Consider the following 56,889-nt stretch of genomic DNA (forward strand, 5'->3'; position numbering starts at 1 on the left):
AACTCGCGCCCGTATCAACTGGATGTTCACAACGGACAAAGCTCGCACCAAACTGGGGCGCGCCTATCCAGGCATACCCAAAGAGTCAAAATCACTGTGACGAGCTACTAGAGCTTGAGCAGGTAGTGCTGGAGGAGATTTGACCGCAATAACCGGCAACTTAGTGCCTTGAGGCGTTTTCAGATCGTTCCGTGATCTGGGAGAAACATATTGCTGGCGCTCGCACGAAATAGAGCGCAGCTTTGTCTCTATCACCGCACGGCCTTTCGGCATCTATCGGTGACGAGATCGCTGTCAGTCACCGCGCTCCCGCCTCGCCCCAAGCAAAGCAAGTGGAGCGCGCAATGCCTGAACTGCCACGTTTCGAATCCCATTCTGTCCCGGCACGCATTTGCCTTGGCATTGCAGCTTTCAGTACTGCCGTGCTCGTCCTCATAACCCTTGTGGCGTTTGCGCCATAATACCGCGTCGGCCCACCACGCGGATCGGGTCCGAGCCGTCCCAGGTCGCGGCCACGGTCCTGATCGTCTCGAAGAACCGCCCCTTCGATCCCGAGATGTCTGAGATCTCGATCACGGTGCCGGCATGGCCGGCGGTGTCGAAATAGGCGAAGCGTCCCCTGGGGCCGCCGATCTGGCCTTCATGACCGACCGTGAAGCCTGCCGCGACGGCGCGGTCATAGAGCAACTGGTAGTCCGTGCTCCAGTACGACATGTGCTGCAGGCCCTCGCCGTGGCGCGCCAGAAAATCCAGATACATCGACGGCGCGTCGTTGCGCTGTTGGATCAGCTCGATCTGCAGATCGCCGGAATTGGCCAGCGCGATCGACATCTCGACCGCGGAGTCCACGCCGCGATAGCGGAACCAATCGACCTTGACCGAGGGGATCAGGAAGAATGGCCCGACCCGCAGTGTCTCGGTCCAGAACTTCAGCGCCGCATCGATGTCGCGAACGACGTAGCCGTTCTGACAGACCTTGCCGAACAATGCGCTCATGCGCCCTCCCCGCCGCTCACAAACCGCTGAGCCCGCTGTCGACCGCGAGCGTCTGCGCGGTGACATAGACGCTTTCATCCGACATGAAGAACAGCACGGCATAGGCGATCTCCCACGCCGTCGCCTGACGGCCGAACGGGATATGCCCCTTGCCGCGCGACGGCCGGCCCGCGCCGGCCTCGCGGCCGTTCGGGGTGTCGACCAGCCCGGGATAGACCAGATTGGCGCGGATGCCGCGCCGCGCGCCCGTGTGTGCGATGTTGCGCATCAGGCCGCCGAGCGCGGCCTTGGAGGAATCATAGACCGCCATCTGCGATCCCGCCTTCAGCGCCGCGATCGAGGAAATGAACACGATCGAGCCGCCGTCTTCGAATTTCGGCAAGGCCGCGCGGCAGCACAGCATCGGGCCGCGGACATTGACGTCGTAGATCCTGTTCCATTCCTCCGCGCTGACATTGTCGAGCCCGGTCTTGCCGAAGGTACCGATGTTCAGCACCATGCCGTCGAGCCCGCCCATCGTGCGATGCGCCTCGTCGATCATCCTGATGACGTCGGCTTCCTTGGTGACATCGGCGGCGATCGCGAAAGCGCGGCCGCCGTCAGCAGCGATGCGCGCAACCGTGTCCTCGGCCGAGGCGCGGTTGAGGTCGGCGACCGCGACATGCGCGCCCTCGCGTGCGAACAGCAGGCTCATGGCGCGGCCGTTGCCGATCGGATCGGTGGCGGCATCGAACACCCGCTGGCCGCCGCCGACCACGAGGATGCGGCGGCCGTTGAGCCGCCCCCTGCCCGGCGCGGTGCCGGCCGATTCCGCGCTGAGCGGACTGACATAGCGCTCCGGCTTCGTGTCTTTATTGGCCTCTTGCGAAATCTCCGACATCTCGTCAATCCCGCTTCTTGCCGCCTTCGAACACGGCCATGCCGGCGGCCGGATCGAGATCGGTCTCGGTCGCCTCGGTCAGCCGCGCCATCATCATGTAGAAGCCGAGCGCGACGATCGTCTCGACGATCTCCTGATCGCTGAAATGCTCGCGCACCGCGGCAAAGGCGGTATCGCCGACGCGGACCTTCTCGACCACCTCGCGGCCGAAGCGAAGCAGCGCACGCTCGGCTGCGTTGAGTGCAGCATCGTCGTATTCGCCGCGCTCGACGGCATCGATCTGCGCCTGGGTGACGCCGACACCGAGCGCGATCGGCACATGTTGCCGCCATTCATAGGCGCCGCCCTCGAGCTGCGCGGCCTGCAGGATCAGGAGCTCGCGGTTGACCGCCGACAGCTTCTGCTTGTGCAGGATCGAATTGGCGAGCCGCATCGCCGGGATCATATTGGCCTCGGCATGGGCCATCATGCGGAAGATGTTGAGCTTGACCGGCATGCGGTCGAATGAGGCGCGGATCTCTCCGCCCGTCGTCTCCGGATCAATCAGGGGCAGCCTTGCCACGCGTGTCTCTCCCTTTTTTGCTTGTTCGTTATTCTTGCCGTCGGTGCGACCAGCTAATGCACCGGGCCGACCGAGATCAAGCCGCCCGCGCGACATTGACCGAATTGCGGGGTTCTGCCATGCGGTTCCGCGCTTGAATCCGCATCCACGGGCAGGCATAAGGAGCGCCAACTCCCCTAAAAAATCGCCTTAGCCCAAGGATTTGAGAAGGATTTACGATGCCCGCCTATCGCTCCCGCACCACCACCCACGGCCGCAACATGGCGGGTGCACGCGGCCTCTGGCGCGCCACCGGCATGAAGAACGAGGACTTCGGCAAGCCGATCATCGCGGTGGTCAATTCCTTCACCCAGTTCGTGCCCGGCCACGTCCATTTGCAGAATCTCGGCCAATTGGTCGCGCGCGAGATCGAGAAGGCCGGCGGGGTGGCAAAAGAGTTCAACACCATTGCGGTCGATGACGGCATCGCGATGGGGCATGACGGCATGCTGTACAGCCTGCCCTCGCGCGAATTGATCGCCGACAGCGTCGAATACATGGTCAACGCGCATTGCGCCGACGCGATGGTCTGCATCTCCAACTGCGACAAGATCACGCCCGGCATGCTGATGGCGACGCTGCGGCTCAACATCCCGACCGTGTTCGTCTCGGGCGGACCGATGGAGTCGGGCAAGATCGTGCTCAAGGGCAAGAAGCGCGCGGTCGATCTGATCGACGCGATGGTCGCGGCCGCCGACTCCAACGTGTCGGACGAGGACGTCGCGGTGATCGAGCGCTCGGCCTGCCCGACCTGCGGCTCCTGCTCCGGCATGTTCACCGCGAACTCGATGAACTGCCTGACCGAGGCGCTCGGCCTCGCGCTGCCCGGCAACGGCTCGGTGCTGGCGACCCACGCCGACCGCAAGAGCCTGTTCGTCGAGGCCGGCCATCTGATCGTCGACCTCGCCCGCCGCTACTACGAGCAGGACGACGCCAGGGTGCTGCCGCGCAACATCGCGAACTTCAAGTCGTTCGAGAACGCGATGACGCTCGATATCGCGATGGGCGGCTCGACCAACACCGTGCTGCATCTGCTCGCCGCCGCGCGCGAGGGCGAAGTGCCGTTCACGATGACCGATATCGACCGCCTGTCACGCAAGGTGCCGGTGCTCTGCAAGGTCGCGCCCTCGGTGCAGGACGTCCACATGGAGGACGTGCATCACGCCGGCGGCATCATGGCGATCCTGGGCGAGCTCGACCGCGCCAAGCTGCTCACGACCGACGGGCCGACCGTGCATGCAGCAACGCTGGACGATGCGCTGAACCGCTGGGACGTGGTGCGGACCACAAGCGACAAGGTGCGCAACTTCTATTGCGCCGCGCCGGGCGGCGTGCCGACCCAGGAGGCGTTCAGCCAGGACCGCCGCTTCGACGAGGTCGATCTCGACCGCGCCAAGGGCTGCATCCGCGACGCCGCGCACGCCTATTCCAGGGACGGCGGCCTCGCCGTGCTGTTCGGCAATCTTGCGGAAGACGGCTGCATCGTGAAGACCGCCGGCGTCGACGAGAGCATTCTGAAGTTCTCAGGTCCCGCCCGCATCTTCGAGAGCCAGGACGCATCGGTCGAAGCCATCCTTGGCAACAAGGTGAAGGCCGGCGACGTCGTGCTGATTCGCTATGAGGGACCGCGCGGCGGCCCGGGCATGCAGGAGATGCTGTACCCGACCAGCTATCTGAAGTCGAAAGGCCTCGGAAAGGCCTGTGCGCTGATCACCGACGGCCGCTTCTCGGGCGGATCGTCGGGCCTGTCGATCGGCCACGTCTCGCCGGAAGCCGCCGAAGGCGGCCTGATCGGCCTCGTCGAGGAAGGCGATATCATCGAGTTCGATATCCCGAACCGCAAGGTCAACCTCAAGGTCGACGATGCCGAGCTGAAGCGCCGTCGCGCAGCGATGGAAGCCAAGGGCAACGCGGCCTGGAAGCCGGCAGCGCCACGCAAGCGCGCCGTCTCGACCGCGCTGAAGGCCTATGCGGCGTTCGCCAGCAGCGCGGCCAAGGGTGCGGTTCGCATCCTGCCGGAGTGATCGGGGCGAGCCGGCCGCTTTTGGCTTCGGTCTCGTGGCGGAGTTGCTGCACCTCTCCCGCTTGCGGGGTCGAGACGAGCGAAGCTCGCTCTTAGGTCGACGCGCGACGAGCGACGCGAAGCGTCGTCCGCAGCGCGGCGGGGGTGGGGGCTCTTTCCACAATACGACTCGCGGAGCGAGCCCCCACCCCGGCCCTCCCCCGCAAGCGTAGGGCAATCGCATATGGCCGTTTGAGGTAATCGGAGTTCCCACAAACTCGTCATGGCCGGGCTTGTCCCGGGCATCCACGTCTTCGTTTCCACGCGGAGAAAAGACGTGGATGGCCGGGACAAGCCCGGCCATGACGGCGCGGAGGAATCGGTTCATTCATATGCGATTCCCCTGCCCGCAAGCGGGAGAGGGAGCGCATTGCGGATGTAGCTGGTAGTCGACCTGTGACGTCAGCTCACGTGCAAGTCGGCCGCCTCGATCCGGATGCGGTCGGCATGCAATGACCAGTCGCACAGCGATTGCTCCTGGCAAAACTTGACCTTGGCCATCTCGGTGGCCTGGCCCTCGCTCGAGGCGTCGATCTCAAGCGCACCCTGGCAAACCTCGCGCTCGCGGCCATTGCCGCCGAGCACGTCTTTCATGAAATGAACGACGAAGCGTGACATGGAACCCTCCCTGCTGCACCGGCAGAGCCCGGGGGTACCACGCTAGCACTAACACGAAAGGGTAGTGAGTTAATTCGGCTGATACGCGTGCGACTGTTCGCAGCGGGAAAAGCTACGCGCCGGCCTGGGGCAGGCTGGCGGCGGCGATCGCGACGATCTGCGCAAGACGGCGGCCGATCCTGGCGGGCGCGTTGCGGAGCAATGACTGGACCTGTCGCATGAACCTCTTCCTTCCGTGCCCGGAATGGTCGGGCACAGACGGAAAATGGCGATTTCGGGCTAAGCCGTCGATATCTCAGGGAAAATAACAACGGACGTGTTGCGAGGCGTTCGTTCGGCAGTGGGTTTATTGCCTCGATCGAGGCTGCAACGAAGGAGATTTTCTCCGGTATTTTTGCCCGCGCAACAACGCTCGCACGGCTGGCCGCTTGTGCGAGGGAAGCACCGGCGGAAGAGTTCCCTTCCGCCCTTGCGGGTATTCTCCCCCCGCAAAGCCCAGCGCTTGCACGATTTCTGAATATTGGAAATGTACCCCTGAGTTGCCCGACGCGTCAAGATGCCCGCTCGAACGCCGACAGCCGCCAGCTCCTTTGCATGGGGTTGTTTTCGATATTTTTGACCGCGCGCAGCCGCGGCCCCGCAGGGGCACTGCCGACCCTACCCCGGCATGAACCCGAACGCCTTCTCGAACCGTCTTGCGTAGACCGGCCAGACCTCGGGATTGATGATGCGCGGCGGGCGCTTGCCGTCGAGGGCATCGAGGATCTGCTCGGCGGCGATCCGGCCCATGTTGATGCGCGCCTCGCGGGTGACGCCGGCGGTGTGCGGGCTCGCCAGCACATTGTCGAACTGCAGCAGCGGATGATCCGGCGGCGGCGGCTCCTTGTCCCAGACGTCGAGGCCCGCACCCGCGATTCGCTTTTCACGCAGCGCTTCCTCCAGCGCCTTCTCGTCGTGGATGAAGCCGCGCGCGGTGGTGACGAAATAGGCGTGCGGCTGCATCAGCGCGAACTGGCGCGCGCCGATCATGCCGCGGCTGTTCTTGTCCAGCGGACACGAGATCGAAACAAAGTCCGCGCGACGCAGGAGATCGTCGAGCTCGACCTTCTCCCCGCCCCGCTTTGCCATCTCATCCGCCGTGAGATAGGGATCGTAGGCGATCACCTTCATGTGCAGGAGGCCCCTGCACAGCTCGGCGATGCGGCGGCCGACATTGCCGAGCCCGACGATGCCGACGGTCTTCTCCTTCAGCTCGTTGCCGATCAGGTCGTTGCGGTTGACATTGGCCTCGCGCCGCAGCCTGCGGTCGGACTGGATGATCCGCTTCGACAGCGTCAGCATCATGCCGAGCGCGTGTTCGGCGACCGAATTGGCATTGCCGCCGGACTGGTTGACGACAAGCACGCCCGCCGCGGTGCAGGCATCGACATCGACGGGATCGAAGCCGGCACCATTCGACGACACGATCAGAAGATTCGGCGCACGCTTCAACAGCTCGGCGTGGGCATGGAAATGCGGCGCCAGCTCATCGCGCGCCGCGCCGATCTGATAGGCATGCGCGTCGGCAAGAACCGGCGCGAACGTCGCCTCCGGCGTCTCGTTCTCGAGACGATCGAGCCTGACGTCCGGCCGCTTCTTCAGGATATCGACGTAGATCTCGTGGGCGAGGTATTTGACGTAGAACACGCGCTTGTTGTTGACGGTCATGTCTTCGAGCAGCTTTCAGTTTGGGAAGCCATAGAGTCGTGCGGGATTGTCGACGAGGATACGGTGCCGGGTCGCCGCGTCCGGCGTCCAGTCCTGGAACAGCGTCAGCAGATGGCCGGCGTCGGGCATTTCGCCTTCGACCCGCGGATGCGGCCAGTCGCCGCCCCACACCAGCCGTTCAGGATTGGCTGCGACCAGCGCTTCGTGGAATGGCCGCGCATCGGGATAATCGGGCGCCCGCCGGCTCAGGCGATGCGCGCCCGAGAGCTTGGTCCAGCACCAGCCTTCGTCCACCGCACGCAGCAGGCTCTGAAAGCCCGCGGTGTTGATGCCGGCGGCAGCATCGGTGCGGCCCATGTGATCGACCACGACCGGCAAGCCGAGCGTCTTCAGCGTCGGGATCGTGTCAGGCAAATCCTTCACGTCGATCCAGAGCTGCAGATGCCAGCCGAGTTCGGCCATCACGCCCGCATGCGTCTCGGCAACGTTCAAGGGAATGCCGCCGCGATAGTGCAACTGCCCGCCGCGGAAGAAATGGTTGAAGCGCAGGCCGCGGACGCCGAGCACATGCCATTGCCGCAGCGTGCCTGCCGCCACATCGGCATCGGCCACCGCGACGCCGCGCAGCCGCGCGGGCTCACGCTGCAACGCATCCAGCATCGCCGAATTGTCGTGGCCGTGCGCGCTGCCCTGCACCAGCACGCCGCGGGCGAAACCGAGTGCATCAAGCATGCCGAGATAGGTCGCGAGCGGCGCGTCCGGCGGCGTGTAGCTGCGATCGCCGGCATAGGGGAAGCGGTCAGCCGGCCCGAACACATGCGCATGCGTATCGCAGGCCTTCGGCGGCAGCTTGTCTCTGGGCGGCGTCACCGGACGCGGCGGCAGGCAGGCGGGAATTTTTGACGCGGCCATCGTCTACTCCGCCTTCATGCCGGCGGCCTTGATGATCGGCCCCCATTTGTCGTAGTCGGCCTTGATCTTGGCGGCGAACTTGTCCGGCGTGGAGCCGATCGGGATCGCACCGAGCTTGCCGAGCCGCTCCTTCACGGCATCGGTGTTCACGGCCGCGACGAAATCATGCGAGATCTTGGCGACGAGGTCGGCCGGCATGTTGCCGGGCCCGAGCAGCCCCCACCACACTTCTGTGTCGTAGCCGGGCACGGTTTCCGACATGCTGGGCACGTCAGGCAGGAACGGCGCACGCGAGCCGGTCGTCACCGCCAGCGCGCGAACCGTGCCGGCCTGCAGCTGCCCGACCGATTCCGGTCCGTTGTTGAACGACATCGGAATTTGCGCGCCGAGCAGATCGTTGATCGCCGGCGCGCCGCCCTTGTAGGGGATCGCGTCGAGATCGATCTTGGCGAGGCTCTTGAGCAGCTCGCCGGCCAGATGGGTCGAGGTGCCGTTGCCGGCATGGGCGAAGGACAGCCTGCCCGGCTTCGCCTTCGCCGCAGCGATGACGTCGGCGACCGATTTGAACGGCGAATCCGCGCGCACCAGCAGCACGTTCGGCGACGACGCCAAGAGCGAGATCGGCGAGAAATCCTTGAAGGTGTCGTAGGGCAGCTTTGGATAAAGGAACGGATTGGTGGCGTGGCCGCTCGCCACCATGATCAGATTGTAACCGTCGGGCGCGGAGGTCGCGATCGCCTGCGAGGCGATCACCCCGCCGGCGCCGGGCCGGTTCTCGACCACGATCGACTGCGTCCAGGTCTTCGACACTGCTTCGGCGAGCGTGCGCGTCAGCACATCGACACCGCCGCCGGGCGGATAGGGAACGAGAATATGAACGGCCTTGGCCGGGAACGCCTGCGCGGACGCAAGGCCGGCCACAAAAATGGCCGCTGCCGCAATGGCGGTCCGCCAGACCCATCCGGCCATCGACGCCTCCCGTCCCTTTTTCGTTACGCCTGTATCCCACGTTGGTCCGGCGCTGCGATGGCCGAATTCCGCAGATCGCGTTGCGGCCGCGACATGTTGACAATCGCAGGCACCGCGTCAAGTTTCGTGCGGCAAGCGGCCACCAGCGTCGCACGAGCAGGGAGAACAGGATGGCGGCCGCGGAACAAGCCTCGTCCCAGAAGACGGCGACCACCTGGCACGGCATCGTGCTGCAGACGCTGAAGCGGAACGAGATCAAGCTCGTGCCCTACGTGCCCGACCGGGTGCTGACCACGCTGATCAAGGACCTGCACGCCGATCCCTACTTCACGACATTTCCGACGGCGCGCGAGGAAGAAGCGGTCGGCATCGTTTCCGGTGCCTGGATGGCGGGCACGCGCGGCGCGGTGCTGATGCAGACCTCGGGCTTTGCCACGCTGGCCAATGTGCTGGCCTCGCTCGCGGTGCCCTACCAGATCCCGCTGATCATGTTCGTCTCCGAGCGCGGCACACTCGGCGAGTTCAACTACGGCCAGGCGCTGGTCTGCCGCACCATGCGCCCGGTGCTGGATTCGCTGGCCATGGAGCATCACACCATCACCCGGCTCGACGAGCTCGAATTCATTGCCGACCGCTCGATCAAGCAGGCCGTCACCACCCAGGCGCCGGTGGCACTGATACTCTCGCCGCTGCTGACCGGCGGCAAGACCTTCGACAAGTGAGATCAGCCATGACCAGCACCCCCGCGCGCAACACCAAGGTGATGAACCGCTTCGAGCTCACCCAGCGCCTCGTCGCCGGGCTGAAGGACGAGGCCGTGGTCGGCGGCATCGGCAACACCAATTTCGACCTCTGGGCCGCCGGCCACCGCCCGCAGAATTTCTACATGCTGGGCAGCATGGGGCTGGCGTTTCCGATCGCGCTCGGCGTCGCGCTGGCGCAGCCGAAGCGGCGCGTATTCGCACTCGAAGGCGACGGCTCGCTGCTGATGCAGCTCGGCTGCCTCTCGACCATCGCGACACTGGCGCCGAAGAATCTCACCATGGTGGTAATGGACAACGGTATCTACCAGATCACGGGCGCGCAGCCGACGCCGGCCGCCGGCCATACCGATATCGTTCAGGTCGCAATCGCCAGCGGCATCGCGAGTAGCTCATGGGCCGCCGACGAGGACGATTTCGAGCGACTGATCGAGCAGTCGAAACAGGCCTCCGGCCCAACCTTGATCGGCGTCCGCATCGACGACAAGCCCGGCACCGGCACCACCCGCCGCGACCCCGTGCAGATCCGCGAGCGGTTTATGCATGGGATGGGGGTGAGGCAGCTGCTCTAGATAAGAAGGCGCCTGCGACCGACGCATCCGTCATTGCGAGGAGCTCGCGACAAAATTGCAGAGCAATCTTGCGCTGAAGCGACGAAGCAATCCATGCATCCGCGCATGCGGCTGGATGGATTGCTTCGCTGCGCTCGCAATGACGGCCGTGGCCACTCAATTCAACCTCAGCTCCGTGATGTGCCGCGGATCCGGCGCGAGCTCGCCGCGCTCGACGCGCTTGACGATGTCGGTCAGCGCGGCATTGGCATTGCAGGTGATGCCGAGCTTCTCGCCTTCGCGAACCACGAGCCCGTTGAGGAATTCGATCTCGGTGCGGCGGCCCTTCTGCATGTCCTGGCCCATCGAGGGACGCTGCGCCAATGAGGTGCGCTTGGCATCCTTGAAGCGCTGCTCGTCGCAGGCACGCGTTGCGGCCTCGTCGCCCTCGCCGGCGCGGGCGATGGTCTCGGGCGGCAGATGCAGGATCTCCTCCAGCTGATAACCCTGCGCCTGGCCGACGCGGATCGCCTCGCTGCCGAGCCGGGTCGAGAAGCGGCGCAGCGGTTCGCTTTGCAGCACCTCGCCGCCCGCCAGACCCGTGCAGGCCGAGAGCCCGTTGCCCATCACGTTGGCGACGAGCTTGGACCAGCGCTCGCCCCAGAGATTGGAGGTGACCTTGGCGCTGTCGGAATAACCGACCAGGCGGCAGACTTCCTCCGCCCGCGCGGTGATCCGGCCATGCACCTCGCCGGCGCGAAACACGGTGTGGGCGGCCCCGCCCTTGCCGGCGCCGCGGTGGATATGGCCCGGCTCCGGCAAATTGACGGTGATGCTGCTCGCGATGCAGCCGAGCGTCTTGCCCCAGCCGACGATGCCGGCGATGGTCTCCTCGTTCATACAGTTCTGCAGCGAGACGACGTAACCGTCCGCCGCGAGATATTGCCGGATCAGCATGGTGGCCCAGGCGGTGTCGTAGGACTTCATGCAGACGAAGGCGATGTCGACCGGTTTCTCTTTCGCCAGCTGCTGCGCGTCGGTGACATCAAGCGCGCGCACCGGCACCGAGAATTCCGCGACGTCCATCGCGTGCGTGACGCGCAGGCCGTGCTTGCGCATGTGCTCGACATGCGCGGGCCAGGGATCGATGAAGGTGACGTCCTCCCCCGCCTGCACCATATGCGCACCGGCGTAGCCGCCGACAGCGCCCGCGCCGACGATCGCGATCTTCCGAGCCATGCTTCCATCCCCTGTTCTTGATTGAGACGAACGCTGGCTGCGTCCATCCGTTGCGGATCAGTCTAGGGGATCGCGGCGTCAGGCCAACCGGTCGCTTCATGAAAAAAGCGGGCCTGTGCCATGCCAGTATTCATGGGACTCAGGAAAATCCCCGCGGGCGATGGGCCCGCGAGGATCTTCGTAGTCAGACGTCTCGACGCGATCAGTCGATGATCTTGACGATCCGGCGGGTGCGCGGCTCCACGATCACGCGGCGATCATTGACGACCGCATAGCGATACTCGGTGTAGCGCGGCACCGGGCGCAGCACGACGGTGTCGGGCAGCGGCTCGCCGACGACGACGCGTTCACGCACCACCACCGACGGCTCGTTGCGCGGGATCGACGTGATCACCGCATTCGGAATCTCGAGGCCGGCGCCGACCGCGGCACCCACCGTGCCGCCGACGATCTCGCCGACAGGCCCCGCGATTTCGCCGCCAGCCCGCGCGCCGTTCGCGGCACCCGCCGCGGTCGTGGACTGCGCGAAGGCCGAGCCGGACGCGAGCAGCGACGCAGCAGCGACAAGGGACACAGCAAAACGCTTGTTCATGATTCTCCTCCTCCGAATTGATCGATGCCCCCTCAACATCGCAAGCAACGAGAACGTTCCAGTTCCAACGCTGCAACCCGCGCAACGCCAGTTCCGCGCGCAATTCGCTTGATTCCGGCACGAACGAAAATGCTGCTCCGAACAACCTTCGAAGCAGCATTCATCCTGGGTTCAGATTCAGAGATCGTGCAGAACAGACCGCACTGCGCGCCGTTCATTCCGGCGATTTTTGATCGGCTCGCCGTCTCGGAGCTCGCCGTCTTGGCGGCGGTGCAGCCGCTGGCTTGATGCGAATTCGCATCGTCCCGCCTTTCGACTCGATCTCGAAAGCGTTGGTCCTGCGCACCAGTTCGCCGAGGGTGCGGAAGCCGTAGGTCCTCTGATCGAAATCCGACGCGAAATTGGCCAGCTGCCGTCCGACCTCGCCAAGCGTGACCCAGCCGTCTTCGCTCGCCATCTGGCTGATGACCTTCTTGATGATCGGCGTGGCAGCCTCCGGCGGCTGCAACGGCTGCGCCCGCACGGCGGCATCCTGATTGCTCGGCGCGCCGCCGCGCAGATTCTCGGTATAGACGAACCGGCGGCAGGCCTGCCGAAAACTCTCCGGCGTCTTCTGCTCGCCAAACCCGAACACGTCGATGCCGTGCTCGCGGATGCGGGCGGCAAGCCGGGTGAAATCGCTGTCCGACGACACCAGGCAGAAGCCATCGAACCGGCCGCTGTGCAGCAGGTCCATGGCGTCGATCACCAAGGTGATGTCGGATGCATTCTTCCCGGTCGTATAGGCGAATTGCTGCTGCGGGATAATGGCGTGCTTCGACAGGATGTCGGCCCAGCCCTTGGACCTCGGATTGGAGAAGTCGCCGTAGATCCGGCGCACGCTGGCCTCGCCGATCTTGGCGATCTCCTCGAACAGCCCATCGGCGATCTTTGCAGATGCGTTGTCGGCGTCGATCAGGACGGCCAGACGAGGCGAACGGAGTTCGGAAGGCATGGCATTTCTCGGCTGGGACAGGATGAATGGACAATTCCGCAGACAGCTGCGGAACCGGCGCAGCTGCCGTATCGGAGCACATCGCGCGTCCCAAGCATAGGCGGCATCGCCAAGACGTCGCGGCGATGCCAGCCTAGAGGCGGCGAGGTCAGATCACCTCGCCCAAGTCGATCGCCCGCCTGGCGAACTCGATGGCCTTCTCGGCGGTGATCGCGTCCGCTGTGGTCGTCGCCTCGTCGCGCACTGACGGCGGCGAAGCGATCCGGATCTTCTTGCCGTTTGAACGGCGGATGGTCGCGCGCCAGCGATCCACATCGCGCCGGTAGGCATCGATGACAAAATCCCGATAGGCGACACCGCTCATCAGCGGCTGAATCGATGCCGCTTCGACAGTGAGCGGCCGGCTTGCGATGTCGCGCACCATCTCGACAATCGTCTCGACGGCATGCTCACGCGCGACGCCGGTCGCGTCCCTGAGCAGGTAGTTCACCGCCGCGCCGATCTGCGCCCTCGCGCGATCGTCGCTCGCAAAATCCAGATCGGCCTGAACTGACATGTGGGGAAAACGCCTCCGCCCGACGCAACATCGGATACCTCCAGGCATCCGGCACCTTGCAACTACGTGACGTTTAGTCGGCTCCCCATTAAAGCCGGATTATCCGTTAGCCCCCGATTTCTCGGATGCCGTTAACCGGCTCTTGATGCCGCTTCACAGGATGCCCGACGCGACAAGGATGGTCGGCCGGATCACGGGAGGACCGCGCTACGCGCCGATGTGTCCGCGGCCCGTCCGGTGCGGCAGCCCGGTTCGCGCCGCCAGTTTGTGCGTGATCAGCAATTGACATATCACTGCTATCTGTGTGACATTTTATTAAAAGGGCCGACAAGAACCAATCAATGTCCACTTGGGGAGGCAGCAATGACCATTTCCGACGTCACCGCGGCAGCCGGAAGCCGGGCTCCGGCCGCCGTTGCGCGAACCGCGCAGGCGCAGCAGGTCGCCGATATCGCGGCGCGGCTCGAACGCCTGCCGCTCACCTCCTATCAGCGCTGGATCTTCGGAATCATCGCGACCGCGTGGTTCTTCGACAGCATGGATCTGGCCGCGCTCACCTTCGTGCTCGGTTCGATCCGCCAGACCTTCGGCCTGTCGACGGCGGAAACCGGGCTGCTGTCCAGCATGAGCTTCCTCGGCATGTTCGCGGGCGCCGCGTCTGCCGGCCTGCTCGCCGACCGTTTCGGCCGCGCCCGCGTCTTCCAGGTCAGCATGATCTTCTGGGGACTGGGCAGCCTGTGCTGCGGTCTGTCCACCACGGCGACCGCGCTCGGTGCATCCCGCCTGCTGCTCGGCTTCGGCATGGGCATGGAGTTTCCGGTCGCGCAGTCGATGGTCTCGGAGATCATGCCGGCGCGCAACCGCGGCCGCTACATCGCGTTCCTCGAAGGATTCTGGCCGCTCGGCTTCATCGCGTCGGGCTTGTTGACCTACTTCGTGCTGCAGGTCGCCGACTGGCGCTGGGTCTTCATCCTGCAGGCAATCCCGGCCGTGTTCGTGCTGGTGGTGCGCCGCTTCGTTCCGGAATCGCCGCGCTGGCTTGCGTCCCACGGTTATTCGGAGCGGGCCGAAGCGACCGTGCGCGACATCGAATCCAGGGTCCGCGACCGTCTCGGCGGCAAGGAGCTGCCGCCGGTGGTGCGCCAGGTGGCCGCCCCCGCGTCCGAAGTGACCGGCCTGAGAACGCTGTTTTCGGGCATCTATGCCAAGCGGACCACGATGTTGTGGACCCTGTGGTTCTTCGCGCTGCTCGGCTTCTACGGCCTGACCACGTGGCTCGGCGCGCTGCTGCAGGCCAAGGGCTTCCCGATCACCAAATCGGTGTTCTACACCATCCTGATCTCGCTCGCGGGGATCCCCGGCTTCCTGGTCTCGGCGTGGCTCGTCGAATCCTGGGGCCGCAAGGCGACGCTGGTGATGAACCTGCTCTGCGGCGCGATCGCCTGCCATTTCTACGGCTCGGCGGCGGACCAGACCCAGCTCATCATTGCCGGCCTCTGCATGCAATTCTTCCTGTTCGGCATGTGGTCGGCGCTCTACGCCTATACGCCCGAACTGTACCCGACACATGTCCGCGCCACCGGAACGGGCTTTGCCTCCGCGGTCGGCCGAATCGGTTCGCTGATCGGCCCCTATGTGATCGGCGTGATCCTGCCGGCGGCCGGACAAGGCGGCGTGTTTGCGCTCGGCGCCGGCGCGTTCGTGGTGGCGGCGCTTGCGGTGCTGTTGCTCGGCGAGGAAACCCGCGGCCGGACGTTGGAAAGCATTTCGCACTGATGGGCGCGCGGCGCGCCGTCCGATTCGGCGCGGCGCCGATCTACCGGCCTTGTCATTGCCATCGGGCGTGTGAGATATCTGCTGTACAGCAGCACTCACGATCCTGATGGTAAATTCGAGCAAACGATCCAGCACGGTGCGCGTGCGCACAGCAGGAAGCCGCCGGCCGGCACGGCAATCGTCCGCCGCCGGCGACAAGCCGCGCGGTTCCGCGCCGGCCCCGCTCCCGCAAAGCGACGTCACGCTCACCGATCGCGCCTATGCCGAGCTGGAAGAGCTGATCGTGACGCTGCAACTGCCGCCGGGCACCGCGCTCTCCGAGCTCGTGCTCGCCAAACGGCTCAACATCGGCCGAACCCCGATCCGCGAGGCCTTGCAGCGCCTGTCGCGCGACGGCCTCGTCAACATCCTGGCCCGCCGCGGCGTGCTGGTGTCCGAGATCGACCTCAGGGCCCAGCTGCGCCTGCTCGAAGTCCGGCGCGAGCTGGAACGGCTGATGGCGCGCGGCGCCGCCGAGCGCGCCACCAGCGAGCAGCGCACCCAGTTCTCCGAGATCGCCGCCGGCATGCGGCGCGCGGCGGAGAAATCCGACGACCTGCTGTTCATGCGGCTGGATCACCAGTTCAACACCCTGATCTCCGCGGCGTCGCGCAACGAGTTCGCCTCCCGCGCCATGGGCCTGATGCATGGCCTGTCGCGCCGGTTCTGGTACCAGCATTACAAGGAAGCGGCCGATTTGCCGCTCGCGGCGCGGCTGCATGCCGACGTCGCTGAAGCCATCGCCGAGCGCCGCGTCGACGCCGCGGGCGCGGCGTCCGACAGCCTGATCGACTACATCGAGAGTTTTGCACGTTCGACGCTGTAACGGCTCTCAGAGCTCGACGACCGTACGGATCGAACGTCCGCGCCGCAGCGCCTCGAAGCCGTCATTGATGCTGTCGAGGCTGCAGCGGCCTGTGATCAGTTCGTCGAGCTTGAGCCGGCCGTCCAGATAGGCCTGCGCCAGAAAGGGAAAGTCGCGCCGTGGCCGCGCGCCGCCATAGCTCGAGCGGCGAAATCGCTTCTCGCCCATCAACGCGCCCCAGCGAAAACTCACGTCCCGCGTGACGTCGATCTTGCCGAGCCAGATCACCTCGCCGCCCGGCCGCACCGCCTCCGCGGTCTGCCGAAACGCCTTGGGATGGCCCGCCGCCTCGAGGATGACGTCGGCGCCGCGGCCGCCCGTCGCCTGCTTTGCGAACTGGACCGGGTCCTCGCGGGCCGCGTTGACGACGTGCGTGGCGCCGAGCTGCCGCGCCAGCGCCAGCTTTGCATCATCGAGGTCGACCGCGATGACAGCACCTGCGCCGGCAAGCCGGGCGCCCTGCACCGCTGCCAGCCCGACCGCGCCGCAGCCGGTGACCATCACGGTATCGCCGCGACCGATGGCGGCGACGTTCAGCGCGGCGCCCACGCCGGTCATGACGCCGCAGCCGATCAGGCACGCGCGGTCGAACGGGATGTCGTTCGGCACGACGATCGCCTGCTGGGCCGGCAGCACGACATATTCCGAGAACGCGCCGAGGAACATCAGGTGCGTCAGCTTGCGTCCGTCCGCGAGCTGCGCCTTCGATGCGCCGTCGAAATGCACGCCTTCCGCGCCCCGCGCGAGATAGGTCTCGCACAGGATCGGCTGCGCGCGGTCGCAGTGAAAGCAGTGCCCGCAATGCGGATTCCAGGACAGGATGACGCGATCGCCGACGCTGATGTCGCGCACCGCGCTGCCGATTTCCTCGACGATGCCTGCCGCCTCGTGCCCGAGGATCATCGGCAAGGGATAGCGCAACGATCCGTCGATGACTTCGAGATCGGTGTGGCAGAGCCCCGCGGCACGCACCTTCACCACGACGTCGGTCGGCATGGGCGGCGCAAGCGATACGCGCTCGACGGAAAGCGGCGTTCCGCTTTGATGCAGCACCGCCGCGCGACAGGTCAGGGTCATCTCAAGAATTCTCTGCCGGGGGCATCAGCACGGGCTCAGGCCGTCTGTCCGGAGCGCAGCGCCGCAACCGCCTCGTCGAGATCGGCCGAGGAGAGCTCCCATTCATTGTCGAAATTGGCGACGACGCGCCGCATGAAGCACTCGTGCAGCGCTTTCGCAGCAGCGGCATCGTGCAGATGGTCATAGAGCAGCGCGAAGGCCAGTTGTGCCGGCTCGGGCCCTTCGTAGCTCCATTCAAACCCGTGCTCGGTGAGACGAAGCTGGTCGTAATGCGGTGACAGCGGCTTGCCGTCGACCAGCACCGAAATGCCGTCGATGGTGCGGTCCCCGGTATAGCTCGCCATCGGATCCTCCCTGTGCTGCAGCATCATATCAGGAGCTCGGTCAGGATCCCGGCGGACGCATCTTGAGGTCCTTCTTGACGACCTCGGGGAAGATCCACATCGCGACCGTGGCGAACACGCCGAGGAAGGCGACCGCATAGCTCGGTCCCTGCTGGCCCAGATAGACCATGAAAAAGTATCCGCAGGCTGCCGTGGCGAGGCAGGCCAGCGACAGCATGAGCTTGATGTGGCTTGGCATCGAGACCTCCCTTCAGGTTATCCACGTGGAAAAGGACGGCGCGGCGACGCGGACCAGCAGCGCGAGCGCGGCGATCATGGCGCAACAGGACAGCCGCAATCCCGCGCGTCCGTCGCGCCACCATTCCGGCAGCGCCTGAAACAGCCCGGGTAGAAACAAGAACAGCACGCCGCCGACGACAACGATTGTGGTCCAGCGCAATTCGGCCAGCGCGAATGCCAGCGTGCCGGCGAGCAGCATCACCCACAATGCGGTGGTCATCGTCACCGGCAGGACGGCGCGCCCGCGCAGCGGGTACATCCCGGCCAGTTGCAGGAAGCTGATGCAGCACACGCTCCACAGCAGGCCGAACCAGGCGAGACCGGCGAGATTGGGCTCAAGCTGCGGCATGCGGCACCGATTGCTCCTTCGCCATGACCCGCGGCGTCCGCGCCGTCCGGCGCATGTCGGTCTTCACATGGCGCGTGCTGTAGCCGTTGAAGATGTGGCCAAGCAGGCCGCGATTGAGATCGGAGGTGCCGAACACATAGTCCATCACCGGGAAGGTCAGGTTCATGTTCCGCTCCATCATGATCGACTGGTTGTGATGGGCGGTATGATGCCGGCGGATGGTGTTGACGAACGGCATGTTGCGCACGAAGGCATTTTCCTCGACGTGGCAGCAGAAATGCATGAACTCGTAGATCAGGTACATCGAGGTCGTCGTGGTGATCAGCAGCCAGCCGGTGTTGGCCGAGATCACAAGGCCCGCGACGATCGCCGGCGGGATCGACATCAGGGTAAACACCACGAGCGCATAGGGCGGGAAGAAGGTGACGCGCCAGTCGTGATGATCCGCGAAGCGCATCTCCTCCTCGGTGAAGAACTGATGGTGCATCAGCGTGTGGCGGCTGTAGATCGCGCGCAGCAAGGGCACATTCGAGGGCCGGTGCATGACGAAGCGATGCACCGCCCATTCGAAGAAGTTTGCGATCAGGAAGACCACGGGAATGGTGAGGTATTCCCACCATTTCACGTCGCGCACATTGGCCAGATAGACGTACAGCGCCGTGAAGCCGATCGTGTAGATCAGCACGACATGCAGCCAGCCATTGTACCAGCCCACCACGCGCTCGCGGTAGGTCGCGCGATATTTGCGCTGGCGGTCGGTCATCCCTGTTGCAGCCAACTCCATCGCGGGTCCCTCCGTCATTGATCTGATATATCAGTAGCACATCAGATGCGGAAGGCAAGCTTCGTCAGCCGCGCGCGGGTCCGGAAAAGAAGATGGTGCGGAACCCGCGCTGGAAGATCAGGAAGGCCTGGCTTGGTTTCGCGCGATCGGGCTGGTCGCGCCCTTCCCGTTCATCTCGGCGGCCCATTGCAGATGGGGGCAGCCCAATGAAAAGGCCGCCCCGGACGGTGTCCGGGGCGGCCTGTGGTATTCGACAGATTCAGAAGATCAGAGCAGGCCCGCGCCGCGCGCCCACTTGTACTTGGCGCCGAGCACCTCGACCGGGAGTTCGGTCGAATAGGCGTAGGCCGGGATGCCGTTCTGGTAGAGATACTCGGCGGCTTCCTCGACCTCGACGTCGCCGGCGAGCGAGGCGACGATCGGCTTGACGAAGCCCTTGGCCTCCATCTCCTTCTTCACCTCGACCATGTTGCGCGCGAACACCATCGGCGGCGTCACGATGGTGTGCCAGTAGCCGAGGATCAGCGCGTGGATGCGCTCATCCGACAGGCCGAGCTTGACCGTGTTGACGTAGGTGATCGGCGGCTCGCCGCCGGTGATATCCACAGGATTTCCGGCCGCGCCGAACGGCGGGATGAACTTGCGGAACGCCGCATCGAGGTCCGGCGGCATCTGCATCAGCGACAGGCCATTGTCGACCACGGAGTCGGAGAGCAGCACGCCGGAGCCGCCGGCGCCGGTGATGATCAGCACGTTCTCGCCCTTCGGCGTCGGCAGCACCGGCACGCCGCGGGCGAATTCGAGCAGCTGCCGCAGGCTGCGGGCGCGGATCACGCCCGACTGCTTGAACACGTCCTCGTAGATCTTGTCGTTGCCGGCGAGCGCGCCGGTATGCGACGAGGCCGCCTTCGCGCCCGCAGACGTGCGCCCGGCCTTGAGCACGACCACCGGCTTCTTCTTGGAAACGCGCTTGGCGGCTTCGGCAAATGCGCGGCCGTCCTTCAGGTCCTCGCAGTGCTGCGCGATCAGGTTGGTGTTGGGATCCTGCTCGAAGAAGGCGAGCAGATCGTCCTCGTCGATGTCGGACTTGTTGCCGAGGCCGACGATCGCCGACACGCCCATCTTGGCCGAGCGCGAGAAGCCGATGATCGCCATGCCGATGCCGCCCGACTGCGACGACAGCGCGGCGTGGCCCTTGACGTCATAGGCGGTGCAGAACGTGGCGCAGAGATTGGCCGGGGTATAATAGAAGCCGTAGATGTTCGGCCCCATCAGGCGGATATTGTACTTCTTGCCGACCTCGACGATCTCGGCCTGCAATTCCGGCGCGCCGGCCTCGGCAAAGCCCGAGGGAATCAGCACCGCGCCGGGGATTTTCTTCTCGCCGCATTCGGCGAGCGCGCCGGCGACGAATTTCGCCGGGATCGCGAACACCGCCGTGTCGATCACGCCGGGCACGTCCTTGACGCTCTTGTAGGCCTTGTAGCCGAGGATCTCGTCGGCCTTGGGGTGGATCGGATAGATCTCGCCCTTGTAGCCGCCGTTGATGAGGTTCTTCATCACGGAGTTGCCGATCTTGCCGTCCTCGGCGGAGGCGCCGATCACAGCAACGCCCTTCGGCTGCATGATTCGGTTCATCGCGGCGACGATCTCTTCGGTCGGACGCGGCGCCGGGCGCGGCTTGTAGTTGAAGTCGACGACGATGCGGACGTCGGCCGCGATCGCGTTCTTGCTGGTGGCGAACACCGGGTTGAGGTCGAGCTCGACGATCTCGGGGAAATCGCTGACCAGCTGCGACACCTTGACGATGACGTCGGCGAGCGCCTCGCGATTGACCGCCTCGCCGCCGCGCACACCCTTCAGCATCTCATGCGCCTGGATGCCGTCGAGCATCGACAGCGCATCGTCCTTGGTCGCGGGCGCGAGGCGGAAGGTGATGTCCTTGAGGATTTCGACCAGCACGCCGCCGAGACCGAAGGCGACCAGCTTGCCGAACGAGCCGTCGGTGATCGAGCCGACGATCACCTCGGTGCCGCCGCCCAGCATCTGCTGGACCTGGATGCCCTCGATCTTGGCGTCGGCCTTGTACTTCCTGGCGTTGGCGAGAATCGTCTCGTAGCTCTTCTCGGCCTCGGCGGCGCTCTTGACGCCGACCACCACGCCGCCGGCCTCGGTCTTGTGGAGGATGTCTGGCGAGACGATCTTCATCACGACCGGGAAGCCCATGTCGGAGGCGATGCGGGCGGCCTCGGCCGCCGACTTGGCGACACCCTCTTTCGGCACCGGAATGCCGTAGGCGTCGCAAACCACCTTGCCTTCGGGCGCGGTGAGGCTCGTGCGCTTGTCGGCCCTGACCGCATCGAGAATTTTGCGGACCGCATCCTTCGAATTTGACATTGGCTTCCTCCTGGGACAGATTTCGTGGCATTTGGTATGCCAAAAACGCAATTGTCAAGGTCGGTCGAGGTCCAAAAAGATCGAAAAATATAGGCAGCTTGACATTCTGGTATTTGGCATGCCAAAAATCTAAGGTAATTTCTTCTGCTAAGAAGACGTCTCCAAGAGGAGGAGACGAGTCGTGCCAGAACCGAAACAGACCAAGGCGTCGCCCACCATGGCTGACACAGATATCGCCATCGTCCGGATCGCGCCGGAGACGAGCTTCAAGAACAAGGCCTATGAGGCCTTGAAGGAAGCGATCCTGAAGATGGACATCTACGCGACGCCGGAGCCGGTGATGCTCGACGAGCGCGCACTGTCCGAGCGCCTCGGCGTCAGCCGCACGCCGATCCGCGAAGCGATCGCGATGCTCGAGCAGGACGGATTCGTGAAAACCGTGCCGCGCCGCGGCATCGTCGTGGTCCGCCGCACCAAGGCGGAGATCGTCGACATGATCCGCGCCTGGGCGGCGCTGGAGAGCATGGCGGCGCGCCTGATCACGACCACCGCGCGCAAGAAGGACATCTCGGCGCTGCGCGACTTCTTCAAGGACTTCAGCGACGATCGCCTGCCGCAGGATCACGTCGAGGAATATTCCAAGGCCAACATCGCCTTCCACCAGGCGCTGATCTCGCTGTCGGAATCGCCTGTTCTGGTCGACCTCACCAATGACCTGCTGCTGCATGTGCGCGGCTATCGCCAGCTCACGATCGGCCGCAAGGACCGCACCGCGACCTCGCTGCCCGAGCATCTCGGGATCATCGAGGCGCTGGAAGCGCGCGACACCGAGCTTGCCGAGAAGCGCGCGCGCGACCACACGCTTGGGCTTGCCGCCTACGTCGAGGCGCACGGCCAAGAATTATTCACGTAGAGAACCGTTCACTTAAATTTGAGAGTCCACACCCGCTTCAGACGACAATCAGATCGTCCGAACAAAGAACGATCAGGGAGACGATGCCGATGCTGAATACCGCAACGAAGTCCGAGGCACCGGGCACCGAGCAAGAACTGACCGATGGCTTCCATCTCGTCATCGATGCGCTCAAGCTCAACGGCATCGACACCATCTATGGTGTGCCGGGTATCCCGATCACGGACCTGGGCCGCATGGCCCAGGCGGCGGGCATTCGCGTGCTCTCGTTCCGCCACGAGCAGAATGCCGGCTACGCGGCTTCGATCGCCGGCTTCCTGACCAAGCGGCCCGGCGTCTGCCTCACGGTGTCCGCGCCCGGCTTCCTCAACGGCCTCACCGCGCTCGCCCACGCCACCACCAACTGCTTCCCGATGATCCTGGTCTCGGGCTCGTCCGAGCGCGAGATCGTCGATTTGCAGCAGGGCGACTATGAAGAGATGGACCAGCTCGCGATCGCCAAGCCGCTGTGCAAGGCCGCGTTCCGCGTGCTGCACGCCCAGGACATCGGCATCGGCCTCGCGCGCGCGATCCGCGCCGCGGTGTCGGGCCGTCCGGGCGGCGTCTATCTCGACCTGCCCGCAAAGCTGTTCTCGCAGGTGATGAACGCCGACGCCGGTCAGAAGTCACTAGTCAAGGTGATCGACGCCGCGCCCGAGCAGATCCCCTCCCCGTCTTCGGTCAAGCGCGCGCTGGACGTCCTGAAGAGCGCGAAGCGTCCGCTCATCATCCTCGGCAAGGGCGCGGCCTACGCGCAGGCCGACGAGGCGATCAAGAATTTCGTCGAGAAGAGCGGCGTGCCGTTCCTGCCGATGAGCATGGCCAAGGGCCTGCTGCCCGATCTGCATCCGCAATGCGCGGGTGCGGCGCGCTCGACGGTGCTGAAGGAAGCTGACGTCGTGATGCTGATCGGCGCCCGCCTCAACTGGCTGCTCTCGCATGGCAAGGGCAAGACCTGGGGTGAAGCCCCGAAGAAGTTCATCCAGGTCGACATCGAGCCGAAGGAAATGGATTCCAACGTCGAGATCGTCGCCCCCGTGGTCGGCGATATCGGCTCCTGCGTGTCGGCGTTCCTCGACGCCATGGGCGCGAACTGGACCGCGGCGCCCACGGACTGGCTCTCGACCATCGCCAAGAAGCGCGACGACAACGTCGCCAAGATGGCGCCGAAGCTGATGAGCAACGCTTCGCCGATGGATTACCACGGCGCGCTCGGCGCGCTGCGCGCCATCATCGCGGAGCGTCCGGACACCATCTTCGTCAACGAGGGCGCCAACACGCTCGACCTCGCCCGCGGCGTTGTCGACATGCACAAGCCGCGCAAGCGGCTCGACGTCGGCACCTGGGGCGTGATGGGCATCGGCATGGGCTATTCGATCGCCGCTGCGGTCGAGACCGGCCTGCCCGTGCTCGCGGTCGAAGGCGACAGCGCGTTCGGGTTCTCGGGCATGGAGATCGAGACCATCTGCCGCTACAGGCTGCCGATCTGCGTCGTGATCTTCAACAATGACGGCATCTATCGCGGCACCGACGTCAACAGCGCCGGCGACGATCCGGCGACCACCGTGTTCGTCAAGGGCTCGCGCTACGACAAGATGATGGAAGCCTTCGGCGGCGTCGGCGTCAACGCCACCTCGCCGGACGAGTTGAAGCGCGCGGTCAATGCAGCGCTGGATTCCGGCAAGCCGACGCTGATCAACGCGGTGATCGATCCGGCGGCGGGCTCGGAGAGCGGCCGCATCGGCAACCTCAATCCGCAGAGCGTTCTGCAGAAGAAGAAGTAACCCCTAACCCCCATCCTCCCTGCGGGTGCAGGGGCATATAGAGTACGGAGCAAACATTATGACCAAGGCGCTGAAGGGCGTTCGCATTCTCGATTTCACCCACGTCCAGTCGGGTCCGACCTGCACGCAATTGCTGGCCTGGTTCGGCGCCGACGTGATCAAGGTCGAGCGTCCCGGCGTCGGCGACATCACGCGCGGCCAGCTGCAGGACATCCCGAACGTGGACAGCCTGTATTTCACCATGCTGAATCACAACAAGCGCTCGATCACGCTCGACACCAAGAACCCGAAGGGCAAGGAAGTGTTGACCGCGCTGATCAAGCAGTGCGACGTGCTGGTCGAAAACTTCGGCCCCGGCGTGCTCGATCGCATGGGCTTCCCCTGGGAGAAGATCCAGGCCATCAACCCGAAGATGATCGTCGCCTCGATCAAGGGTTTTGGCCCCGGCCCGTATGAGGACTGCAAGGTCTACGAGAACGTCGCGCAGTGCACCGGCGGCGCTGCCTCGACCACCGGCTTCCGCGACGGCCTGCCGCTGGTCACCGGCGCGCAGATCGGCGACAGCGGCACCGGGTTGCATCTCGCGCTCGGCATCGTCACTGCGCTGTACCATCGCACCCACTCCGGCAAGGGCCAGCGCGTCACCGCCGCGATGCAGGACGGCGTGCTCAACCTCGCCCGGGTCAAGCTGCGCGACCAGCAGCGGCTCGCCCACGGTCCGCTGAAGGAATACAGCCAGTTCGGCGAAGGCATTCCGTTCGGCGATGCCGTGCCGCGCGCCGGCAACGATTCCGGCGGCGGCCAGCCCGGCCGCATCTTGAAGTGCAAGGGCTGGGAGACCGATCCGAACGCCTACATTTACTTCATCACCCAGGCCCCGGTCTGGGAGAAGATCTGCGACGTGATCGGCGAGCCGACCTGGAAGACCGATCCGAACTACGCCAAGCCGCCGGCCCGCCTGCCGCGCCTCAACGAGATCTTCGCCCGCATCGAGCAGTGGACGATGACCAAGACCAAGTTCGAGGCGATGGAGATCCTCAACAAGGACGACATCCCCTGCGGTCCGATCCTGTCGATGAAGGAGATCGCCGAAGACCAGTCGCTGCGCGCGACCGGCACCGTGGTCGAGGTCGATCATCCGACCCGCGGCAAGTACGTCTCGGTCGGCAACCCGATCAAGCTCTCGGATTCGCCGAGCGACGTTCAGCGCTCGCCGCTGCTCGGCGAGCACACCGACGAGATCCTGCGCGAGGTGCTCGGCTTCAGCGATCACCAGGTCGCCGAGATCCACGACTCCGGCGCGCTCGACCCGCCGCGCAAGCAGGCGGCCGAGTAAAGGCCGCGCTCAAGCAGAAACACGAATGGCCGCGGGCAACCGCGGCCATTTTGTTTTGGGAGGAACTTGCGGTCCCGCGCCGCTGTCGACCGCACGCCGGATCAACCACCCTCGCCGCTCTCGCCTTCGCCGCCCTCATCGCCCGGCACATATTCCAGGATATCGCCCGGCCGGCAGTCCAGCTCGCGGCAGATTGCCGACAGCGTCGAGAAGCGCATCGCCTTCGCCTTGCCGGTCTTCAGGATCGACAGGTTCTGGATCGAAATGCCGATCGCGTCCGCGAGGTCTCCGAGGCGGCGCTTGCGCTTTGCGAGCATGACATCGAGGTTCACCACGATGGGCACAAGCATCACCCTCAGATCGTCAGATCGTTTTCGGACTGCAACAGGATGGCCTGCTCGATCACGAATTTCAGCGCCATCAGGAACACGCCGCCTGCGACCGTGCCGACGTCGACGCCGTAGCTCGGCAGGAAGAACTTGATGTCGCCAAGCTGATACAGCGCATAGGTCACCGCGATGGTCGTGATCGTATCCACAAACGGCCAGACCACCAGGAAGATCCCCATCCACCAGACACCCTGCAGCGTTTCGGACACGAAGATCCGTCCGTTGGCGAATCGGTTCACCATGCGATGTAGGATGCCGATCAGCACGGCGTAAAACGATACCCCAAGCGCGAACAGCGACCAGAACAGCACCTGGCCCTTGGCCGACATGGTGAGCGGGTTGGCGACGATGCTGGCGCACTTCGCCTGCTCGCCGATCAGGCTCTCGGCGATCGTCGCCGACGCCGTGGTGGTGCGGTAATAGGCCAGCCACAACACCACCGGCAACGCCGCCCAGATCAACCAGAACGCCCGATCGAGCCTGCGAAACCAGAGCTGGCGCTGCTCACGAACCGATTTCCCCATCGCACCCATCCGAAAAATTCTTTGCCAAAAAGCCGGTACGGCCGGATTGCATCATGCCCAGGCAATGTCATTGACTCAACCTTAAACGTGATTTATTTCATGTTTATCATGAAGTTTTTCATGAAGAAGGTGGATGATGACGGTAATCCCAGACCAAAACGGCCTGCGCAAGGCCCTGAAGCAATTGATCCACGCTCACCTCACGCGCCGCCTGATCGTGGCCGCGTTCCACATCCCGCTGCTCGGCAGCCCCGCCGATGCCGCCAAGGCGAGCGACAAGGCCACCGATCCGGCCGGCGTCTGGCTGACCCAATCCGGCGACGCCAGGATCAAGGTCCACCGCTGCGGCAGCGCGCTGTGCGGCCGCGTCGTCTGGTTGAAGGAGCCGACAGACAGGGCCACCGGCAAGCCGCAGCTCGACGACAAGAATGCCGATCGCGCGCAGCGCACCCGACCGGTCATAGGCATGTCGCTGTTCATCAACATGCAGCCCGCCGGCCCGAACAAATGGGCCGGCCGGATCTACAACGCCGACGACGGCAAGACCTATGAGAGCTCGGTGACGCTGGTATCGCCGGGCACGCTGAACGTTCGCGGCTGCATGGGAACGCTGTGCGCCGGCGAAGACTGGACGCGGTGAAGCGAATGCGGTGAAGGGACTTGGCCCCGACCCTTCATCGGCCAAGAAGAAAAGCAAACCCGCTCACTCGAGGCCGCCGCATTTGGGCGGCCTTCTTTTATGAACGCGCCGCCCGCCTCAATCTTCGAGGCCGAGCTTCCACAGCGGCGGCAGATCGGCGAAGGGCGGCGTGGTGTGGGCGATGACGATCGCGGCGCGCCGGCTGTCGGAATCGATCTTGCTGTTGATCGCCTTGACGTGCGCCTTCACGGAATCGAGCCCGACGCCGAGGATAGCAGCGATCTCTTCGTTCGACTTGCCCTGCGCGATCCACGACGCCACCTCGATCTGGCGCGGCGTCAGCGCGGGAAATGCCAGACGCAGGCGGTCGCTCGGTGTCAGCGCCGCAGCGTTCACTCCTGCGCCTGGCGGTAGCCGCGTAGGATGTGCGGACGAAAACCCTGCATCCGGTCGCGCTCCTCGTCGCTGAACGCCGGCCGTCCCACCACGCGATGCCCGACAACCGTGACCACATAACCGGCGTGCTCGAACGCGATCCCCATGATCCGCCGCGCCCCCGACGGCAGGAACACCTCCTTGGCAATCGGCAGCTCGACGAATTCCTCGTCGCTGAAGAAATCCGACTCGCGCAGCGCGCGTTCGCCATAGAACGCCGGATCGTGCTGCCAGAACGGATGCGAGTGCATGTGCTTCGCAAACGCCTGCATGCCGCGGGCACGTTCGGACGATGGAACTCGGTGAAGCTCACCGCCTCCGCATCGACCAGGCGGCCGACGCCGGCGAACAGGCGGTGGCCTGGCAGTACGCCTTCGGCGACGTGACCCCGACATCGGCGCTCGCGTTCCAGGGCCTGGGAACCGGATTCACCGTGGCCGGCGTGCCGCTGGCGCGGAACGCGGCACTGGTCGAAGGCGGCCTCGACCTGCGGGTCACACCGCAGGCCAGCATCGGCATCGCCTATGTCGGCCAGCTTGCCGACCGGGTCCAGGACCACTCGGTAAAGGCCAGTTTTAGCTGGAAATTCTGACCCGGCGTCGCCGCCTGGCTCCCGCCCCATCCACGCCGATCCGGAATCCGATCCGCCGATTTTGCTGCATTGCACAGTCGTGCATGCTGCCATGCAAACAAGTCCGTTGTATCTGGCATCTGGTATACATAGTTTGGCTGCAGATGATGAGCCGGCCCATTGCTGACCTCCAATGAAAGGGGACACCAATGTCCAAGACCACTGTACTGACGCTTGCGCCCTCCTCCACCCTGTTCGGCCGCCTGCTGGCCTCGATCGACCGCCTGCTGATGAAGAGCGCGGAGATTTCGAATCGCAACGGCGACCTGCCGCGCTTCGGCCTCTAAGCCAAGGGATTTCCGGCGCTCTCCGCCGATGCAGCTTTCGTCGCAAGATGCGACCTGACATTGAACCTTCGACCAATGGCCCCGATTTTCGGGGCCATTTCCTTGCGCGCTGAACTACTCTCCCGGGGTGCCCGGGCTGAGTCCTGTGCGGCATAAGCGCGCGCTGCCCCTGCGACAGCTTGAACCTTGGCATATCGGATACCAAGATGGCCATCGCGCGCTCATAAGCAACGACAAGGGGCGCACTGGGAGGATCTATGTCGGACATGGTTCAGGCAACTGCGGCCCCCGCGGCCGCGCGTGTCAGCGACACCTATCGCTGGATGCAACTCGCGATCGGCGTCGCCGCGATGGTGATGATCGCAAATTATCAATACGGGTGGACATTCTTCGTCCCCGACATCCAGAAGAAATTCGGATGGGATCGCGCATCGATCCAATGGGCCTTCACGCTGTTCGTGCTGTTCGAGACCTGGCTGGTGCCGGTCGAAGGCTGGTTCGTCGACAAATACGGTCCGCGCATCGTCGTGCTGGTCGGCGGCATCCTCTGCGCACTCGGCTGGGCGATCAACGCCCAGGCGACGTCGCTGAACGGCTACTATCTCGGCATGATCATCGCCGGCATCGGCGCCGGCGGCGTCTACGGCACCTGCGTCGGCAACGCGCTGAAATGGTTTCCGGATAAGCGCGGACTTGCCGCGGGCATCACCGCTGCCGGCTTCGGCGCAGGCTCGGCGCTCACGGTCGCGCCGATCCAGGCGATGATCAAGGACTCCGGCTTCCAGACCACCTTCCTGTATTTCGGTCTCGGCCAGGGCATCATCATCGTGCTGCTCTCCTTCTTCCTGCTGGCGCCGAAGGCCGGACAGGTGCCGGCCGTCGTGGCGAACGCCAACATCATCCAGACCCGGCGTAACTATCAGCCGACCGAAGTGCTGCGGCAGCCGATCTTCTGGCTGATGTACTTCATGTTCGTGATCGTCGGCGCCGGCGGCCTGATGGTGACGGCGAACCTGAAGCCGATCGCGGTCGACTGGAAGGTCGACAGCGTGCCGGTCACGCTGATGGCGGTGACGATGACGGCAGTCACCTTCGCGGCAACCATCGACCGCGTCCTCAACGGCCTGACGCGTCCGTTCTTCGGCTGGATCTCCGACATGATCGGCCGCGAGAACACGATGTTCATCGCCTTCGGCATGGAAGGCATCGGCATCTGGATGCTCTACCTCTGGGGACACGACCCGGTTTGGTTCGTGCTGCTCTCGGGCTTCGTGTTCTTTGCCTGGGGCGAGATCTACTCGCTGTTCCCCTCGACCTGCACCGATACGTTCGGCGCCAAGTTCGCCACCACGAATGCGGGCCTGCTCTACACCGCGAAGGGCACCGCGGCGCTCTTGGTGCCGATCGCCAACTACATGCAGCAATCGTCGGGCAACTGGGACAAGGTGTTCATCATCGCGGCAGGCGCCAACATCCTCGCCTCGCTGCTCGCGATCATGCTGCTCAAGCCCTGGCGAAAAATCGTGGTCGCGAAATCGGCTACGGCTTGAGCAACCGCCTCACCACAGCCTGCGAAGCGCCTGGCCAAAAGCCGGGCGCTTTTCATTTTGGCTGGCCACGAGATGCCGTCTGGACCGGCGCGTCGAATGTCAGATTTGCTGCGTTGCAGCGGAATGAAGGGCTTGCTTTCTGGAATATAGTATACCAACTTCCGCCGGGCGCTTGCGACGATACGCCACAATAATTGCGACACTCGGTCACAAGACCAGCGCGCTCGGGAGGACTTGATGGTTTCCAGCAATACTGCCGTCACACAAGCTCAACCTTCGTCCAGCGGCTTCCGCTGGCTGCAGCTCGTCATGGGCATCGTCTGCATGGCGATGATCGCGAACCTGCAATATGGCTGGACGCTGTTCGTCGATCCGATCGACGGCGCGCATCACTGGGGCCGCGCGGCGATCCAGTTCGCCTTCACGATCTTCGTGGTGACCGAGACCTGGCTGGTGCCGGTCGAGGCCTGGTTCGTCGACAAATACGGCCCGCGGCTCGTCATCATGTTCGGCGGCATCATGATCGCGCTCGCCTGGGTGTTGAACTCCTATGCCGACTCGCTCGCCCTGCTCTACACCGCCGCCGTGTTCGGCGGCATCGGCGCCGGTGCGGTGTACGGCACCTGCGTCGGCAACGCGCTGAAGTGGTTTCCCGATCGCCGCGGCCTCGCCGCCGGCGCAACCGCGGCCGGCTTCGGCGCCGGCGCCGCGCTCACGGTGGTGCCGATTGCAAAGATGATCGCCGCGAGCGGCTATCAGACCGCGTTCTTCGATTTCGGCATCGGACAGGGATTGATCGTCTTCCTGCTCGCCTTCTTCATCCAGCCGCCCGCGGTCTCGATCCCGCCGAAGAAGAAGCAGCTCAATCTGCCGCAGACCAAGGTCGACTTCACGCCGCCGCAGGTGCTGCGCAGCCCGATCTTCTGGGTGATGTATCTGGTGTTCGTGATGGTCGCCGCCGGCGGCCTGATGGCGGCGGCGCAGATCGCGCCGATCGCGCACGACTACAAGATCGCGAACACGCCGGTCACGCTCGCCGGCTTCCAGATGGCCGCGCTGACCTTTGCGATCTCGCTCGACCGCATCTTCGACGGTTTCGGACGGCCGTTCTTCGGTTGGGTGTCCGACAATATCGGCCGCGAGCACACCATGTTCATTGCGTTCGGCACCGGCGCGCTGATGCTGCTCACGCTATCCACCTGGGGTCACAACCCGGTGGTGTTCGTGCTGGCGACCGCGGTCTATTTCGGCGTGTTCGGGGAGATCTACTCGCTGTTCCCGGCGACCTGCGGCGACACCTTCGGCTCGAAGTTCGCGACCACCAACAACGGCATGCTCTACACCGCGAAGGGCACCGCAGCGCTCTTGGTGCCTGCCGCCAGCATCGTTGCCGCCAGCTATGGCTGGCAGGCGGTGTTCGTGATCGCGGTCGCCCTCAACGCCACCGCGGCGCTGATGGCGCTGTTCGTGATCAAGCCGATGCGCCGCGCCTTCATCAACGGCAACGAGGCTGCCGCCGCGGAAGAGACCGCGACGAGCGCCAAGACGGCTTAACAAGACGGCTTGGCTAAAGACCACCCGATCAGGACCGCTTGGTCCCGACATTTCCCCGGAGACTGATGGAGGCGCATTTCGGTGCGCCTCGTCTCTTTTTTGCCAGCTCAGGGATGCCAGATGCCACCACGCTTAGTGCGGCAGATCGCCCGCGCCGCCCACGGCCACTCACAATCGTCGGAAATGTCAGCAAACCTGCCTATTTAAGCATTTTGCTGATGGTAGATTTCTGTGACAGCCACGTTGACAATTGGCATTTTGTATACCAGACTCCAGTCAACGATAACCCAGGAGGTTGCCATGCAAGTCGGAGATATCCTGCGCAAGAAGACCCCCCGCGTCGCCACGGTGCGCATGAACGAGACGGTGGCGATCGCCGCGCAACTGATGCGCGCCAGCAATATCAGCGCGCTCGTGGTCAAGGATGTCGTTCGCACCGAGGGTAACACCGCCGTCGGCATGTTCACCGAGCGCGACGTGGTGCGCGCGATCGCCGAGCACGGTGCGGCGGGCGCAAGCATGAAGGTGTCGCAGTTCGTGTCGGTGCAGCAGCTGGTGTCGTGCACATCGAGCGATACGCTCGAGCACATCCGTCATCTCATGACCAAGCACCACATTCGCCACGTGCCCGTCATCGACAATTACAGCCTGATCGGCGTCGTCAGCATGCGCGACATCGCCGCCGCATTCGACGAGGAGACCGCCGCGTCGAAGAAGGACGCCGTGCCGGCGTAACAAGCGCCTGCTTTGCCTTGCTCTCAGCCAGGCGCTGCGTGTTCGATCACGAGCGCCTGAACAGATGACGAAAGATTTCCGTCCCGCCCTCGCCTGACCGCCGCGGCCCGTCATTTCCGCATGGGCGCGCCGCAGGTCGCCGGTAGACAATTGACGGACAGGACTGCATCCTTCCCCTCGACATCCATAACAACACCGTGCGCCGCCGTCCGCGCCGCGGAAAATCCTGATGGAAACGAGGGCAGAATGATCAAGACACGTTTCACCGAAATGTTCGGCGTCGACCACCCGATCGTGCAGGGCGGCATGCAATGGGTCGGACGCGCCGAGCTGGTTGCCGCCGTCGCCAATGCCGGCGCGCTCGGCATGATCACCGCGCTGACACAGCCGACGCCGGACGATCTGCGCAAGGAAATCGCGCGCTGCCGCGAGCTGACCGACAAGCCGTTCGGCGTCAACCTGACCATCCTGCCCGCGATCAAGCCGCCGCCCTACGCCGAATACCGCCAGGCCATCATCGAGAGCGGCATCAAGATCGTCGAGACCGCCGGCAACAAGCCGCAGGAGCATGTCGACGAGTTCAAGAAGCACGGCATCAAGGTGCTGCACAAATGCACCAGCGTTCGCCACGCGCTGTCCGCCGAGCGGATGGGCGCCGACGCGATCTCGATCGACGGCTTTGAATGCGCCGGCCATCCCGGCGAGGACGACACCCCCGGCCTGATCCTGATCCCCGCCGCCGCCGACAAGGTGAAGATCCCGATGATCGCCTCCGGCGGCTTCGGCGATGCCCGCGGCCTGGTCGCAGCGCTCGCGCTCGGCGCCGAAGGCATCAACATGGGCACGCGCTTCATGTGCACCAGGGAGAGCCCGATCCATATGCTGGTAAAGGAACGCATCGTCGCCAATGACGAGCGCGAGACCGAGCTGATCTTCCGCACCATGCGCAACACCTCGCGCGTCGCCAAGAACGCGATCTCGACCAAGGTCGTGCAGATGGAGAAGGAAGGCGCCAAGTTCGAGGATGTGCGCGAGCTGGTCGCCGGCGCGCGCGGCAAGATGGTCTACGCGTCGGGTGATGCCGACGAAGGCATCTGGTCGGCCGGCCAGGTGCAGGGCCTGATCCATGACATTCCGTCCTGCGCCGAGCTGGTGTCGCGCATCGTCCACGAAGCGGAAGCGATCATTCGCGAGCGGCTGGAAGCGATGATGTCCGGCGCCAAGCGCCAGGCCGCGGAATAGGCCGGAGCGGAGCACGAGTGTTATCCGTCACCCTGAGGAGCGCGAAGCGCGTCTCGAAGGGTCGACGGCCACCAGCCGGGCCGTCCATCCTCCGAGGGCCGCTGAAAAAGCGGCCACCTCAGGATGACGGAATTATCTCGCGTTAGACACAACGAGAAGAAGCCCATGAAAGCCTATGTCTACGGCCCTAACGGCCCTGAAATCACCGACGTTGCGAAGCCCGTGCCGAAGGGCACCCAGGTGCTGGTCAAGGTCCATGCCTGCGGGCTGAACCGCGCCGATCTCGGCATGACCAAGGGCCATGTCCACGGCGCGGCCGGCGGCGTCGGCACCGTGCTCGGCATGGAATGGGCCGGCGAGGTCGCTGAGCTCGGCCCCGATGCCAAGGGCGTCAAGGTCGGCGACAAGATCATGGGCTCCGGCGGCGCGGCATTCGCAGAATACACGCTGGCCGATCACGGCCGGCTGTTCCGCGCGCCCTCGAACATGAATTTCGACGAGGCCGCAACCCTGCCCGTTGCGCTCGCCACCATGCACAACGCCGTCGTCACCAATGGCGCGCTGCAGCCGGGCCAGAGCGTGCTGATCCAGGGCGCAAGCTCCGGCGTTGGGCTGATGGCGATGCAGATCGCCAAGCTGAAGGGCGCCAAGCTCGTGGTGGGCTCATCGACCGACGCGACGCGTCGCGGCCGACTGAAGGAGTTCGGCGCCGATCTCGCGGTCGACTCGAAGGATCCCGGCTGGGTCGATCAGGTGCTGCAGGCGACATCAGGCGAAGGCGTCGACCTGATCGTCGACCAGGTTTCCGGACCGGTCGCGAACCAGAACCTCAAGGCGACCAAGGTCAAGGGCCGCATCGTCAATGTCGGCCGGCTTGGCGGCACCCACGGCGACTTCAACTTCGACCTGCACGCGGCGCGCCGCATCCAGTATATCGGCGTCACCTTCCGCACCCGCTCGATCGAGGAGATCCGCGCGATCTTCGAGGAGGTGCGCAAGGACATCTGGCCCGCGGTCGAGGCACGCAAGCTGCAGCTGCCGATCGACCAGGTCTACAAATTCGCCGACATCGGCAAGGCGTTCGAACACATGGAAGCCAACAAGCACCTCGGCAAGATCGTGGTGACGCTGTAGCAGCAGGCTCCGGCGATTTGCGAGTGAAGGGCGGATCAGCCAACGGGTCCGCGCTTGCCGCGTGCTATGCCCTGGCTCTTTCGCGTGCGATGTTCAGCCGACAGGTCCTGGAATCCAATAGTCCCCCGCAAGCGGGCTGACCTTGACGCCACTGATAACTCCGAGCTCCAGGCTTGGATCGAAATAGCGCATCGTCCGCTCATTGAGGTCAATGATGCGGCCAGGCCTGAGTGGCCCCACGTCATTTATCTTCACGATGACCTTCTTGCCGACGGCCTCGACGAGGGCATATTTCGGCCTCGCGCCAAATTGGACCCCACCAAACTTCCGGCGCAGACTCGTCTTGATGGCAGCCGCCCAGACCGAGTGATCATAGCGCTCGCCGGAGGCTGTGCTCGGACCGCCCTCCTCCTTGCCGGGCTTGAATGGATTGTACATGGATGCCGCGCCAACGATTGCATCCCCACACGCGGCATTGACGACGGCGCTTGAATGAACCGCAGCGATTTCACTTCGAGCAGCGGTGCCAGAAAAGGCGAGCGCAACCAGGGCGCCGCAAATCGCGGCGCTCAAGCCGAACAGCATCATAACTCCTTGATTGATTTTCTTCGATCGTCCGGTTCCCGATGCCGCAAAACATGGTCAAGCGAACGCGGAGGCGTTTACGCGTGCCAATTCCTTGCGGATTCGTGCCAGTTCCGGCAGTGGAACCATCGTGAGAACCTGGGCGGCCCTCACACCGTGTTTTTCAGTTTCTGGCTCGACTAAAACAGAGATTGCGTCAGCAAAATGACTGAATGGAGCTGTCTTCGACAGCGCGTGAAGAGTGTCGGCGTCACCTTCCGCACCCGCTCGATCGCGGAAATCCGCGCGATCTTCGGCGAAGGTGCGCATAGCAAAGCGGCGCGAAGCAAGTGCCCCGCGCCGCTTGACCGTGTGATTATCGTTATGATTATCGCGACGTTCCCCCTCGCCCCGTCGTGGCGGATTGAGCCGTCTGGTTCGGCGTCACGATATTGAACCAGAAGTCGAACGTGTCGAGATACGACACGAGATCGCGCAGCTTGGTCTGGTCTCCGCTGACCTTCACCGCGCCGGCCGAGATGGCATCATCAAACCTGGTTTGCTGCAGGATGATGCCGTTCAGCGTATCCCGCGACAACGCGACGGTCGCATCGGCATTGTTGGACTTCATGTTCGCCGTGTGGTTCAGCACTCCGTTCTTCAGTTCGACGAAGTAGTTGCCGTCCTTGCCGAACTCGAAGTTGAGCTTCGCATGCGCGTTGCCGGCCTTCTCCGCGTTGAGGCGAACCCCGAGATAGTCGAAGAACAAATCCGCGGACATCGCGCGCACCGTATCGGGGCTCGCGGTGTTCGGCGTCGGCAGCTTGGCGACACCGTTGCGCAGCTCCTGGGCGCCGGTCAGGTAGAAGTTGCGCCACGGTCCGGACTCGGCCTGATAGCCGAGCTGCTCGAGCGCGTCGGCTTCGAGATTCTTGGCGGCCTGATTGTCGGGATCGGCGAACACGACGTGGTGGACGGCTTGAGCCACCCAGCGATATTCGCCCTTGTCGTAGGAAGCCTTGGCCTTCTTCAGAACCTCGTCGCTGCCGCCCATGAACTCGACGTACTTCTTGCTCGCCTCGACCGGCGGCAGTTCGTGCAGGGTGGCCGGGTTGCCGTCGAACCAGCCAAGATAAAGAACATAGGTGGCGGCCACGTCATGATAGATCGAGCCGTAGTAACCACGGTTTGCCCAGACGTTGGCGAGGCTGTCAGGCATTTTGAATCCGTCGGCGATCTCGCGCATCGTCATGCCGTGGTTGACCATGCGCAAGGTCTGGTCGTTGATGAAGCGGTAAAGGTCGCGCTGGCTCTCCAGAAGTGAGACCACCTTGTCATTGCCCCATGTCGGCCAGTGATGCTGCGCAAACACCACGTCGACCTTGTCGCCCCACATCACCAGCGCCTGGTTGAGGTACTTCGACCAGGGGAGCGGCTCGCGAATTTTGGCGCCGCGAAGCGAATATGTATTGTGCAGCGTGTGGGTCGCGTCCTCGGCGGATTCCATCGCCTTCTTTTCCTCGATGAACCACATCATCTCCGACGGCGCTTCCGAACCGGGCGCCATCAGAAATTCGTAGGTCAAGCCGTCGATCTTCTCTTTCTGTCCGGTTTCCTTGATGATGTTGGTCGGCGCGATGAGCGTGACCGTGCCCGCCGAGGTCGTGGTGCCGAGACCCGCGCCGACCTGACCTTTCGGATCCGCCTTGAGCAGGTTGCCGTACATGTAGCTGGCGCGCCGGCTCATCGCGGTGCCGGCCATGACGTTCTCGGCGACCGCAGCCTCCAGGAATCCATCCGGCGCGTAGATCTTGACCTTGCCGGACTGGACGTCGTCCTCGCTGGTGACGCCCCGCACACCACCATAGTGATCGACGTGGCTGTGGGTGTAGATCACGGCCTTGACGGGTTTGTTTCCGCGCTTCGAGCGGTACAGGTCGAGCGCCACCTTTGCCGTCTCTGCCGACACGAGCGGATCGACGATTGTAATGCCCTCGCTGCCCTCGATGATCGTCATGTTCGACAGGTCCTGATTGCGGACCTGATAGATGCCGTCGGTCACCTCGAACAAGCCGGAGATGTTGATCAGCCGGGATTGTCGCCACAGGCTTGGGTTGACCGTATCGGGGGCTGTCGCGTCGCTGATGAATCCGTACTGCTGCGGGTTCCAGATCGCGTTGCCCGTGCTTCCCTTGATTGCCTCGGAAGGCAGCGCGGCCATGAAGCCTTTGTTCGCGGCGTCGAAATCGGAGGTGTCGTTAAACGGCAGCTGTTTCAGCAAGACCGAATTTGCCTGCTTGGTCGCATCGGCCGCGCCATTGCGCAAATCTTGAGTCTGTGCCGCAGCCGTACCGATCAGCCCCGCGCTGACAACCCCGAGGATTGACGCCTTCGCGAAAACGCTCCTCATGTGGCCTCTCCCTTCTGCATTGGATATTGGTCCACTCCCTGAGCACCGAGAGCATCGCCGCCAAATACTTCCAGAGGGCAATCGTTCCACCCGAAGTTGCGACGTCGAAACATGTCCGGCAGCATCCGTCCGCATGGCTGCGCGCTCTGGCACAAGCTGCACACCAACGCTGCGGGCTGAGCGGTCAAAAAAGATGTCTGGCGCGGGAAATCACGCGCCGGGCAGCCGTGCATGCCGCGATTGCCGGATTTGAAGGTGAGGCACAGCGCAACAGCCCTGCCGGGAGGGCGCTGATTTGCCGCACGTGCTCACGTCCTGGCGATGGCGAACCGTTCGCATTTTACGCAAACGGAAGACCGCCCGAAGGCGGTTCCCTGTTGTGGGAGCGGAACCATCGACCACGGCCGAATTCGGTCCCTGCGAGCGCTACGACTGGTCCGACTTCGCACCCGGTCTGACCTGTGTGATGGCGACGCCGGAGATCGCGAGCAGTCCGCCGACAACCAGTTTCGGCGTCACCTGGTCGCCAAGGAACAGCACGCTCGAGATCAAAGCGAACACCGGAAGCAGCAGACCGAAGGGGGCGACACGGGCCATGGAGCAGCGGGCGATCAGCCAGAACCACAGGCCGAACCCGACAATGCCGCCGATGAAGACGGTGTAGGCGAGCGCCAGCCAGCCCCGTTGATCCGCAGTGCCAAGGCTCGCCAGCTGTCCGTATTCCAGCAACAGCGACATCAACATCACCTGCGGCACCGTGAGCAGCGACGACCACCCCATCAGCATCAGGGGATCAAACGGGCCGTAGCGTTTCGTCAGGACGGTGGACACCGCGAATGCGAACGCCGCGGCAACCACGAGCAGCAGCGGCAGCACGTTTGCCGACAGCCCCGGCCCCGCCGCCAGCACCACCACGCCGACGAACGCCAGCACCACGCCAGCGGATGTGACGAGCGACGGCCGCTCCGCGAGCAGCGGCCAGGCGAGCAGCACGGTGAACGGCGGGGCGAGTTGATAGGCGACCGCCGACATGCTCCCCGAGCCGAGCCCAAGGCCGACATAGAACAGCCCGAAGTTCAGTCCGCCGAGGAAAACCGAAATAGCTGAGACAGGGCCGAGTTGTTGGCGTGTCGGCCTTCTGACGAACGGAACAAGCAGCAGCGCGATGGCCAGGAAACGCAGTCCGAGGAAGAACAGCGGCGGAAACTCGGTGACGCCGACCTTGATGACCACGAACTGATAACCCCAGAGCAAGGGAACGGCCACCGCGCAAATGATCTGGATGGCAGACATCGCATCCTTCCTTTCAAGACCGATCGGTCCATATATGGGCGTACCGATCGCGCAGACGTCCAGAGGACATCAAGGGTCATTCCAACAGTTGCTTATTTGATGAAGCGATCGAGCAGCGCGTCAGCGGTGGCCTGCGATGTGGTACGTGCCGGAGCCGTCTTTGCGACCACGCGCAGCCCCCAAAGGAAACAGATCAGGATTCGGGCGGCACTCGAAGGCTCGACGCCATCGGCCAATCTGCCCGCGGTCTCCGCACGGGAAAATGCGTCCGCCACCCTGGTCTCCATGGTTTTGAAGAAGCTCGCGAAGCGACGACCAACCTCGGCATCCTGGCCGGCCAGCTCCATCGCCGTCGCCACCAACAGGCAGCCGCGCCGGCCATTGGCACCGCACGTGCGCTCAACGTAACCGGCAAGGTAGGCCCGCAGGCCATCGACCGGATCTCTGCGGGGATCGAGTTCGTCATCCATCCGGGTCAGGGCATCGGCAATGTAGCGATCGAGTGCGCGCAGGAACAGCGAGTGCTTGTCGCCGAAAGCGGCATAAAGGCTGCCGCGCGAGAGTTTTGTCGCACGCAGCAGGTCCGGGAGTGCCGTGGCGTGATAGCCGCGCGACCAGAACACATTCATCGCGCGTTCGATGGCGGCGTCCACGTCGAAACTTCGCGGGCGGCCACGGGGCGCCTGCATGGTGGTTTGGCGGCTCATTGCCGATATATAGACCAATCGGTCCTTAAATGGCAAGGGCCGCTTTGGATCATTAGCTCGTAGGATGGGTAGAGCGAAGCGAAACCCATCGATTGCATCCGCACGCCGACATGATGGGTTTCGTGCGCTCTACCCATCCTACGTTACGCGTCGAGATGGCGGCATGAGTTACCCATTCGACACGACGGGCGGTGCAGCGCGCACCCGGCATTCCCTGCGCCCTCTTGTGTCGTGGCGAAACGATTTTGCAAAGCTCGGGCGAAACGCGCCGCGAGAACGCAGATGTTCGGTTGACACGTCGCGCAACACATCCAGCGTCGTCTTGGCGGAAGCCAGGACCCATTACCCCGAATGCGAGTCATGACGCGATGCGGTTGCCACAGCTCACTTCAACCACACAACCCTATGGTTGTGGATTCTGGCTTCCGCCGGGACGACCGCGTGATTTTGGCAAAATCCTGCAATTGCAACTGAGTGGCGATTGCGTTTCATCAACGACACTTGATGTTCACCAACTCCCTGCTAAACCGCCGCCCATGAGCTCTTCCAGCACCAGCGCCCCCTCCACCAAGACATCGGTCGCCGCGATCTCGATCCTCGCCAGCGGCAGCATGGCGGTGGCGAAGTTCGTGGTCGGCATCGCGATCGGATCGCTGGCGCTGATCTCGGAGGCGCTGCACTCGTCGATCGACCTGGTCGCCACCATCATCACCTGGGCGGTGGTGCGGGTGTCGGACCAGCCGGCCGACGCCGAGCATCATTACGGACACGGCAAGTTCGAGAGCGTCTCGGCGCTCGGCATCATCGCCCTGCTCTACGTGCTGGCCGGCGGCATCCTGGTCCAGGCCTACAGCCATCTGCGCGAGGGCGCGCCGCCGCCGTCGATCTCGGCCATTCCCTTTGTCGTTCTGGTCATCGATATCGGCGTCAATCTGTGGCGGGCCCGCGCGCTGCACCGCGCCGCGCGCGACACCAAGAGCCAGGCGCTGGCCGCCGATGCGCTGCATTTCGCCTCCGACGTGATGGGCTCGACCGCCGTCATCGTCGGCCTGGTGCTCGCCGGCTTCGGCTTCTGGTGGGGCGATGCCGCAGCGGCGATCGCGGTCGCGGTGATGATCGCCCTGCTCGGCCTACGCATGGCGCGGGAGACGGTCGAGACCCTGCTCGACCGCGCGCCCGAAGGCGCGCTGGAGAAGGCCACCGCCGCCATCAAGGCCGTGCCGGGGGTGGTCGATGTCGACCGGTTGCGCGTCCGCATGGTCGGCGCGACGCATTTCATCGATGCCATCGCCAAGGTGCCGCGCACCTACCCGATCGACCGCGTCGAGGACATCAAGCGCCGGGCGCAGGCGGCGCTGACCAAGACGTTCGGCGACGCCGACCTCACCTTCACCGCGGTGCCGGTGGCGCGCGACAATGAGAGCGTGCGCGAGCGCATCATGGTGATCGCGCGCAATTCCGGCCTCGCCATCCACCACGTCACGGTGCACGACATCGGCGGCAAGCTGATCGTCGGCATCGACCTCGAGGTCGACAGCGACATGGCGCTCGACGCGGCGCACGACATCGCCCACGGGCTCGAGCGCGCGATCCGCGAGGATTTCGGCGAGGACGTCGAGGTCGACACCCATATCGAGCCGCTCGAGCCGGAACTGCCGTGGGGAACCGACGCCGCGCCGGACCGCGTCGAAGCCATCAAGGCGGCGCTGACCGGCTTTGCCGATAGCGGCGCGATCCATGACATCCACAATGTGCGGGTCCGCAACACCGACGCCGGCGAGGTCGTCAACTTCCATTGCCGCGCGCAGCCTTCGATGAGTGTGATCAAGGTGCACGAAAGCGTCGACGAGATCGAACGCAAACTGCGTCGTGCGTTCCCCACCGTGAAGCGTGTGATCAGTCACGCAGAGCCGACGCGCGGGTAATTCTACGGAGCCGTTCCCGTTTCGGACTCGCTTTGCGCCGCATGATTCTTCCCGGGACAAGAATTTTTTCGCATTAACGAATCGTTGACTCTCGACAGTCCCGGAAATCTGGATTCAAATGATCATGATTCGGATGCATCGTGGGGAGCATCCGAACCGGGTAAAAAATCAGCTTAGAGCGGGGGTCTCAGGCATGGCGCGCGCGCATGCAGCGAACGCGTGCGTCCAATCCGATTCGATCAAGGGATTGGCGCAGTCGATCGCGAAACCGGCCTATCACAGGCTCCTGACGGCCGAGCCTGCACTGCGCCGCGCTGTCCCTACGCTCATCATCGCCTTCCTCATCACGATCTGCCTCGGCGCCTTCGTCCAGGTGATCGACCAGAACCGGCAGAAGCGCGGCGCGATGAAGCGCGACCTTGCTGCACTGTCCGACATCCTCGCCGAACGTCTCGATCGCCTGACCTCGGTGCGGCGCGACCGGCTCGCCAACATCGAGCGGATGCAGGAACTGCTGCCGGACCTGATCCCGTCCTGGGGCATCGCCTACGGCCGCCACGTCATCATCACCAGCGCCGATCACCGCGTGCTGGCGCGCGTGCCGGTCGACGGCGCCGGCGAGAACGACCGCATCCTCGACATCGTCTCCACCGCGCAACTGCTCGTCGCGCCCGGCCAGCAGGGCACGGTCAGCGACATGACGCTGCCCGGCGGCACCGGCGCGCTGGCGATCTCGCAGCTCGTCAAGTCGCTGCCCGGCCAGGTCGTCGTCATCCAGGAGATGAACGAGCCGATCTGGGGATCGGATGCGGCACTCTCGGTGACGCTGTCGGCGACCACGAGCTTCGTGGTGCTGATCCTCGGCTTCGCGTTCCACTGGCAATCGACCCGCGCCCGCGAGGGCGACCTGATCAACGACGCCGTGCGCGGCCGGATCGACACCGCGCTCAACCGCGGCCGCTGCGGATTGTGGGACTGGGACCTGTCGCGCGGCCGGATCTTCTGGTCGCAGTCGATGTTCACCCTGCTCGGCCTCGACACCCGCAACGACCTCCTCACCTTCGGCGAGGTCAACGCGCTGGTGAATTCGGACGACATCAACCTGTTCGACATCGCCGACCAGCTGATATCGGGAAAGATCGATCACATCGACCAGAGCTTCCGCATGCGCCATGTCGGCGGCCACTGGATCTGGCTGCGCGTGCGCTGCGAGCTCAGCCACGCCGCCGCCGACGGCGGCCTGCACCTGATCGGCATCGCGGTCGACATCACCGAGCAGAAGAGCCTCGCCGAGAAGTCGGTGGAAGCCGATCTCAGGCTGCGCGACGCGATCGAGACCATTCCGGAAGCCTTCGTGCTATGGGACGCCGACGATCGTCTCGTGCTCTGCAACTCGCACTTCCAGCGGCTGCACAAGCTACCCGATTCCGCCGTCAGCCCCGGCACCTCCTACGAGACCGTGATCGAGGTCGGCAGCATGCCGGAAGTGCGCACCCGCCTGCACGAGAGCGGCGTGCCGGCGCCCGGCGCCCGCACCTTCGAGGCCCAGCTCGACGACGGCAGCTGGCTGCACATCAGCGAGCGCCGCACCAAGGACGGCGGCTACGTCTCCGTCGGCACCGACATCACCCGCATCAAGGCGCACGAGCAGAAGCTGGTCGACAACGACCTGCGCCTGCGCGCCACGGTGATCGACCTGCAGCGCTCGCAATCCGAGCTGGAGCGGCAGGCCGTCGAGCTTGCCGACCTCGCCGAAAAATATTCGCAGGAGAAGACTCGCGCCGAGGACGCCAACGCCGCGAAGTCGAAATTCCTCGCCAATATGAGCCATGAGCTGCGCACCCCGCTCAACGCCATCATCGGCTTCTCCGAGATCATGGGCAGCGGCCTGTTCGGCACGCTCGGCTCGGACAAATACGCGGAGTACTGCCACGACATCCTGACGTCGGGGAAATACCTGCTTGAGGTCATCAACGACATTCTCGACATGTCGAAGATCGAGGCCGGCCGCATGAAGTTCGACATGGAGCCGCTCGATCTCTCCGGCATCCTCGCGGAGTCGCTGCGCGTGGTCTCCGGCCGCGCCGAGCACAAGGGATTGTCGCTGGAGTCGAATATCGAAAGCACGATCTCGGTCGTCGCCGACCGCCGCGCGGTCAAGCAGATCATCGTCAACCTGCTCTCCAATGCGGTGAAGTTCACGCCCGACCACGGCCGTGTGCTGGTGCGCGGCCAGATGCTGGATGACTCGATCGTGCTGTTGATCGCCGACAGCGGCATCGGCATCGCGCCGGAATCGCTGCGCCGGCTCGGCAAGCCGTTCGAGCAGGTCGAGAGCCAACTCACCAAGAGCTACCAGGGCTCCGGTCTCGGACTTGCGATCGCGCGCTCGCTCACCAATCTGCACGGCGGCTCGATGCGGCTGCGCTCCAAGCTCGGCGTCGGCACCGTCGTCCGCGTCACGCTGCCGCGCGATCCCCGGTCCCTGCAGACGAAGCTGCCGGAAGCGGCCTGAGCCCCCCACACTACTTCGCAAGCACCCCTTCCAGCAGCGCGGAATCACCGAGCACGGCCAACGTCTCGCGAGGCGTGAGATGGCGGATCGCCTGGTCGAAGCTGTCGCTTGCCTCGATCCGCGCACGCGCCACCGCGAGGTGAAGATCGATCTCACCCGGACCGCCGCGCCGCGCCGGCGGCAGCGACGAGAGATGGCGCTGCAACAGCCCGGAATCCTGCCGCAACGTCGCGAGCGCAGGGGCCGATGCGCGTGCCGGCGATGCCGCCAGCTCATTGGCGCGGACCAGCACGCGTGGCGGCTTAGCTTCCTCCGGCGTCACGAACAGCGCGTGCATCGCCGGCCGGGCGGTCCAGGCGCCGATCGGAATCGCAAACAGCAGGCCAACGATCACCGGCGACATCCACAGCAACAGCGGCAGCGACACCGCCCAGGCGCTTATCGCCATCGCGACACCGAAGGCGGTGGGAACGCCATACTTCCGATACAGCTCCCGCCGCTCGACCGCGCCGTCGTCGCGCCGCTGCGTCTGCCAGCCGGCGTCCCGGCCGAGCAGGATCTCGACGACCGCGATCGACTGGAACACCATCATGACGGGCGCGATCATCGCCGAGATCAGCACCTCGGCGATCACGCCCGTAAGAGCCCGGAAGCCGCCGCCGAATTGCCGGCGCACGTCCGAGCGCGTCAGCAACAGGAGGAAGCCGAGCACCTTCGGTACGATCAGCAGCGCCATGGTGAGGCCAAACACCCAGGCGGCGAGCACCGGGTCCTGCGCCGGCCAGTTCGGGAACAGCGAAAAGCCCTTCGGAAAATATTCGGGGCGAATGAAGCGCGCCTGCAACGAGATCAGGATTCCGAGCAGCAGGAACGAGAGCCAGAGCGGCGCGGTGATGTAGGAGCCGATCCCGGTCATGAAATGCAGCCGCGAGATCCAGTGCAGCCGGCGCGTCCTCAGCACGGCGAGATGCTGCAGATTGCCCTGGCACCAGCGGCGGTCGCGCGCGGCAAAATCCAATAGCGACGGCGGCACCTCTTCGAAGCTGCCGCCGAGCATCGGCGCCATGTAGATGCCCCAGCCGGCGCGCCGCATCAGCGCCGCCTCGACAAAGTCGTGGCTCAGGATATGTCCGCCGAACGGCTTGCGTCCGGAGAGCTCGGGCAGCCCCGCCTGCTCCGCAAATGCCTCGATCCTGATGATGGCATTGTGCCCCCAGTAATTGCCCTCGGAGCCGTGCCACCACGCGACACCGGCGGCGACCATCGGCCCGTACAGCCGGCCGGCGAACTGTTGCAGGCGGCTGAACAGGCTGCGCGCATTGACGATGACCGGCAGCGTCTGCAGCAGCGCCGCCTGCGGGTTGGTCTCCATCGCGTGCGCCATCCGCACCATGGTGTCGCCCGACATCAGGCTGTCGGCGTCGAGCACGATCATGAACCGATAGGCGCCGCCAAACCGCGTGATCCACTCGCCGACATTGCCGGACTTGCGCGCCGTATTGTCGGCGCGATGCCGGTAGAACAGCCGCTGCGCGCCGCAGGCCTCGCAGAGTTCGAGGAACGCCCTCTCCTCGGCGATCCAGATATCGGGATCGCGGGTGTCGCTGAGCACGAACCAGTCGAAGCTGTCGCCCTGCCCGGTTGCCTCGACGGACTCGTAGATGGCGCGCAGGCGCGCCATCAATTGATGCGCATTCTCGTTGTAGGTCGGGAGCAGGACCGCGGTCCGGCTCGCGAGCTGCGGCAAGGGACCGTCGTCGCGGATCGGCAAGGCGTTGCCGTTGCGGCGAAGCAGAGCGAAGAAGCCGGCGAGCGCCGAAGCGAACGAAAACGCGATCCAGGCGAGCAGCGCGACGAACAGCACCAGCACCATGCCTTCCATGATCGTCACGCCGCCGACCTGGACCACCATGTACATCTCGTAGGCGCCGGCACCGGTCAGCGCCGCCGTCAGCATCAGGACGAACGCGCGGCGCATCAACATGCCCGCGCCGACCGACACCGGCGTGCTCACCGCATGCGGCGGCCGGCCGAGATCGGCCGCCGACATCGCAAGCGGGCTCTCTTGTGGCAGGAAGCCGTCGGCCGCCGCGGCGACGTCGGACTGAGGCGACGTGACTATGGCGCCCATCGATAGACCCAGATCTCGGAGAGCGGCTTGTCATCCTGCGCCAGATGCGCACGCAGCTCGACCGGGTCCTTCTTGACGGCGCATTGGAAGCTGAGCCGCCATCCGCCGGTATTCGGATTTGGCTGCGTGACGACATTCGTGATCTCGGACTTCTCGGCCGTCACGACGCCCTTGACGCTGCCGGGATCGATCCCCTTCAGATTGTCACCGAACAGGTCGAGCACGAACAGCTTGCTGTTCTCGCCATGCGCGCCGATGCCGCTGCGCGTGAAGCGCGCGAGCGAATGCGGCTTCGGCGCATCCGGCCCCCAATGCAGGCGATAGGTGAAATTGGTCTCGCTCTTGGCCTTGGGCGGCGCCTTCGGCCGCCAGAACGCGGCGATGTTGTCGTGGATCTCTTCCTTGGTCGGGATCTCGAACAGGATGACCGCGCCCTCGCCCCAGTCGCCGATCGGCTCGACCCACAAGCTCGGACGCTTCTCGAAGCGCGATTCGATGTCCTGATAGGCGAAGAAATTCTTCTCGCGCTGCATCAGACCGAAGCCATGCGGATTGACGTCCTGGAACGTGCTGATCTGGAGGTCGCGCGGATTGCTCAGCGGGCGCCACAGGCTCTCGCCCTTGCCGTTGTAGATCGCAAGCCCGTCCGAATCGTGCACCGACGGCCTGAAGTCGTCGACCTCGTTGCGATCGTTGGGCCCGAAGAAGAACATGCTCGTCATCGGCGCAAGGCCCACGTGCTCGAGATCGGCACGCGGATAGAGCGATGCCTCGACATCGAACACCGTGGTCGCTCCAGGCCTGATCGTGAAGCGGTAGCTTGCCGCGCAGCTCTTGCTGTCGAGCAAGGCGTGAATGACCAGCGAGGTCGCGTTGGGCACGGGACGCTCGAGCCAGAACGCCTTGAAGAACGGAAACTCCTCGCCCTTGGCTTCGCCGGTATCGATCGACAGGCCGCGCGCCGACAGGCCGTAGGTCTCGTCCTTGGCGACCGCGCGGAAATAGCTCGCGCCGAGGAAGACGCAGACCTCGTCATAGTAGTCCGGCTTGTTGATCGGCGCGTGGATGCGAAATCCGGCAAAGCCGAGGTCGGTCTCGGTGAAGTCAGGCACGGTCTCGCCGAACGAGAACATGTCCTTGCTGTACTTGACTTCGCTGACCTTGCCGTCAGCGACCTCGAAGATCTTGACCTTGTTCTTGTAGAAGAAGCCGCGGTGGAAGAACTGCGCCTCGAACGGCAGCTTCGCGCCGCGCCACAGTGCGCGCTCGGACGTGAAGCGGATCGAGCGGTACTGGTCGTAGTTGAGGTCCGTCAGGCCGTTCGGCAATTTCTCGTCCGGCGCCTCGAACGACTTGCCGGCGAGATTGCGCGCAAGCTCCCTGACCATGCCTGGGTTGAAGGGTGCGTCCGTCGCGCTCCCTGCGGCGGCGGCCTGGCGCTGTGGCAAGAACATGAGTGTCGGCAATACGGCCGATCCGTGGAGTAACTGGCGACGATTCAAAGCAGCTCCTGCTCGCTGACCGGGACGCCGCAATGCAACCGCCGAACCGGCGCTGAGTTCCATCTTTGCTGCGAGCAAGCGAAGATTGTCCGCCGGCTGAACACCAGGACTTGCTTCAACGCAACCACACAACGCGTGGTCGGTTGCTGCTGTGCCGGAACCGTGGCGGAAAGGCTACGAAGGAATGCCGAGAGCTACGCGCTCTCGAGCGTCGGCGCGACCTCGCGTGCGACCTGCACCAAGGCTGCGATCAGCGGCGTCATCGGATCGCGCTGCGGGATCACGAGGCCGATGCTGTAGTCCACGACCGGATCGACGATCGGAATGCTGCGCACCGCATCCGCAAGGCCGAGCGTCTCGGCGAGCTTGGCCGGCATCACGCTGGCCCAGCGGCCGGTCTTCACGTGGGTGTAGAGCACGAGCAGTGAGTTCGACGTCAGCGTCGGCGTCGCCTCCGCGCCGACCGAGGTCAGCGCGCGATCGATGATGCGGCGGTTCTGCATGTCGGGCGTGAGCAGACAGAGCGGCACGGTGCCGACTTCCTTCCACGTCACCTGCTTGCGGTCGCCGAACATCGCATCCGGCGCCGTCAGCAAGCGATAGCTCTCGTTATAGAGCGGGATGGTGCGGACCTTGCCGATCGGCTCGTTCTCGATATAGGTCAGCCCGGCATCGACCTCGAGATTCTCGAGCAGGCCGAGCACATCGGCCGACGTGCACGACTGGATGCGGAACCGCACGTCGGGATGGCGCGCCCGGAACGGCGTGGTCAGCGAGGCCACCATGCCGAGCGCGGTCGGGATCGCCGCGATCCGGATCTCGCCCGACAGCTTGTCCTTGAGGCTGTTGATCTCCTGCTTCATCGCGCGCGCATCGCCGACGATGCGCCGCGCCCAGTCCAGCGTCCGCTCCCCTTCGGGCGTGAAGCCCTGGAAGCGGGATCCGCGCTGCACCAGCATGACGCCGAGGATTTCCTCGAGCTGCTTGAGACTGGTCGACATCGTCGGCTGGGTGACGCCGCACGCCTCCGCAGCCCGGCCAAAGTGCCGTTCCTTGGCCAGCGCCAGCAGAAGTTCCAGCTTGTCGATCAAGGTTCAAATCCCTTCGGAAAACGGCGCCCCAAGCGGCAGCCCAACACGTCCATAGGTAGCACGATCGGGGTTCGATCCCGAAATCCAAAGCGCCCCGGAAGTGCGTGATTCCAGAACATTATTACGATCCCGCATCGATCCATTCGACAGCGCTATTAATCGCGTTTCGCAATCGCCGCATGAGACAGCTTTATTGATGTTTCGAAGGATTCCAACTCTCATGTGCGAAGCAAAAAACTGATCGTGAGAAGCGCTGATGACGGTGGGATACGAACCTTGGGACAAGGCGCGCGGCGCTGAAATCATCGCCGAGCATGCCGGGCTCGAAGGCGCCACGCTGGTGATCCTGCACGCGCTGCAGGAGGCCTTCGGCTACGTGCCGGAGCCTGCGATCCCGATGGTGGCGGAGGCGCTCAACCTGTCGCGCGCCGAGGTGCACGGCGTCTTCACCTTCTACCATGATTTCCGGAAGCAACCTGCGGGCCGCCACGTCCTCAAGCTGTGCCGCGCCGAGGCCTGCCAGGCCGCCGGCGGCGATGCGCTGGCGGCGCACGCGGAAGCCAAGCTCGGCGTTGCCCTCGGCAATACCACGGCGGATGACCGCGTGACGCTGGAGCCGATCTACTGCCTCGGGCTGTGCGCCACCGCGCCCTCGGCGATGCTGGATGGCCGCGTGGTCGGCCGGCTCGACGAAGCGCGGATCGACGCGCTGGTCGCGGAGGCACAGCGATGACAATGCGGATCTTCATTCCCCGCGACGCCGGTGCGGTTGCCGTCGGCGCCGACGACGTCGCCCTCGCCTTCGAGCAGGCCGCAGCAGCGCGCGGCAGGCCGATCGAGATCGTCAGGACCGGTTCGCGCGGGCTGTACTGGCTGGAGCCGCTGGTCGAACTCGCGACCGCCCAGGGCCGCGTCGGATTCGGCCCGGCGACGCCGGCGGACGTTCCACCCCTGCTCGACGCAATGGCCGGCAACGGTCAGCACGCGCTGCGGCTTGGGGTCACGGACGAGATTCCCTGGCTGAAGCGCCAGACCCGGCTGACCTTCGCCCGCTGCGGCGTGATCGATCCGCGCTCGGTCGACGACTACCGCGCCCATGGCGGCTACAAGGGCCTGGAGCGGGCGCTGACGCTGACCTCCGACCAGATCCTCGCCGACGTCACCACGTCCGGTCTGCGCGGCCGCGGCGGCGCCGGCTTCCCCACCGGCATCAAGTGGAAGACCGTGGCGCAGGCCAGCGCCGACCGCAAATACATCGTCTGCAACGCCGACGAAGGCGACAGCGGCACCTTCGCCGACCGCATGATCATGGAAGGCGACCCCCTCGTCGTGATCGAGGGCATGACGATCGCAGGTATCACGGTAGGCGCCACCAAGGGCTACATCTACATCCGCTCGGAATATCCGCACGCGGTCGACGCGATGAACGCGGCGATCGTGGTCGCCCGCCGCGCCGGCTTGCTCGGCAAGCGCATCGGCGGCTCCGCCCATGAGTTCGATCTCGAGGTGCGGGTCGGCGCCGGCGCCTATGTCTGCGGCGAAGAAACCTCGCTGCTGGAAAGCCTCGAGGGCCGCCGCGGCATCGTACGGGCCAAGCCGCCGCTGCCGGCGCATAAGGGCCTGTTCGGCCGCCCGAGCGTGATCAACAACGTGCTGTCGTTCGCGGCGATTCCCTTCATCCTCGACAACGGCGCCAAGGCCTACGCCGATTTCGGCATGGGCCGCTCGCGCGGCACGATGCCGATCCAGCTCGCCGGCAACATCAGATATGGCGGACTGTTCGAGACCGCCTTCGGCGTCACGCTCGGCGAACTCGTCGACGAGATCGGCGGCGGCACCTTCACCGGGCGCGAGGTGCGCGCGGTTCAAGTCGGCGGCCCGCTCGGGGCCTACTTCCCGCGCGCGCTGTTCGACACGCCGTTCGACTATGAAGCGTTCGCCGCGCGCGACGGCCTGATCGGCCATGGCGGGATCGTGGTGTTCGACGACAGCGTCGATATGGCGAAGCAGGCCCGCTTTGCGATGGAGTTCTGCGCGGTCGAATCCTGCGGCAAGTGCACGCCGTGCCGGATCGGCTCGACCCGCGGCGTCGAGACCATCAACAAGATCATCAATGGCGAGCGCGTGGCGGAAAACCTCGCCGTTGTCGAAGACCTCTGCAACACCATGAAATTCGGCTCGCTGTGCGCGCTCGGCGGCTTCACGCCCTACCCCGTGATGAGCGCACTGAAACACTTCCGGGAAGATTTCGGCGGAGATCTAGGTCCCGCACCGGCCCACCTGCAGGCCGCGGAATAGCAAGGAAATCACGATGTCGCTGATCCAGGAAACCGATTTCGGCACGCCCAAATCCAAATCCGAGACGATGGTCACGCTGACCATCGACGGCAATCAGATCACGGTGCCCGAGGGCACCTCGATCATGCGCGCGGCGATGGAAGCCGGCACCCAGATTCCAAAGCTCTGCGCCACCGACATGGTCGACGCCTTCGGCTCCTGCCGGCTCTGCCTCGTCGAGATCGAGGGCCGCGCCGGCACGCCGGCCTCCTGCACGACGCCGGTCATGCCCGGCCTCGTCGTGCACACCCAGAGCGAGCGGCTGAAGAAGCTGCGCAAGGGCGTGATGGAGCTCTACATCTCCGACCACCCGCTGGACTGCCTGACCTGCGCCGCGAACGGCGACTGCGAATTGCAGGACATGGCGGGCGCGGTCGGCCTGCGCGACGTGCGCTACGGCTATGAAGGCGAGAACCACGTCTTCGCCAAATCGCACGGCTGTGAAAACGACAACTGGATGCCGAAGGACGAGTCCAATCCGTACTTCACCTACGATCCCTCGAAGTGCATCGTCTGCTCGCGCTGCGTCCGCGCCTGCGAGGAAGTGCAAGGCACCTTCGCGCTGACGATCTCCGGCCGCGGCTTCGACAGCCGCGTCTCGCCCGGCATGAACGAAAGCTTCCTCGGCTCGGAATGCGTGTCCTGCGGCGCCTGCGTGCAGGCCTGCCCGACCGCGACGCTGACCGAGAAATCCGTGATCGAGATCGGCCAGCCCGAACACTCGGTCGTCACCACCTGTGCCTATTGCGGCGTGGGCTGCGCCTTCAAGGCCGAGATGCGCGGCGAGGAAGTGGTACGCATGGTGCCGTGGAAGGACGGCAAGGCCAATCGCGGCCATTCCTGCGTCAAGGGCCGCTTCGCCTGGGGTTACACCACCCACAAGGAGCGCATCCTGAAGCCGATGATCCGCGAGCGGATCGAGGATCCCTGGCAGGAAGTGTCGTGGGACGATGCGCTGAATTTCGCCGCCGCAAAATTCAAGGGCATCCAGCAGAAATACGGCCGCGACGCGGTCGGCGGCATCACCTCGTCACGCTGCACCAATGAAGAAACCTATCTGGTGCAGAAGCTGATCCGCGCCGGCTTCGGCAACAACAATGTCGACACCTGTGCCCGCGTCTGCCATTCGCCGACCGGCTACGGCCTGTCGCAGACCTTCGGGACTTCGGCCGGCACGCAGGATTTCGACTCGGTGGAGGACACCGACGTCGTGCTGATCATCGGCGCCAATCCGGCTTCCGCCCATCCGGTGTTCGCCTCGCGGCTGAAGAAGCGGCTGCGCCAGGGCGCCAGGCTGATCGTGATCGATCCGCGCCGCACCGAGATGGTGGAATCGCCGCACGTGAAGGCGCTGCATCTGCCGCTGATGCCCGGCACCAACGTCGCCGTGCTCACCGCGCTCGCCCATGTCATCGTCACCGAAGGGCTCGTCGACGAGGCCTTCGTGCGCGAGCGCTGCGACTGGAGCGAGTTCCAGGATTGGGCGGCTTTCGTCGCCCATTCCAAGCACAGCCCGGAAGCCACCGCGATCATGACCGGCGTCGATCCGAAGGCGCTGCGCGAGGCGGCCCGAATTTATGCCACCGGCGGCAACGGCGCGATCTATTACGGGCTCGGCGTCACCGAGCACAGCCAGGGCTCGACCACGGTGATCGCGATCGCCAACCTCGCGATGGCGACCGGCAATATCGGCCGGCCCGGCGTCGGCGTGAATCCGCTGCGCGGCCAGAACAACGTGCAGGGCTCCTGCGACATGGGCTCGTTCCCGCACGAGCTGCCGGGCTACCGCCACATCGCCGGCGACGCGGTGCGCGAGCAGTTCGAGGCGATATGGAACGTCAAGCTCAACAACGAGCCGGGCCTGCGCATCCCGAACATGTTCGACGCCGCCATCGAGGGCAGCTTCATGGGGCTCTACGTGCAGGGCGAGGACATCCTGCAGTCCGACCCCAACACCAAGCACGTGGTGGCGGCGCTGTCGGCGATGGAATGCGTCATCGTCCACGATCTCTTCCTGAACGAGACCGCGAACTACGCCCACGTCTTCCTGCCCGGCTCGACCTTCCTCGAGAAGGACGGCACCTTCACCAATGCCGAACGCCGCATCCAGCGCGTCCGCAAGGTGATGACGCCGCTCAACGGCTACGCCGACTGGGAAGTGACGATCATGCTCGGCAAGGCGATGGGCTTTGAGATGAACTACACCCATCCATCCGAGATCATGGACGAGATCGCCGCGCTGACGCCGACCTTCGCGGGCGTCTCCTATGCCAGGCTCGACGAGCTCGGCTCGGTGCAGTGGCCCTGCAACGAGAAGGCGCCGGAAGGCACCCCGGTGATGCATATCGGCGGCTTCGTGCGCGGCAAGGGCAAGTTCATCCTCACCGAATATATCGCGACCGACGAACGCACCGGCCCGCGCTACCCGCTGCTGCTCACCACCGGCCGCATCCTCAGCCAGTACAATGTCGGCGCACAGACCCGCCGCACCGAGAACGTGGTGTGGCACGCCGAGGACCGGCTGGAGATCCATCCGCACGACGCCGAGCAGCGCGGCGTGCGCGACGGCGACTGGGTGCGGCTGGCGAGCCGCGCCGGCGAGACCACGCTGCGCGCCGAGATCACCGACCGCGTGGCGCCGGGCGTTGTCTACACCACGTTCCACCACCCTGACACCCAGGCCAACGTCATCACGACTGATTTCTCGGACTGGGCCACCAACTGTCCCGAGTACAAGGTCACCGCAGTGCAGATCTCGCCGTCGAACGGTCCGTCCGACTGGCAGAAGGCCTATGACGAGCAGGCTCGCCACTCCCGCCGCATCGCCGCGCCGGTGGTGGAAGCCGCGGAATAGCGATGCGCGAGCCCGTCTATCAGGCGAACCGGAAGGTCTGGCGCAACGGCGTCTTCAGCGACGGCGCGCGCCTGATCCCGGAGGAGACGCCGCTCGCGCTGACCTATAATGGCGGCACCTACGCCGTGATGATGGGCTCGCCCGAGGACCTCGGCGATTTCGCCGTGGGCTTCAGCCTGAGCGAAGGCATCGTGCAAGCGGCCGACGAGATCGAGACCCTCGACATCGTCGAGCTCGATGACGGCATCGAGCTTCGGATGTGGCTCAGGCCTGACAGGGCCGAGCGGATCGCCGAGCGACGGCGCAACATCGCCGGACCGACCGGCTGCGGCCTGTGCGGACTCGATTCCATCAGCGAGGCAGTCCGGCCGGCCGCGGTGGTACGCGCCGGCCGCGCCTTCTCGCCGCGCGAGATCATGGCGGCGATGGCGGCGGTGGCGCCGCTGCAGGAGATCAACCACCAGACCCGCGCCGTGCACGCCGCGGCGTTCTGGACGGGCGCGCGCGGCATCGTGGCGCTGCGCGAGGATGTCGGCCGCCACAATGCGCTCGACAAGCTCGCCGGCGCGCTGGCCCGCGACAAGGTCATGGCCGGCGAAGGCATGGTGCTGCTCACCAGCCGCGTTTCGGTCGAAATGGTTCAGAAGACCGCCGCGATCGGCACGCCGCTGATCGCCGCAGTGTCGGCGCCGACCGCGCTTGCGGTGCGGATGGCGGATGCCGCCGGCATCACGCTCGCCGCGATCGCTCGCGCCGATGGATTTGAAATCTTTACGCATCCGGAACGCGTCACAGGCGCGATGGCCGGCAAGGAGCCCGCTTATGTCGTCGTCGCCTGACAAACTGGTCTATATGGCGAACCAGATCGGAAAATTCTTCCAGAGCCAGGGGCGCGAGCGTGCCGTGCAGGGCATTTCCGAGCACATCTGGAAGTTCTGGGACCCGCGGATGCGCAAGCAGATCTTCGCCCATCTCGACGCCGGCGGCACCGGCCTCGATCCCGACGTCCGCGATGCCTTGCAGAAGCTGAAGCAGCAGGCGTAGCTTTCTGGACTATCATTCCTAGAGGCTGTGAGCGCTCCGCACCGCCGTCATTGCGAGGAGCGATAGCGACGAAGCAATCCACCTCTCCGCTTGCGGAACCGTGGATGCTTCGCTTCGCTCGCAATGACGTGGATCGAGCGGTGATTGTAGGCGCTACCGCCTCTACCCCACGATCGTGTTGAAGACGCGGCGCACCTCGCTCTGGGTTTCGCGCAGGCGCGCTTCCAGCGCGGAGAAGTCCGGCGTGTCCCCGGCCCGCGCCATTACGCGCAGCAGGTCTTCGCCCGCGGTCTCCGGATTGAACTTGCCGGTGACGCAGAGCCGCAGGATCTGCGTCAGGTCATGATAGAGCCGCGCCGCCGAGCGCAGGATCTCCGCCTCGGACTGGCCGAGCAGGCCGAGCTTGGCGGCATTGTCGAGCACCTGCAGCGTGGAGACGCTGAGGATTTCCGGCTTCACCGCGGCATGCGCGAGCTGGAGATATTGCGCGATGAAATCGATGTCGACGAGCCCGCCGGCGGCGAGCTTGAGATCCCAGACGTCGTCCTCGCCCTTCTCCAGCGCGATCGCGCGCCGCATGTCGGCGACGTCGGCCGCGGTCGATGCCGCATCGCGCGGCCGGGTCAGCACGCTGCGGATGATCGTCTCGATCTTCTCGCGGAACTCAGGCGACGACGAGATCACGCGGGCGCGCGTCAGCGCCATGTGCTCCCAGGTCCAGGCCTCGCGCTCCTGGTAGTCGGAGAATGAATCGATCCGCGAGGCGACCGGGCCGGCGCGCCCCGACGGGCGCAGCCGCATGTCGACCTCATAGAGCACGCCGTAATTGGTCCGGGTCGTGAAGGCGCTGATCAGGCGCTGGGTGAAGCGGGCAAAATACTGCGCGCCATGCAGCGAGCGCTCGCCGTCGGAGTCCGGCGCCTCGCTGTCGAAATCGTACAGCAGGATCAGATCGAGGTCGGAGGACGCCGTCATCTCGCGACTGCCGAGCCGGCCCATCGCGATGATCGCGGTCTCCTGCCCCTTGATCCGGCCATATTGCGCGGCGAACTGGTCGGTGACGAGGCCGTGCACGGTGTGGACGATCCCCTCGGCCACATCGGCAAAGGCGGTGCTGGCGTGCTGCGCCGATACCGTGCCGGACAGGATCCGCGTGCCGATCAGGAACAGGCTCTCCTGGCCGAACAATCTCAGACGATCGAGAAAATCCTCGTAGGATGACGCATCCTGCAGCGTGGCGGCCAGCCGCTCCGACAGTTCCTTCTTGTCCGGCATCGCGCCGAAGAAGCGCGGATCGACCAGGCCGTCCATGATCTGCGGCTGCCGCGCCAGCATGTCGCCGAGCCGCGGTGCCGCGCCGAGGATCAGCGCCACCAGCGCGACGAAGTCGCGGTTCTGGCTGAGCAGCGAGATCAGCCGGCCGCCCCGCTGCAGCGCGCCGAGGAAACGGTCGAACGCCGCCACCGCATCGTCCGGCTCCTCGGCATGCGCGAGGCCGTCGATCAGGCCGGGAATGAATTCCAGGAACGCGGCGCGCGTCGCCTCGACGCGCAGCGCGCGATAGTCGCCCTCGATCCATTGCTGCACGGTGCCGGCAACCGCAATGGGCTTCTTGAAGCCGAGATTGGCGAGATGTTCGATCAGGCGGGCGTCGTCAGGTCCGGCGCCGTAGTCGATATCCGGCAGCTTTGCGGTGCCGGTCGGATCGTCGCCCTCGAACAGCTTGCCATAGTGGCTCTGCACGATCTTGAGCTGGCCGAGCAGGTCTCTGGCGAAGGCCTCGCGATTTTCGTAGCCGAAGAAATGCGCAAAGCGCTCGACATCCTCAGGCGCTTCGGGCAGCGAATGGGTCTGCTCGTCGGCGATCATCTGCAGCCGGTGCTCGACCCGGCGCAGGAATTCATAGGCCGTCGTCAATTCGTCGCGCGCTTCAAAGGTGATCCAGTTGCTGTTGGCGAGCACGTTGAGCGCCTCC

General features: G+C 64.8%; 53 protein-coding genes (1 of these 53 only partly in view). 23 read left to right on the forward strand and 30 right to left on the reverse strand.

The window, feature by feature from the left end; all coding sequences use genetic code 11:
- Positions 1-432 precede the first annotated feature (432 nt).
- The 3 genes from ACZBJS_RS30020 to ACZBJS_RS30030 are packed head-to-tail and all read right to left on the reverse strand — an operon-like array spanning position 433 to position 2,438.
- Positions 433-996, reverse strand: coding sequence for a VOC family protein (locus ACZBJS_RS30020; protein WP_076833421.1), 564 nt, complete (start codon positions 994-996; stop codon positions 433-435).
- A gap of 16 nt (positions 997-1,012) precedes the next feature.
- Positions 1,013-1,876 carry an SDR family NAD(P)-dependent oxidoreductase gene (locus ACZBJS_RS30025; RefSeq protein WP_057020286.1) on the reverse strand — a complete coding sequence of 288 codons (864 nt, stop codon included), beginning with the start codon at positions 1,874-1,876 and terminating at the stop codon, positions 1,013-1,015.
- Between the two features lie 4 nt (positions 1,877-1,880).
- On the reverse strand, positions 1,881-2,438 hold the full coding sequence (locus ACZBJS_RS30030; protein ID WP_463439631.1) for a carboxymuconolactone decarboxylase family protein: 558 nt from the start codon (positions 2,436-2,438) through the stop codon (positions 1,881-1,883).
- A gap of 218 nt (positions 2,439-2,656) precedes the next feature.
- On the opposite strand from ACZBJS_RS30030, the gene ilvD reads away from it, so the two are divergent.
- Complete coding sequence (gene ilvD / locus ACZBJS_RS30035) at positions 2,657-4,501, forward strand: dihydroxy-acid dehydratase (RefSeq protein ID WP_463439632.1); 1,845 nt, start codon at positions 2,657-2,659, stop codon at positions 4,499-4,501.
- A 440-nt stretch (positions 4,502-4,941) separates the two neighbouring features.
- On the opposite strand, the gene ACZBJS_RS30040 is transcribed toward ilvD, so the two are convergent.
- The 4 genes from ACZBJS_RS30040 to ACZBJS_RS30055 form a co-directional block, all read right to left on the reverse strand.
- The gene (locus ACZBJS_RS30040; RefSeq protein ID WP_028331505.1) at positions 4,942-5,157 is read right to left on the reverse strand and encodes a hypothetical protein; all 216 of its coding nucleotides are present in this window, start codon (positions 5,155-5,157) and stop codon (positions 4,942-4,944) included.
- A gap of 657 nt (positions 5,158-5,814) precedes the next feature.
- Positions 5,815-6,864, reverse strand: coding sequence for a hydroxyacid dehydrogenase (locus tag ACZBJS_RS30045; protein WP_057020283.1), 1,050 nt, complete (start codon positions 6,862-6,864; stop codon positions 5,815-5,817).
- 15 nt (positions 6,865-6,879) lie between these two features.
- Positions 6,880-7,776, reverse strand: a complete 897-nt coding sequence (locus tag ACZBJS_RS30050) for an amidohydrolase family protein (protein WP_316397094.1) — start codon at positions 7,774-7,776, stop codon at positions 6,880-6,882.
- Positions 7,777-7,779: 3 nt separating this feature from the next.
- Positions 7,780-8,745 (reverse strand): Bug family tripartite tricarboxylate transporter substrate binding protein, encoded by a 966-nt coding sequence (locus tag ACZBJS_RS30055; RefSeq protein ID WP_463439633.1) that lies wholly within the window; start codon positions 8,743-8,745, stop codon positions 7,780-7,782.
- 170 nt (positions 8,746-8,915) lie between these two features.
- Here ACZBJS_RS30055 and ACZBJS_RS30060 point away from each other — a divergent pair, with 170 nt between their 5' ends.
- Together ACZBJS_RS30060 and ACZBJS_RS30065 are read left to right on the forward strand one after the other, a co-directional pair.
- Positions 8,916-9,467, forward strand: coding sequence for a thiamine pyrophosphate-binding protein (locus ACZBJS_RS30060; RefSeq protein ID WP_050405122.1), 552 nt, complete (start codon positions 8,916-8,918; stop codon positions 9,465-9,467).
- An 8-nt stretch (positions 9,468-9,475) separates the two neighbouring features.
- On the forward strand, positions 9,476-10,078 hold the full coding sequence (locus ACZBJS_RS30065; RefSeq protein ID WP_316397096.1) for a thiamine pyrophosphate-dependent enzyme: 603 nt from the start codon (positions 9,476-9,478) through the stop codon (positions 10,076-10,078).
- A gap of 156 nt (positions 10,079-10,234) precedes the next feature.
- Here ACZBJS_RS30065 and ACZBJS_RS30070 read toward each other — a convergent pair whose 3' ends face one another.
- From ACZBJS_RS30070 to ACZBJS_RS30085, 4 genes are all read right to left on the reverse strand, one after another.
- Positions 10,235-11,296, reverse strand: a complete 1,062-nt coding sequence (locus ACZBJS_RS30070) for a ketopantoate reductase family protein (protein ID WP_316397097.1) — start codon at positions 11,294-11,296, stop codon at positions 10,235-10,237.
- A 202-nt stretch (positions 11,297-11,498) separates the two neighbouring features.
- On the reverse strand, positions 11,499-11,888 hold the full coding sequence (locus ACZBJS_RS30075; RefSeq protein WP_016842369.1) for a DUF1236 domain-containing protein: 390 nt from the start codon (positions 11,886-11,888) through the stop codon (positions 11,499-11,501).
- A 214-nt stretch (positions 11,889-12,102) separates the two neighbouring features.
- Complete coding sequence (locus tag ACZBJS_RS30080) at positions 12,103-12,882, reverse strand: NYN domain-containing protein (protein WP_057020277.1); 780 nt, start codon at positions 12,880-12,882, stop codon at positions 12,103-12,105.
- A gap of 148 nt (positions 12,883-13,030) precedes the next feature.
- A complete protein-coding gene (locus ACZBJS_RS30085) occupies positions 13,031-13,372 on the reverse strand; it encodes a hypothetical protein (RefSeq protein WP_463439634.1) in 342 nt (113 codons plus the stop codon).
- A 429-nt stretch (positions 13,373-13,801) separates the two neighbouring features.
- Between ACZBJS_RS30085 and ACZBJS_RS30090 the strand changes: the two genes are divergently transcribed.
- Both ACZBJS_RS30090 and ACZBJS_RS30095 read left to right on the forward strand, forming a co-directional pair.
- The gene (locus ACZBJS_RS30090; protein ID WP_057020275.1) at positions 13,802-15,214 is read left to right on the forward strand and encodes an MFS transporter; all 1,413 of its coding nucleotides are present in this window, start codon (positions 13,802-13,804) and stop codon (positions 15,212-15,214) included.
- Positions 15,215-15,320: 106 nt separating this feature from the next.
- Positions 15,321-16,079, forward strand: a complete 759-nt coding sequence (locus tag ACZBJS_RS30095; RefSeq protein ID WP_057020274.1) for a GntR family transcriptional regulator — start codon at positions 15,321-15,323, stop codon at positions 16,077-16,079.
- Positions 16,080-16,085: 6 nt separating this feature from the next.
- On the opposite strand, the gene ACZBJS_RS30100 is transcribed toward ACZBJS_RS30095, so the two are convergent.
- The 6 genes from ACZBJS_RS30100 to ACZBJS_RS30125 all read right to left on the reverse strand — a co-directional run bounded on the left by ACZBJS_RS30100 (position 16,086) and on the right by ACZBJS_RS30125 (position 21,348).
- Positions 16,086-17,195: a Zn-dependent alcohol dehydrogenase gene (locus ACZBJS_RS30100; protein ID WP_316397099.1), complete on the reverse strand. Its 1,110-nt coding sequence runs from the start codon at positions 17,193-17,195 to the stop codon at positions 16,086-16,088.
- A gap of 35 nt (positions 17,196-17,230) precedes the next feature.
- A complete protein-coding gene (locus tag ACZBJS_RS30105) occupies positions 17,231-17,539 on the reverse strand; it encodes a DUF6166 domain-containing protein (protein ID WP_229189927.1) in 309 nt (102 codons plus the stop codon).
- Between the two features lie 40 nt (positions 17,540-17,579).
- On the reverse strand, positions 17,580-17,777 hold the full coding sequence (locus ACZBJS_RS30110) for a hypothetical protein (protein WP_024579640.1): 198 nt from the start codon (positions 17,775-17,777) through the stop codon (positions 17,580-17,582).
- Between the two features lie 12 nt (positions 17,778-17,789).
- Positions 17,790-18,167 carry a hypothetical protein gene (locus ACZBJS_RS30115; RefSeq protein ID WP_463439635.1) on the reverse strand — a complete coding sequence of 126 codons (378 nt, stop codon included), beginning with the start codon at positions 18,165-18,167 and terminating at the stop codon, positions 17,790-17,792.
- Positions 18,154-18,951 carry a sterol desaturase family protein gene (locus tag ACZBJS_RS30120; protein ID WP_316397100.1) on the reverse strand — a complete coding sequence of 266 codons (798 nt, stop codon included), beginning with the start codon at positions 18,949-18,951 and terminating at the stop codon, positions 18,154-18,156. Before ACZBJS_RS30120 ends, ACZBJS_RS30115 begins: the two co-directional genes overlap by 14 nt.
- 267 nt (positions 18,952-19,218) lie before the next feature.
- Positions 19,219-21,348 carry an acetate--CoA ligase family protein gene (locus ACZBJS_RS30125; RefSeq protein ID WP_057020270.1) on the reverse strand — a complete coding sequence of 710 codons (2,130 nt, stop codon included), beginning with the start codon at positions 21,346-21,348 and terminating at the stop codon, positions 19,219-19,221.
- A gap of 217 nt (positions 21,349-21,565) precedes the next feature.
- Here ACZBJS_RS30125 and ACZBJS_RS30130 point away from each other — a divergent pair, with 217 nt between their 5' ends.
- The 3 genes from ACZBJS_RS30130 (at position 21,566) to frc (ending at position 25,420) form a co-directional block, all read left to right on the forward strand.
- Positions 21,566-22,261 carry a GntR family transcriptional regulator gene (locus tag ACZBJS_RS30130; RefSeq protein ID WP_050387017.1) on the forward strand — a complete coding sequence of 232 codons (696 nt, stop codon included), beginning with the start codon at positions 21,566-21,568 and terminating at the stop codon, positions 22,259-22,261.
- A gap of 89 nt (positions 22,262-22,350) precedes the next feature.
- Complete coding sequence (gene oxc / locus ACZBJS_RS30135; protein WP_057020305.1) at positions 22,351-24,084, forward strand: oxalyl-CoA decarboxylase; 1,734 nt, start codon at positions 22,351-22,353, stop codon at positions 24,082-24,084.
- 58 nt (positions 24,085-24,142) lie between these two features.
- Complete coding sequence (gene frc, locus ACZBJS_RS30140) at positions 24,143-25,420, forward strand: formyl-CoA transferase (protein ID WP_057020269.1); 1,278 nt, start codon at positions 24,143-24,145, stop codon at positions 25,418-25,420.
- A 101-nt stretch (positions 25,421-25,521) separates the two neighbouring features.
- On the opposite strand, the gene ACZBJS_RS30145 is transcribed toward frc, so the two are convergent.
- Both ACZBJS_RS30145 and ACZBJS_RS30150 read right to left on the reverse strand, forming a co-directional pair.
- A complete protein-coding gene (locus ACZBJS_RS30145; protein WP_057020304.1) occupies positions 25,522-25,764 on the reverse strand; it encodes a helix-turn-helix domain-containing protein in 243 nt (80 codons plus the stop codon).
- Between the two features lie 11 nt (positions 25,765-25,775).
- A complete protein-coding gene (locus ACZBJS_RS30150; RefSeq protein ID WP_159109482.1) occupies positions 25,776-26,333 on the reverse strand; it encodes a DUF2975 domain-containing protein in 558 nt (185 codons plus the stop codon).
- A gap of 133 nt (positions 26,334-26,466) precedes the next feature.
- Between ACZBJS_RS30150 and ACZBJS_RS30155 the strand changes: the two genes are divergently transcribed.
- Positions 26,467-26,973, forward strand: a complete 507-nt coding sequence (locus ACZBJS_RS30155) for a DUF2147 domain-containing protein (RefSeq protein ID WP_463439636.1) — start codon at positions 26,467-26,469, stop codon at positions 26,971-26,973.
- 117 nt (positions 26,974-27,090) lie between these two features.
- On the opposite strand, the gene ACZBJS_RS30160 is transcribed toward ACZBJS_RS30155, so the two are convergent.
- Positions 27,091-27,369, reverse strand: coding sequence for a helix-turn-helix domain-containing protein (locus ACZBJS_RS30160; protein WP_463439637.1), 279 nt, complete (start codon positions 27,367-27,369; stop codon positions 27,091-27,093).
- On the reverse strand, positions 27,366-27,680 hold the full coding sequence (locus tag ACZBJS_RS30165) for a hypothetical protein (RefSeq protein ID WP_463439638.1): 315 nt from the start codon (positions 27,678-27,680) through the stop codon (positions 27,366-27,368). Before ACZBJS_RS30165 ends, ACZBJS_RS30160 begins: the two co-directional genes overlap by 4 nt.
- 20 nt (positions 27,681-27,700) lie before the next feature.
- On the opposite strand from ACZBJS_RS30165, the gene ACZBJS_RS30170 reads away from it, so the two are divergent.
- The 7 genes from ACZBJS_RS30170 (at position 27,701) to ACZBJS_RS30200 (ending at position 34,541) form a co-directional block, all read left to right on the forward strand.
- Positions 27,701-28,000 carry an autotransporter outer membrane beta-barrel domain-containing protein gene (locus tag ACZBJS_RS30170; protein ID WP_463439639.1) on the forward strand — a complete coding sequence of 100 codons (300 nt, stop codon included), beginning with the start codon at positions 27,701-27,703 and terminating at the stop codon, positions 27,998-28,000.
- A 188-nt stretch (positions 28,001-28,188) separates the two neighbouring features.
- Positions 28,189-28,326, forward strand: a complete 138-nt coding sequence (locus ACZBJS_RS30175; RefSeq protein ID WP_167350443.1) for a hypothetical protein — start codon at positions 28,189-28,191, stop codon at positions 28,324-28,326.
- A 257-nt stretch (positions 28,327-28,583) separates the two neighbouring features.
- Positions 28,584-29,876, forward strand: a complete 1,293-nt coding sequence (gene oxlT / locus ACZBJS_RS30180) for an oxalate/formate MFS antiporter (protein WP_076833351.1) — start codon at positions 28,584-28,586, stop codon at positions 29,874-29,876.
- Positions 29,877-30,113: 237 nt separating this feature from the next.
- Complete coding sequence (gene oxlT / locus ACZBJS_RS30185; RefSeq protein WP_028331533.1) at positions 30,114-31,430, forward strand: oxalate/formate MFS antiporter; 1,317 nt, start codon at positions 30,114-30,116, stop codon at positions 31,428-31,430.
- A gap of 300 nt (positions 31,431-31,730) precedes the next feature.
- Positions 31,731-32,165 (forward strand): CBS domain-containing protein, encoded by a 435-nt coding sequence (locus ACZBJS_RS30190; protein ID WP_028331534.1) that lies wholly within the window; start codon positions 31,731-31,733, stop codon positions 32,163-32,165.
- Between the two features lie 246 nt (positions 32,166-32,411).
- Positions 32,412-33,407, forward strand: coding sequence for an NAD(P)H-dependent flavin oxidoreductase (locus tag ACZBJS_RS30195; protein WP_463439640.1), 996 nt, complete (start codon positions 32,412-32,414; stop codon positions 33,405-33,407).
- 165 nt (positions 33,408-33,572) lie between these two features.
- Positions 33,573-34,541, forward strand: a complete 969-nt coding sequence (locus tag ACZBJS_RS30200) for a zinc-binding dehydrogenase (protein WP_463439641.1) — start codon at positions 33,573-33,575, stop codon at positions 34,539-34,541.
- A gap of 93 nt (positions 34,542-34,634) precedes the next feature.
- Here ACZBJS_RS30200 and ACZBJS_RS30205 read toward each other — a convergent pair whose 3' ends face one another.
- The 5 genes from ACZBJS_RS30205 to ACZBJS_RS30225 form a co-directional block, all read right to left on the reverse strand.
- Positions 34,635-35,129: an RlpA-like double-psi beta-barrel domain-containing protein gene (locus ACZBJS_RS30205; protein ID WP_316397106.1), complete on the reverse strand. Its 495-nt coding sequence runs from the start codon at positions 35,127-35,129 to the stop codon at positions 34,635-34,637.
- Positions 35,130-35,183: 54 nt separating this feature from the next.
- Positions 35,184-35,435, reverse strand: a complete 252-nt coding sequence (locus ACZBJS_RS30210) for a hypothetical protein (protein WP_316397107.1) — start codon at positions 35,433-35,435, stop codon at positions 35,184-35,186.
- Between the two features lie 58 nt (positions 35,436-35,493).
- A complete protein-coding gene (locus ACZBJS_RS30215) occupies positions 35,494-37,515 on the reverse strand; it encodes an alkyl/aryl-sulfatase (protein ID WP_316397108.1) in 2,022 nt (673 codons plus the stop codon).
- A gap of 426 nt (positions 37,516-37,941) precedes the next feature.
- Entirely contained in the window at positions 37,942-38,808 is an 867-nt protein-coding gene (locus tag ACZBJS_RS30220; RefSeq protein ID WP_076833340.1) for a DMT family transporter, read from the reverse strand.
- 92 nt (positions 38,809-38,900) lie between these two features.
- Positions 38,901-39,497: a TetR/AcrR family transcriptional regulator gene (locus tag ACZBJS_RS30225; RefSeq protein ID WP_076833590.1), complete on the reverse strand. Its 597-nt coding sequence runs from the start codon at positions 39,495-39,497 to the stop codon at positions 38,901-38,903.
- Positions 39,498-40,051: 554 nt separating this feature from the next.
- Here ACZBJS_RS30225 and ACZBJS_RS30230 point away from each other — a divergent pair.
- Positions 40,052-41,440 carry a cation-efflux pump gene (locus ACZBJS_RS30230; RefSeq protein ID WP_463439642.1) on the forward strand — a complete coding sequence of 463 codons (1,389 nt, stop codon included), beginning with the start codon at positions 40,052-40,054 and terminating at the stop codon, positions 41,438-41,440.
- Positions 41,441-41,633: 193 nt separating this feature from the next.
- Entirely contained in the window at positions 41,634-43,955 is a 2,322-nt protein-coding gene (locus ACZBJS_RS30235) for a sensor histidine kinase (protein ID WP_456791894.1), read from the forward strand.
- A gap of 10 nt (positions 43,956-43,965) precedes the next feature.
- On the opposite strand, the gene mdoH is transcribed toward ACZBJS_RS30235, so the two are convergent.
- The 3 genes from mdoH to ACZBJS_RS30250 form a co-directional block, all read right to left on the reverse strand.
- Positions 43,966-46,086: a glucans biosynthesis glucosyltransferase MdoH gene (mdoH, locus tag ACZBJS_RS30240; protein ID WP_463439643.1), complete on the reverse strand. Its 2,121-nt coding sequence runs from the start codon at positions 46,084-46,086 to the stop codon at positions 43,966-43,968.
- Entirely contained in the window at positions 46,074-47,540 is a 1,467-nt protein-coding gene (locus ACZBJS_RS30245; RefSeq protein WP_463439644.1) for a glucan biosynthesis protein G, read from the reverse strand. The genes mdoH and ACZBJS_RS30245 overlap by 13 nt, the downstream gene beginning before the upstream one ends.
- 242 nt (positions 47,541-47,782) lie before the next feature.
- Positions 47,783-48,679: a LysR family transcriptional regulator gene (locus ACZBJS_RS30250; RefSeq protein ID WP_018270739.1), complete on the reverse strand. Its 897-nt coding sequence runs from the start codon at positions 48,677-48,679 to the stop codon at positions 47,783-47,785.
- A gap of 256 nt (positions 48,680-48,935) precedes the next feature.
- Here ACZBJS_RS30250 and ACZBJS_RS30255 point away from each other — a divergent pair, with 256 nt between their 5' ends.
- From ACZBJS_RS30255 to ACZBJS_RS30275, 5 genes are read left to right on the forward strand one after another with little or no spacing between them, the layout of a single operon-like run.
- The gene (locus ACZBJS_RS30255; protein ID WP_310882820.1) at positions 48,936-49,412 is read left to right on the forward strand and encodes a formate dehydrogenase subunit gamma; all 477 of its coding nucleotides are present in this window, start codon (positions 48,936-48,938) and stop codon (positions 49,410-49,412) included.
- Positions 49,409-50,977 carry a formate dehydrogenase beta subunit gene (locus ACZBJS_RS30260; RefSeq protein WP_463439645.1) on the forward strand — a complete coding sequence of 523 codons (1,569 nt, stop codon included), beginning with the start codon at positions 49,409-49,411 and terminating at the stop codon, positions 50,975-50,977. Before ACZBJS_RS30255 ends, ACZBJS_RS30260 begins: the two co-directional genes overlap by 4 nt.
- Before the next feature lie 13 nt (positions 50,978-50,990).
- Positions 50,991-53,870: a formate dehydrogenase subunit alpha gene (gene fdhF, locus ACZBJS_RS30265; protein WP_463439646.1), complete on the forward strand. Its 2,880-nt coding sequence runs from the start codon at positions 50,991-50,993 to the stop codon at positions 53,868-53,870.
- Between the two features lie 2 nt (positions 53,871-53,872).
- A complete protein-coding gene (gene fdhD / locus ACZBJS_RS30270) occupies positions 53,873-54,709 on the forward strand; it encodes a formate dehydrogenase accessory sulfurtransferase FdhD (RefSeq protein WP_253587343.1) in 837 nt (278 codons plus the stop codon).
- Positions 54,693-54,914, forward strand: a complete 222-nt coding sequence (locus ACZBJS_RS30275) for a formate dehydrogenase subunit delta (RefSeq protein WP_076833312.1) — start codon at positions 54,693-54,695, stop codon at positions 54,912-54,914. The genes fdhD and ACZBJS_RS30275 overlap by 17 nt, the downstream gene beginning before the upstream one ends.
- 162 nt (positions 54,915-55,076) lie before the next feature.
- Here ACZBJS_RS30275 and ACZBJS_RS30280 read toward each other — a convergent pair whose 3' ends face one another.
- Positions 55,077-56,889: the 3' portion of a bifunctional [glutamine synthetase] adenylyltransferase/[glutamine synthetase]-adenylyl-L-tyrosine phosphorylase gene (locus ACZBJS_RS30280; protein ID WP_463439647.1), read on the reverse strand. The gene runs 1,145 nt beyond the window's last position; 1,813 of the gene's 2,958 nt are visible here — the last part of the coding sequence; its start codon lies beyond the right edge, outside the window — the gene reads right to left on this strand; its stop codon occupies positions 55,077-55,079.

The organism is Bradyrhizobium sp. KZN70725 (assembly GCF_055264925.1).

Coding starts and splice junctions, on each gene's coding strand:
- ACZBJS_RS30020 (WP_076833421.1), bottom strand. CDS start 996: ATGAGCGCATTGTTCGGCAAGGTCTGTCAGAACGGCTACGTCGTTCGC.
- ACZBJS_RS30025 (WP_057020286.1), bottom strand. CDS start 1,876: ATGTCGGAGATTTCGCAAGAGGCCAATAAAGACACGAAGCCGGAGCGC.
- ilvD (WP_463439632.1), top strand. CDS start 2,657: ATGCCCGCCTATCGCTCCCGCACCACCACCCACGGCCGCAACATGGCG.
- ACZBJS_RS30040 (WP_028331505.1), bottom strand. CDS start 5,157: ATGTCACGCTTCGTCGTTCATTTCATGAAAGACGTGCTCGGCGGCAAT.
- ACZBJS_RS30045 (WP_057020283.1), bottom strand. CDS start 6,864: ATGACCGTCAACAACAAGCGCGTGTTCTACGTCAAATACCTCGCCCAC.
- ACZBJS_RS30050 (WP_316397094.1), bottom strand. CDS start 7,776: ATGGCCGCGTCAAAAATTCCCGCCTGCCTGCCGCCGCGTCCGGTGACG.
- ACZBJS_RS30055 (WP_463439633.1), bottom strand. CDS start 8,745: ATGGCCGGATGGGTCTGGCGGACCGCCATTGCGGCAGCGGCCATTTTT.
- ACZBJS_RS30060 (WP_050405122.1), top strand. CDS start 8,916: ATGGCGGCCGCGGAACAAGCCTCGTCCCAGAAGACGGCGACCACCTGG.
- ACZBJS_RS30065 (WP_316397096.1), top strand. CDS start 9,476: ATGACCAGCACCCCCGCGCGCAACACCAAGGTGATGAACCGCTTCGAG.
- ACZBJS_RS30070 (WP_316397097.1), bottom strand. CDS start 11,296: ATGGCTCGGAAGATCGCGATCGTCGGCGCGGGCGCTGTCGGCGGCTAC.
- ACZBJS_RS30075 (WP_016842369.1), bottom strand. CDS start 11,888: ATGAACAAGCGTTTTGCTGTGTCCCTTGTCGCTGCTGCGTCGCTGCTC.
- ACZBJS_RS30080 (WP_057020277.1), bottom strand. CDS start 12,882: ATGCCTTCCGAACTCCGTTCGCCTCGTCTGGCCGTCCTGATCGACGCC.
- ACZBJS_RS30090 (WP_057020275.1), top strand. CDS start 13,802: ATGACCATTTCCGACGTCACCGCGGCAGCCGGAAGCCGGGCTCCGGCC.
- ACZBJS_RS30095 (WP_057020274.1), top strand. CDS start 15,321: ATGGTAAATTCGAGCAAACGATCCAGCACGGTGCGCGTGCGCACAGCA.
- ACZBJS_RS30100 (WP_316397099.1), bottom strand. CDS start 17,195: ATGACCCTGACCTGTCGCGCGGCGGTGCTGCATCAAAGCGGAACGCCG.
- ACZBJS_RS30105 (WP_229189927.1), bottom strand. CDS start 17,539: ATGGCGAGCTATACCGGGGACCGCACCATCGACGGCATTTCGGTGCTG.
- ACZBJS_RS30110 (WP_024579640.1), bottom strand. CDS start 17,777: ATGCCAAGCCACATCAAGCTCATGCTGTCGCTGGCCTGCCTCGCCACG.
- ACZBJS_RS30115 (WP_463439635.1), bottom strand. CDS start 18,167: ATGCCGCAGCTTGAGCCCAATCTCGCCGGTCTCGCCTGGTTCGGCCTG.
- ACZBJS_RS30120 (WP_316397100.1), bottom strand. CDS start 18,951: ATGGAGTTGGCTGCAACAGGGATGACCGACCGCCAGCGCAAATATCGC.
- ACZBJS_RS30125 (WP_057020270.1), bottom strand. CDS start 21,348: ATGTCAAATTCGAAGGATGCGGTCCGCAAAATTCTCGATGCGGTCAGG.
- ACZBJS_RS30130 (WP_050387017.1), top strand. CDS start 21,566: ATGGCTGACACAGATATCGCCATCGTCCGGATCGCGCCGGAGACGAGC.
- oxc (WP_057020305.1), top strand. CDS start 22,351: ATGCTGAATACCGCAACGAAGTCCGAGGCACCGGGCACCGAGCAAGAA.
- frc (WP_057020269.1), top strand. CDS start 24,143: ATGACCAAGGCGCTGAAGGGCGTTCGCATTCTCGATTTCACCCACGTC.
- ACZBJS_RS30150 (WP_159109482.1), bottom strand. CDS start 26,333: ATGGGGAAATCGGTTCGTGAGCAGCGCCAGCTCTGGTTTCGCAGGCTC.
- ACZBJS_RS30155 (WP_463439636.1), top strand. CDS start 26,467: ATGATGACGGTAATCCCAGACCAAAACGGCCTGCGCAAGGCCCTGAAG.
- ACZBJS_RS30165 (WP_463439638.1), bottom strand. CDS start 27,680: ATGCAGGCGTTTGCGAAGCACATGCACTCGCATCCGTTCTGGCAGCAC.
- ACZBJS_RS30170 (WP_463439639.1), top strand. CDS start 27,701: ATGGAACTCGGTGAAGCTCACCGCCTCCGCATCGACCAGGCGGCCGAC.
- ACZBJS_RS30175 (WP_167350443.1), top strand. CDS start 28,189: ATGTCCAAGACCACTGTACTGACGCTTGCGCCCTCCTCCACCCTGTTC.
- oxlT (WP_076833351.1), top strand. CDS start 28,584: ATGTCGGACATGGTTCAGGCAACTGCGGCCCCCGCGGCCGCGCGTGTC.
- oxlT (WP_028331533.1), top strand. CDS start 30,114: ATGGTTTCCAGCAATACTGCCGTCACACAAGCTCAACCTTCGTCCAGC.
- ACZBJS_RS30190 (WP_028331534.1), top strand. CDS start 31,731: ATGCAAGTCGGAGATATCCTGCGCAAGAAGACCCCCCGCGTCGCCACG.
- ACZBJS_RS30195 (WP_463439640.1), top strand. CDS start 32,412: ATGATCAAGACACGTTTCACCGAAATGTTCGGCGTCGACCACCCGATC.
- ACZBJS_RS30200 (WP_463439641.1), top strand. CDS start 33,573: ATGAAAGCCTATGTCTACGGCCCTAACGGCCCTGAAATCACCGACGTT.
- ACZBJS_RS30205 (WP_316397106.1), bottom strand. CDS start 35,129: ATGATGCTGTTCGGCTTGAGCGCCGCGATTTGCGGCGCCCTGGTTGCG.
- ACZBJS_RS30210 (WP_316397107.1), bottom strand. CDS start 35,435: ATGCGCACCTTCGCCGAAGATCGCGCGGATTTCCGCGATCGAGCGGGT.
- ACZBJS_RS30215 (WP_316397108.1), bottom strand. CDS start 37,515: ATGAGGAGCGTTTTCGCGAAGGCGTCAATCCTCGGGGTTGTCAGCGCG.
- ACZBJS_RS30220 (WP_076833340.1), bottom strand. CDS start 38,808: ATGTCTGCCATCCAGATCATTTGCGCGGTGGCCGTTCCCTTGCTCTGG.
- ACZBJS_RS30225 (WP_076833590.1), bottom strand. CDS start 39,497: ATGCAGGCGCCCCGTGGCCGCCCGCGAAGTTTCGACGTGGACGCCGCC.
- ACZBJS_RS30230 (WP_463439642.1), top strand. CDS start 40,052: ATGAGCTCTTCCAGCACCAGCGCCCCCTCCACCAAGACATCGGTCGCC.
- ACZBJS_RS30235 (WP_456791894.1), top strand. CDS start 41,634: ATGGCGCGCGCGCATGCAGCGAACGCGTGCGTCCAATCCGATTCGATC.
- mdoH (WP_463439643.1), bottom strand. CDS start 46,086: ATGGGCGCCATAGTCACGTCGCCTCAGTCCGACGTCGCCGCGGCGGCC.
- ACZBJS_RS30245 (WP_463439644.1), bottom strand. CDS start 47,540: ATGTTCTTGCCACAGCGCCAGGCCGCCGCCGCAGGGAGCGCGACGGAC.
- ACZBJS_RS30255 (WP_310882820.1), top strand. CDS start 48,936: ATGACGGTGGGATACGAACCTTGGGACAAGGCGCGCGGCGCTGAAATC.
- ACZBJS_RS30260 (WP_463439645.1), top strand. CDS start 49,409: ATGACAATGCGGATCTTCATTCCCCGCGACGCCGGTGCGGTTGCCGTC.
- fdhF (WP_463439646.1), top strand. CDS start 50,991: ATGTCGCTGATCCAGGAAACCGATTTCGGCACGCCCAAATCCAAATCC.
- fdhD (WP_253587343.1), top strand. CDS start 53,873: ATGCGCGAGCCCGTCTATCAGGCGAACCGGAAGGTCTGGCGCAACGGC.
- ACZBJS_RS30275 (WP_076833312.1), top strand. CDS start 54,693: ATGTCGTCGTCGCCTGACAAACTGGTCTATATGGCGAACCAGATCGGA.